The sequence below is a fragment of the Nocardiopsis valliformis DSM 45023 genome (assembly GCF_000340985.1).
Classification (GTDB): domain Bacteria; phylum Actinomycetota; class Actinomycetes; order Streptosporangiales; family Streptosporangiaceae; genus Nocardiopsis; species Nocardiopsis exhalans.
The window spans coordinates 57,672-115,342 of the sequence record NZ_ANAZ01000016.1 but is presented as its reverse complement, the minus strand read 5'-3'; the positions used below and the strand labels follow the sequence as shown (position 1 = coordinate 115,342).

The 57,671-nt window shown below is 70.0% G+C and carries 39 protein-coding genes (2 of these 39 cut by a window edge); 14 read left to right on the top strand and 25 right to left on the bottom strand.

What is annotated here, in order from left to right:
* Window positions 1-75, bottom strand: the 5' portion of a protein-coding gene (locus tag D457_RS0117665; protein WP_017582005.1) for a hypothetical protein. Its footprint begins 357 nt before the window's first position; only the first 75 of its 432 coding nucleotides appear in the window; the start codon lies at window positions 73-75; its stop codon lies off the left edge, out of view.
* A 128-nt stretch (window positions 76-203) separates the two neighbouring features.
* Window positions 204-359 (bottom strand): hypothetical protein, encoded by a 156-nt coding sequence (locus D457_RS36210; protein ID WP_017582004.1) that lies wholly within the window; start codon window positions 357-359, stop codon window positions 204-206.
* Between the two features lie 284 nt (window positions 360-643).
* On the opposite strand from D457_RS36210, the gene D457_RS0117655 reads away from it, so the two are divergent.
* The 3 genes from D457_RS0117655 (at window position 644) to D457_RS0117645 (ending at window position 3,615) form a co-directional block, all read left to right on the top strand.
* Entirely contained in the window at window positions 644-1,723 is a 1,080-nt protein-coding gene (locus D457_RS0117655; RefSeq protein ID WP_083926797.1) for a pilus assembly protein TadG-related protein, read from the top strand.
* A gap of 89 nt (window positions 1,724-1,812) precedes the next feature.
* Window positions 1,813-2,457 carry an endonuclease domain-containing protein gene (locus tag D457_RS0117650; protein WP_026116750.1) on the top strand — a complete coding sequence of 215 codons (645 nt, stop codon included), beginning with the start codon at window positions 1,813-1,815 and terminating at the stop codon, window positions 2,455-2,457.
* A gap of 327 nt (window positions 2,458-2,784) precedes the next feature.
* Window positions 2,785-3,615, top strand: a complete 831-nt coding sequence (locus D457_RS0117645) for a hypothetical protein (protein WP_239646135.1) — start codon at window positions 2,785-2,787, stop codon at window positions 3,613-3,615.
* A gap of 163 nt (window positions 3,616-3,778) precedes the next feature.
* On the opposite strand, the gene D457_RS0117640 is transcribed toward D457_RS0117645, so the two are convergent.
* The 6 genes from D457_RS0117640 to D457_RS0117615 all read right to left on the bottom strand — a co-directional run bounded on the left by D457_RS0117640 (window position 3,779) and on the right by D457_RS0117615 (window position 13,467).
* Window positions 3,779-4,948, bottom strand: a complete 1,170-nt coding sequence (locus D457_RS0117640; protein WP_017582002.1) for a pectate lyase family protein — start codon at window positions 4,946-4,948, stop codon at window positions 3,779-3,781.
* A gap of 270 nt (window positions 4,949-5,218) precedes the next feature.
* A complete protein-coding gene (locus tag D457_RS0117635) occupies window positions 5,219-6,907 on the bottom strand; it encodes an ABC transporter family substrate-binding protein (protein ID WP_017582001.1) in 1,689 nt (562 codons plus the stop codon).
* Between the two features lie 77 nt (window positions 6,908-6,984).
* Window positions 6,985-9,225 (bottom strand): dipeptide ABC transporter ATP-binding protein, encoded by a 2,241-nt coding sequence (locus tag D457_RS0117630; protein ID WP_017582000.1) that lies wholly within the window; start codon window positions 9,223-9,225, stop codon window positions 6,985-6,987.
* 15 nt (window positions 9,226-9,240) lie between these two features.
* The gene (locus D457_RS0117625; protein WP_017581999.1) at window positions 9,241-10,152 is read right to left on the bottom strand and encodes an ABC transporter permease; all 912 of its coding nucleotides are present in this window, start codon (window positions 10,150-10,152) and stop codon (window positions 9,241-9,243) included.
* Window positions 10,153-10,255: 103 nt separating this feature from the next.
* On the bottom strand, window positions 10,256-11,236 hold the full coding sequence (locus tag D457_RS0117620; protein ID WP_017581998.1) for an ABC transporter permease: 981 nt from the start codon (window positions 11,234-11,236) through the stop codon (window positions 10,256-10,258).
* A gap of 608 nt (window positions 11,237-11,844) precedes the next feature.
* Complete coding sequence (locus D457_RS0117615; protein WP_017581997.1) at window positions 11,845-13,467, bottom strand: glycosyltransferase; 1,623 nt, start codon at window positions 13,465-13,467, stop codon at window positions 11,845-11,847.
* Window positions 13,468-14,101: 634 nt separating this feature from the next.
* On the opposite strand from D457_RS0117615, the gene D457_RS0117610 reads away from it, so the two are divergent.
* Window positions 14,102-14,578, top strand: coding sequence for an ATP-binding protein (locus D457_RS0117610; RefSeq protein ID WP_193374510.1), 477 nt, complete (start codon window positions 14,102-14,104; stop codon window positions 14,576-14,578).
* Between the two features lie 77 nt (window positions 14,579-14,655).
* Here D457_RS0117610 and D457_RS36485 read toward each other — a convergent pair whose 3' ends face one another.
* Entirely contained in the window at window positions 14,656-14,829 is a 174-nt protein-coding gene (locus tag D457_RS36485; RefSeq protein ID WP_017581995.1) for a hypothetical protein, read from the bottom strand.
* Between the two features lie 158 nt (window positions 14,830-14,987).
* Here D457_RS36485 and D457_RS0117600 point away from each other — a divergent pair, with 158 nt between their 5' ends.
* Window positions 14,988-15,350, top strand: coding sequence for a hypothetical protein (locus D457_RS0117600; protein ID WP_017581994.1), 363 nt, complete (start codon window positions 14,988-14,990; stop codon window positions 15,348-15,350).
* Window positions 15,351-15,455: 105 nt separating this feature from the next.
* Here D457_RS0117600 and D457_RS0117595 read toward each other — a convergent pair whose 3' ends face one another.
* Together D457_RS0117595 and cmtR are read right to left on the bottom strand one after the other, a co-directional pair.
* Window positions 15,456-18,707, bottom strand: a complete 3,252-nt coding sequence (locus D457_RS0117595) for an efflux RND transporter permease subunit (RefSeq protein ID WP_039831394.1) — start codon at window positions 18,705-18,707, stop codon at window positions 15,456-15,458.
* A gap of 613 nt (window positions 18,708-19,320) precedes the next feature.
* Window positions 19,321-19,674, bottom strand: a complete 354-nt coding sequence (gene cmtR, locus D457_RS0117590; RefSeq protein WP_193374509.1) for a Cd(II)/Pb(II)-sensing metalloregulatory transcriptional regulator CmtR — start codon at window positions 19,672-19,674, stop codon at window positions 19,321-19,323.
* A 111-nt stretch (window positions 19,675-19,785) separates the two neighbouring features.
* Here cmtR and D457_RS0117585 point away from each other — a divergent pair, with 111 nt between their 5' ends.
* The 5 genes from D457_RS0117585 to D457_RS0117565 all read left to right on the top strand — a co-directional run bounded on the left by D457_RS0117585 (window position 19,786) and on the right by D457_RS0117565 (window position 24,758).
* Complete coding sequence (locus D457_RS0117585) at window positions 19,786-20,697, top strand: cation diffusion facilitator family transporter (RefSeq protein ID WP_017581991.1); 912 nt, start codon at window positions 19,786-19,788, stop codon at window positions 20,695-20,697.
* A gap of 144 nt (window positions 20,698-20,841) precedes the next feature.
* Window positions 20,842-22,266, top strand: a complete 1,425-nt coding sequence (locus tag D457_RS0117580; protein ID WP_017581990.1) for a TrkH family potassium uptake protein — start codon at window positions 20,842-20,844, stop codon at window positions 22,264-22,266.
* Window positions 22,267-22,305: 39 nt separating this feature from the next.
* Window positions 22,306-22,977, top strand: coding sequence for a potassium channel family protein (locus D457_RS0117575; RefSeq protein ID WP_017581989.1), 672 nt, complete (start codon window positions 22,306-22,308; stop codon window positions 22,975-22,977).
* A 139-nt stretch (window positions 22,978-23,116) separates the two neighbouring features.
* On the top strand, window positions 23,117-24,145 hold the full coding sequence (locus tag D457_RS0117570; RefSeq protein WP_039831392.1) for a metal ABC transporter substrate-binding protein: 1,029 nt from the start codon (window positions 23,117-23,119) through the stop codon (window positions 24,143-24,145).
* 379 nt (window positions 24,146-24,524) lie between these two features.
* Window positions 24,525-24,758 carry a DUF397 domain-containing protein gene (locus tag D457_RS0117565; protein WP_017581987.1) on the top strand — a complete coding sequence of 78 codons (234 nt, stop codon included), beginning with the start codon at window positions 24,525-24,527 and terminating at the stop codon, window positions 24,756-24,758.
* Between the two features lie 299 nt (window positions 24,759-25,057).
* On the opposite strand, the gene D457_RS0117560 is transcribed toward D457_RS0117565, so the two are convergent.
* On the bottom strand, window positions 25,058-25,897 hold the full coding sequence (locus D457_RS0117560) for a helix-turn-helix domain-containing protein (protein ID WP_039831413.1): 840 nt from the start codon (window positions 25,895-25,897) through the stop codon (window positions 25,058-25,060).
* 267 nt (window positions 25,898-26,164) lie between these two features.
* Window positions 26,165-26,662: an ATP-binding protein gene (locus tag D457_RS0117555; RefSeq protein WP_017581985.1), complete on the bottom strand. Its 498-nt coding sequence runs from the start codon at window positions 26,660-26,662 to the stop codon at window positions 26,165-26,167.
* 369 nt (window positions 26,663-27,031) lie between these two features.
* Here D457_RS0117555 and D457_RS0117550 point away from each other — a divergent pair, with 369 nt between their 5' ends.
* The gene (locus D457_RS0117550; protein WP_026116746.1) at window positions 27,032-27,790 is read left to right on the top strand and encodes an SDR family oxidoreductase; all 759 of its coding nucleotides are present in this window, start codon (window positions 27,032-27,034) and stop codon (window positions 27,788-27,790) included.
* Between the two features lie 397 nt (window positions 27,791-28,187).
* Here the strand turns inward: D457_RS0117550 and D457_RS0117545 are convergent, their stop codons facing one another.
* The 5 genes from D457_RS0117545 to D457_RS0117525 form a co-directional block, all read right to left on the bottom strand.
* Window positions 28,188-29,186 carry a serine hydrolase gene (locus tag D457_RS0117545; protein ID WP_017581983.1) on the bottom strand — a complete coding sequence of 333 codons (999 nt, stop codon included), beginning with the start codon at window positions 29,184-29,186 and terminating at the stop codon, window positions 28,188-28,190.
* A 190-nt stretch (window positions 29,187-29,376) separates the two neighbouring features.
* On the bottom strand, window positions 29,377-30,039 hold the full coding sequence (locus tag D457_RS0117540; RefSeq protein ID WP_017581982.1) for an energy-coupling factor transporter transmembrane component T family protein: 663 nt from the start codon (window positions 30,037-30,039) through the stop codon (window positions 29,377-29,379).
* Complete coding sequence (locus D457_RS0117535; protein ID WP_017581981.1) at window positions 30,036-30,770, bottom strand: energy-coupling factor ABC transporter ATP-binding protein; 735 nt, start codon at window positions 30,768-30,770, stop codon at window positions 30,036-30,038. Before D457_RS0117535 ends, D457_RS0117540 begins: the two co-directional genes overlap by 4 nt.
* Window positions 30,770-31,441 (bottom strand): biotin transporter BioY, encoded by a 672-nt coding sequence (locus tag D457_RS0117530; RefSeq protein ID WP_017581980.1) that lies wholly within the window; start codon window positions 31,439-31,441, stop codon window positions 30,770-30,772. The genes D457_RS0117535 and D457_RS0117530 overlap by 1 nt, the downstream gene beginning before the upstream one ends.
* A 1,337-nt stretch (window positions 31,442-32,778) precedes the next feature.
* The gene (locus tag D457_RS0117525; protein ID WP_017581979.1) at window positions 32,779-33,951 is read right to left on the bottom strand and encodes a lactonase family protein; all 1,173 of its coding nucleotides are present in this window, start codon (window positions 33,949-33,951) and stop codon (window positions 32,779-32,781) included.
* A gap of 429 nt (window positions 33,952-34,380) precedes the next feature.
* Here D457_RS0117525 and D457_RS0117520 point away from each other — a divergent pair, with 429 nt between their 5' ends.
* From D457_RS0117520 to D457_RS0117510, 3 genes are all read left to right on the top strand, one after another.
* On the top strand, window positions 34,381-34,950 hold the full coding sequence (locus D457_RS0117520) for a globin domain-containing protein (protein WP_026116745.1): 570 nt from the start codon (window positions 34,381-34,383) through the stop codon (window positions 34,948-34,950).
* 59 nt (window positions 34,951-35,009) lie between these two features.
* On the top strand, window positions 35,010-35,675 hold the full coding sequence (locus tag D457_RS0117515) for a pyridoxamine 5'-phosphate oxidase family protein (RefSeq protein WP_017581977.1): 666 nt from the start codon (window positions 35,010-35,012) through the stop codon (window positions 35,673-35,675).
* 80 nt (window positions 35,676-35,755) lie between these two features.
* Window positions 35,756-35,941, top strand: a complete 186-nt coding sequence (locus D457_RS0117510) for a hypothetical protein (protein WP_017581976.1) — start codon at window positions 35,756-35,758, stop codon at window positions 35,939-35,941.
* A 130-nt stretch (window positions 35,942-36,071) separates the two neighbouring features.
* Here D457_RS0117510 and hrpA read toward each other — a convergent pair whose 3' ends face one another.
* The 7 genes from hrpA to D457_RS0117480 form a co-directional block, all read right to left on the bottom strand.
* Window positions 36,072-40,085, bottom strand: coding sequence for an ATP-dependent RNA helicase HrpA (hrpA, locus tag D457_RS0117505; protein ID WP_017581975.1), 4,014 nt, complete (start codon window positions 40,083-40,085; stop codon window positions 36,072-36,074).
* Window positions 40,086-40,263: 178 nt separating this feature from the next.
* Entirely contained in the window at window positions 40,264-40,425 is a 162-nt protein-coding gene (locus D457_RS36205) for a type II toxin-antitoxin system RelE family toxin (RefSeq protein WP_017581974.1), read from the bottom strand.
* Window positions 40,425-40,661 carry a hypothetical protein gene (locus D457_RS0117495; protein WP_017581973.1) on the bottom strand — a complete coding sequence of 79 codons (237 nt, stop codon included), beginning with the start codon at window positions 40,659-40,661 and terminating at the stop codon, window positions 40,425-40,427. Before D457_RS0117495 ends, D457_RS36205 begins: the two co-directional genes overlap by 1 nt.
* Complete coding sequence (locus tag D457_RS37075; RefSeq protein ID WP_239646134.1) at window positions 40,625-41,020, bottom strand: alpha/beta fold hydrolase; 396 nt, start codon at window positions 41,018-41,020, stop codon at window positions 40,625-40,627. The genes D457_RS0117495 and D457_RS37075 overlap by 37 nt, the downstream gene beginning before the upstream one ends.
* 28 nt (window positions 41,021-41,048) lie before the next feature.
* Window positions 41,049-48,311 carry a type I polyketide synthase gene (locus tag D457_RS0117490; RefSeq protein ID WP_026116743.1) on the bottom strand — a complete coding sequence of 2,421 codons (7,263 nt, stop codon included), beginning with the start codon at window positions 48,309-48,311 and terminating at the stop codon, window positions 41,049-41,051.
* A gap of 129 nt (window positions 48,312-48,440) precedes the next feature.
* Window positions 48,441-53,336 (bottom strand): type I polyketide synthase, encoded by a 4,896-nt coding sequence (locus D457_RS0117485; RefSeq protein ID WP_026116742.1) that lies wholly within the window; start codon window positions 53,334-53,336, stop codon window positions 48,441-48,443.
* A 14-nt stretch (window positions 53,337-53,350) separates the two neighbouring features.
* A protein-coding gene (locus tag D457_RS0117480; protein WP_017581971.1) for a type I polyketide synthase crosses the window boundary here: on the bottom strand, window positions 53,351-57,671 show its 3' portion. The gene runs 3,719 nt beyond the window's last position; 4,321 of the gene's 8,040 nt are visible here — the last part of the coding sequence; its start codon lies beyond the right edge, outside the window — the gene reads right to left on this strand; the stop codon is at window positions 53,351-53,353.

The following is a 57,671-nucleotide window of genomic DNA, read 5'->3' as shown; positions in this document are numbered from 1 at the left end:
CAGGGCGACGGCAAGGCCGAGCCACGGGTACGCGGGCTGCGGGTACCCCTCGGGGGAACGGGGAGAGCGGTTCACACGGGTGGCGCCTTCCGTGAGTGCGACTGCTCGCCGTCCCGTCCGGGCCCGGACGGCGGAGCCTACAGACGCAGAATACGACTCGGGGTCTGCCTCTACGCTCCTGGTGATCTCTGCGGCGCTACCAGCTACGCGCCCAGGCTCGCCCGGGCCCGTTCGCGTGCCCAGCGCACCAGCCAGGCGGTACCGACCAGCACCCACAGCACGTCCAGCCACCACAGCACGTCCAGCCACCACAGCCCCAGGAGCGCCCCGGACCCGTGGCCGAGACCGGTGCCGATCACGCCCGTCGGCCAGGCGCACTGAGGCCGTGTGCGGCGGATTGTTCCGGTTCGCTGCTGACCGGTGACCGGCTCTGGTCAGACTTGTGGCGGGCGGCCCGGGCTTCACCTGGGCGAACGGTGACCGGTGATCCACAGAGCGCGAACCCCTTCTGTACCCGGGGTACCCGCGCGGGTTAAGCTGCGCCGGGTAGAGGTCCGTGTGACGTGCCCCCGTTCGGCCCGGCCTCCGCTTCGCCTCGAACCGCCCGTTTCCCCGCCCCGCGGGGATGACCCCCCGGACCAGCATGCGACGAACCTCCCCCACCTCGGCACGCAGACACCGACTCCAGGGACGCCGTGACGACGGACAGGCCAACGTCCTCCTCCTGTTCGGGCTGACCCTGAGCCTGCTCGCGCTCACCTTGCTGTTCGTTCGCGTGGGCAGTGCCAACGACATGCGTTCTCAGGCGCAGACGGCCGCGGACGCCGCGGCGCTGGCCGCGGTAGCGGGTCTTCGGGACAAGGCGGCCGAGCAGCTCGCCAACGACGTCTACCCCATGCCCCGGTACGACGAGGAGGTCGCCAAGGGCCGCGCCGAGACGTACGCGAAGAACAACGGCGCCGTGCTCACCGACATCCGGGCCAGTGACAACAGCATGGGCCGTTTCGGCAACATCGTGCGGGTGGAGATCCGCGGAGCTGCCTGCCAGAAGGAGCTGGCCGAGGACGGCTCCCGGCACTGGAACGACGTGGTGTGCGACGGCGAGGAGGACGACGCCTCGTCCTTCGAGGGCACCGCCGCGGCGATCGCGATCATCGAGCTGTCCGTCGACTGCGGCCGCAACGACGACGGGCTCTACTGCGACGGCCAGGCCATCAACGACGGGGACCAGGCCGCGGGCTACTTCGACGTGCACCTCATCGACCAGGAGGGGCAGTACAAGTACGACCCGAACTCGGTCTTCGGCGGCGGGGCGATCGTGGACTGCGGTGCCCTCGACGGCCTGCACCCGCAGATGTGCGCCACGCACGAGGTACTCAACCAGGAGTTCCCCGGGTTCTACCTCAGCGCCGGCGGCTATCGGCCGGGGCTGGAGAGTGACCACGGGTGGGGCCAGGCCGTGGACTACATGATGGCCGAACTGGGCGGGATCCCGACGCCCCAGATGCACGCGACCGCCATCGAGGTGATCGACTTCCTCATCCAGAACCACGCGGAACTCAACGTCAAGGGGATCATCTACGACTACCACATCTGGAATCCGCGACGGGAGTCGGTGGGACCGTGGATGCAGGTCCGGCGGAGAGCGTCGTACCACGGCAACCTGACCCTGGACCACGTGGACCACATCCACCTCTCGGTCGGCCCCCCGCCCTTCCGTTAGACACGGCCTGACCGGGTCGGGGCGCGGAGTTGTCCACAGGTGGGAGCTCGGGGCTTGTCCGGGGCGGACGGGCGACCGAACCTGGCAACATGCCGCGAGATCACACCTCTCCCACCGGTTGCTCCCCTCTGTTCCCGCTCCCCCGCCCCGCCTTTCGCCCCAAGGCGCATCGGGCCGAGCCACCGTCCGGCCCGGGGTCTCCGCTCGCCGGTCTGCCGCCCGACCACGACCTCCTGCTCCGCACGCTCCGTCCCGTTCTCGCCCACCTGTCCGCTGACGCGGTCGCCTTCGGTCGCACCGCCGCCTACGGGTGGGGGGTGGACCTGCACCCCCGGGGTACCGCCGTCACCCGCAACCGACTGCACGTGGCCCTGCCGCAGTGCCGGGTCGACACCGGGCAGGGCCCCTTCCGCGCGGATCTGGGCTGGCCCGCGTACCGGGTGGTGGTGGAGTACGACAGCGCCGAGTTCCACTCCTCCCGTCACGAACGCGCCCGTGACGAACTCCGGTACACGGCCATGCGGGAGGCGGGGTGGCTGGTGATCTCCATCGGGGTCTACGACCTGTGCGCGCACCCGGCGGGGTTTCTACGCAAGGTTCTGGCCGCGCTGACAGATCGCGGCTGGGCCGAGCCGCCGGACCGGCTGGAGAAGGTCCGGCGAGCCATCCGTCGCTTCGAACGGAACCCGCCGCGGTTGGGTGAGGGGTTCGGTTTCGACCGCAATCGGCCATGATCCGGCCTCGGAGGGTGATCCCGTGTTGAGCTGACGATCACCTCACGGCCCGGCGCCGGGCCGTGCCCGGGGTCCCGATCCGACCCCCGTACGCCCGCTACCTGCGTGGACACCAGCGATCCGGGCTGGATCCGATAGGCCCGGGCGACAGGTCTGCGGCCCCGGCCCCGGCGCCCCGAATCCGTGCGCCCGGGTGACGCGTCCTGGTTCATCACTGTCGGCGGAGATTATGTTCGCCCGACACCCGAACAGAGCGGTGAGTCACCGCGTCGTACTCCGCGTAAGCGGACCCCCCGAAGACCGAACCGCAGAATCGAGGCGCTGCCAGTGCGGACGTCGTTGCTGTCCACCGGTGAGGAGCCGAAGGCCGAAGGGCCCGGCCGGTCCCATTGGCTGCTGAGCCTGCTGCTGACCCTGGTCGGCCTGGCCGTGGTCGCCAGCGGATGGGGCGTGGCCAAAATGACGCTGGACGGCGGCCAGCTGGACCCGGCGATGGAGGACTCCCCACCCGAGACACGTCCCCCGCTGATCCGCGCCGTGGACGCCGATCCCACCGACCCGGAGGAGTTCCTGGAGCTGGCCGCCCAGGAACTGCGGTCAGCCCCCTCCTTCCACATCAGTTACACGCAAAGTGTCGAAGGCCTCAACATCGCGCACGGCTGGGCCAGGCACGAACCCGATTCCGACACCACCTTCGAGCACTACTTCAAGACCGACTCCGGGATACGGGTCTACCGGTACGACCTGCCGGGCACCGGGTTCATCATGTCGGCGGAGAAGGGGCTGCCCGGGATGACGGTGCTGGACTCGCCTTCGGAGGCCGACCGCCGCCTGTGCTCGGTGGAGTTCGTCCTGGGCCCCCTGGACGAGTTGACGGGCTCGGCCGCCGACCTGGAGATGACCGGCACGGAGGAGATCGAGCTGCCCGAGGGGTCGAGGGGCGTCCAGGCCAGCACCCACACCACCCACAGGTACACGGGAACCTTCCGGACCCTGGCCGGGGACTACCAGCCCGATACCGGCCGCAACACCCTGACTCGGATCGCCGAGGCCGAGTTCGAACTCTGGGTGGACGAGAACGGGCACCCCCGAAGACTCAGCTACACCTCTCCGGAGGGTTTCGGTGAGACCTACGACTACCACCCGCTGACCACCTGATCCGCCGACCGGAATCCGGTTCCCGCCGGCGACCCCCGCTCTCCTGCTGACTGAGGCCACCGGGTGAAGGCCCCGCGGTCCCGGGCAGACCGCTCTCACCCGAGCCCCGGGATCAAGACGACTGCCAGTACCGGTGGGAACCGCCCGGTTCCCACCAGCGGGTTCAGTCAGTACCGGCTCGGTTCATGACCACTTCGGGGACGTTGACGGTGTCGTCGAGCTCGTAGGCGTAGGGCGGGTCGGGCACGTTGCCGCGCAGCTGGGGCTGCTTGGAGTCGACCAGCAGGTTGTCCCGGGTGACCACGTTGCCCGGTTCGTCGGTCTCAGTGGACACCGACACCGGGGTGCCCTCGAAGTAGTTGCCCTCGACCAGCACGTTCGCTCCGTAGGCGGACTCGACCCCGTACTCGGGGTTGTCCCGGAAGTAGTTGTTGAACACGTGGACGTGCTCGGCGTTGCGGGCGCGCGGGTGACGGCCGGAGGTGCCGTCGAAGAAGTTGTGGTGCACGGTCACGCGCAGCGCGCCGGGCTGGTCGTCGCGGCCGCCGATGATGACCGCGGACTCGGCCTCGGTGAAGTGGTTCCAGGAGAGGGTGACGTGGTCGGACCCGTCGGTGACGGAGATCAGGGCGCTGTCCCTGCCCCCGGAGAAGGTGGAGCCGTCCACCCACACGTGGTGGGCCCCGCCGCGGACCGCGATCGCGGGGCCGTCGGAGACCATGCCCAGGTTAGCGAGGATGACGTTGCTGGAACCGTCCACGACCAGGCCGCCGCCGGTGAGTTCGGCGCCCTCGCCCACTCCGAGCAGGGTCTTGTCCGAGGCGACCCGGACGGTACCGTCGAGGTCGATGTCGCCCTCGACCTCGACCACCAGGGGTTCGGCCGCGGACAGGTGCTCGGCGAGTTCGTCGGCGTCGGTGGCGGTCACCGTCTCGCCCCCGGCTCCACCGGTCACCCCGGGGTACTCGGTGGGGCCGACCGGCTCGTCCTCAAGGGTCGGCTCGTCCCCGGGGTTCGCCGAGGCCTCCGCGGCGTCGCCGTCCACGTCCGCACCGTCCTCGTCCGTGGTGTCCCCGTCAGCCGGGTCCCGAGTAGGGGCCGCGACCGCCTTGGGCTGGCCGGCCCAACCGACGGGGGTACCGAAGGACCATTCCACCTCCGACGGCTCTGGGGGCGAGCTGGTGTCGTCCGCCTCCCCGGTGCCTGGGTCCACCGCTGCGCCGACGGGGGGATCGAAGGCCTCGTCGGAGTCCTCCTCCTGGCGGGAGCAGGAGGTGAGGGCCGCACACAACAGGACCGCCAGGCACGCGGCGGCGAGAGGGTGGAGTCGCATCGGGAACTTTCCAACGAGCGGGGCGGGGGGAGTGTCGGACTCCGACGATTCTGTCAGGCAGCGGGGTGACCCGGCACTCCGACCGTCTGTTTCGCCGCCGAATCCCGGGCACGACGAAGGGCGCCGACCCCTTGCGAAGGGGGCCGACGCCCTCAGTGTCACATTTCAGCACATTTAGCGAACGCTCACCGCGTCGGCCGGGTCCGCGCGGCGCCCGGTACGGACGCCGCGCAGAACCGACCGGCGCAGGGCCTCATCCGAAGGCGACGGCTAGTCCTCCGCGGCCCAGCCGATGTCCTCGTAGACGTAGTCCGAGGCCAGACCGAACTCGCCCCAGTTGTGCAGGTTTTCGTCCATGGCGTGCAGGCCGGGACGCTCGAACATGGGGATGGTCACGACCTCCTCCCACAGCAGACGGTCGATCTCGTTGGCGAGTTCGGCGTAGCGGTCGGGGTCGGTCTCCGACATGAGCTCGTCGAACTTGTCGTCGATCTCCTCGGTGGAGGTGCGAGCGAGGTTGTTGCCCCACTCTCCGTCGGCGTCGGGCATGCCGTAGTTGCCCTTGCTGCCTCCCGCGTAAGGGTTGACACCGGTGAGGACGTAGCTGGCCATCTCGTAGTTGCCCGGGATGATGTACTCGGGGAACAGGGCGTTGCCGGGGACGTGCTGGACATCCACCTCGATGCCGACCTCGGCGAGCATCTGGCCGGCGATGTCGCCCTCGTCCTGGGCGACGGCGAGGTCGTCGGAAACGACCCAGTCCAGGGTCAGGGTGTCACCGTCGGCGTTGGTGCGGACGTTCTCGCCTTCTTCGAGGGTCCAACCGGCCTCGTCCAGGAGCTCCTCGGCGGCCGCGGTGTCGAACTCGCCGTAGCCCTCGCTGTTGTCCCGGTAGCCGTTCTGGCTGGAGCGCAGCAGACGGTTGACCTCACCCGTGACGGGCCATTCCACCGCGTCCAGGGTGACCTCGGACAGGACGTCGGTGTCGATGGCGAGGGAGACCGCCTGCCGGACGCGGACGTCCTCTAGGCGCGGGCTGGCGCCGTTCAGCGAGATGAAGCGGTGGCCGTGGTTGACCGCCTCCGTGAGGTAGGCGCCGTCCCGGTCCTTGATCAGCTCGTAGCCGGCGCCGTCGGTGCCGATGTAGAAGCCGTTGACCTCGCCGTTGTTGAAGGCGCCCGCCTGGGCGTCACTGCCCATGGCGTCGAAGATGATCTCGTCCAGCAGCGCCGGAGTACCCCACCAGTCCTCGTTCTTGGAGATGGTGATGCGCTCGGAGACGTCGTCGAACTCCACGTCGCCGAAGGGGCCGGCGGTGACCGGGTAGGCCTTCTGGTAGCCCTCCTCAAAGAGCTCCTCGTCCTCCATGTACTCCGCGGGGTACAGGGGGTTGAACAGGGTCGGCCACTCGGAGTAGGGCTCCTCGAACTCCAGGGTGAAGGAGTAGTCGTCGTCGCCCTCGACGAACTCCGCGACCCGGTCGTAGCCGACGGTGGAGCCGATCTGGAAGTCCCCGTCGCGCTGGCCGGACCGGGTCAGCCAGTTGGCCTCGTAGTCCTCCCAGGTGATGGGTTCGCCGTCGGACCAGACCGCGTCCGGGTTCAGCTCGTAGAAGACCTCGAGGCCGTCGTCGCTGACACCGTAGTCGAGCACGTAGTCGGTGAGCGGTTCGAAGCCGCCCTCGGCGTCGTAGCGCGTGGGCCGGGGCATCACGGCGGCGGCGGTGCGGCGGACGTTGGCCAGGTTGCCGTTGGTGTGCGCCATGTTGTGCTGCTCGGCGTACTCGTTGAGGGCCCACACCATGGTGCCGCCCTCCTGCAGGTCCTCGCGGGGAGCGGGGTTGAGGTCCTCCGCGGACAGTTCCCGCTCTCTGCTCTCCTGTTCACCGCCGGCGCAGGCACTGGCGATCAGCACCACGGCGGCGACGGGGGCGAGATACCTCGCCTTTCCGATTCGCATGGGGATTTTCCTCCTGTGAGTGTCCACCAGTACGCGGGGTGGTACTGGCCTCGTGCCCGTGTCGGACCGCTGGTCGGTCAGAGGACGTCCTGTCGCTCAGCGAAGTGGCAGGCGGCCCCCTGGTCCCCGCCGTTGGTCGGCAGGATCTGCGGTTCGACGCTCATGCACTGCTCCTGGTCGGACTCCGAGAGAGTGATGAACTTCTGGCACCTGGTCCGGAACCTGCACCCCGAAGGCGGATTGGCAGGGCTGGGCAGGTCGCCGTCCAAGACGATGTGCGTGCGCGCGCGTTCCTTCTCGGGGTCGGGGATCGGGATCGCGGACAGCAGGGCCTGGGTGTAGGGGTGGGCGGGTCGGGTGTAGATCGACGTGGTGTCGCCGATCTCCACGATCCGGCCCAGGTACATGACCGCCACCCGGTCGGCGATATGCCGGACCACGGAGAGGTCGTGTGCCACGAACAGGTAGGCGAGGCCGAGCTTGGCCTGGAGCTCCTCGAGCAGGTTGACCACGCCCGCCTGGATGGACACGTCCAGGGCCGAGACCGGTTCGTCGAGCACGAGCATCTTCGGTTCCAGGGCCAGGGCGCGGGCGATGCCGATGCGCTGCCGCTGGCCTCCGGAGAACTCCGACGGGAACCGGGTGGCGTGTTCGGCGTTGAGGCCGACCAGCCGGATGAGTTCGTAGACGCGTGCGGTGACCTCGGTGGTCGGGAAGCCGTGGGTGCGCAGGGGCTCGGCGATGATGTCGAAGACCGGCATGCGCGGGTCCAGGGAGCTCATCGGGTCCTGGAACACGATCTGCATGTCGCGGCGCAGGTCGAAGCGCTCCCGTTTGCCGAGCTTCTCGGTTCCCCGGCCCATGACCTCGATTGATCCGCGCTGGGGCCGGTCCAGGGCCATGATCTCCATGAGGGTGGAGGATTTGCCGCAGCCGGACTCGCCGACCAGGGCGAGGGTCTCGCCCTCACGGATGTCGAAGCTGACCCCGTCGACCGCGTACACCGTGCCGACGCGGCGCTTGAAGATGGCGCCCTTCATCAGCGGGTGGTGCTTGATGAGGTCGTCGACCCGGAGCATCTCCGCACGGTCCTCGCGGCGGACGGCCCAGGCCTGCGTCTCGGGGATCTCGGGCACCGGGTAGATGTCCCGGGCGGTCCACTGGTTGGCGTCGATCTCACCCGAGCGGATGCAGGCGACGCGGCGTACACCGGTGTCCTGGACCGAGTGCTGCCCCGGCTCGGACCCACTGGAGGGGGCCTCGCCGGCTTCCTCGCCGGATACCTCGACGGGTGTCCTGGCGCGCAGATCCTCGGCGGAGGGCTGCGCCCCGATGGTGAGCAGCTCCGGTTCGGCGAGGTCGCACTCGGGCTGTGCGATGGGGCAGCGCGGGGCGAACGGGCAGCCGGGCGGCAGGTCGCTCAACGAGGGCGGGTTGCCCTTGATCGGGACCAGGGCGCCCTGCCGTTCCAGGTCCATGCGGGGCACCGCCCCGAGCAGGCCCATCGTGTAGGGCATCCGGCTGCCGTAGTAGATCTCGTCGACGCTGCCGATCTCGACGGGGCGTCCCGCGTACATGACCAGGACCCTGTCGACGAAACCGGCGACGACGCCGAGGTCGTGGGTGATCATGACGATCGCGGCGCCGGTCTCGGCCTGGGCGGTACGCAGCAGGTCCAGGATCTGCGCCTGGATGGTCACGTCCAGGGCGGTGGTCGGTTCGTCGCAGATGATGACGTCGGGGTTGTTGGCCATGGCCATGGCGATCATGACGCGCTGACGCATACCGCCGGAGAACTCGTGCGGGAAGGAGCGGTAGCGGTCCTTCGCGTTGGGGATCCCCACGAGCTCGAGCAGTTCGACGGCGCGGGCGTGCGCCTTGGCCTTGCCCGCCCTGGGGTCGTGGACCAGGACGGCCTCGGCGAGCTGGTCTCCGACCGTGTACACGGGGGTGAGCCCGGACAGAGGGTCCTGGAAGACCATGGAGATGACCTTGCCGCGCTTCCTGGCCATGGTCCGGTCGTCCAGGCCGAGGATCTGTTCTCCGTGCAGGCGCACGGAGCCGGTGATCTCGGCGTGGTCGGGCAGCAGACCCATCGCGGCCATCGACGAGACGGACTTGCCGGAGCCGGACTCGCCGACGATGCCCAGCACCTCGCCCCGGTGGACGGCGTAGCTGACCCCGCGCACGGCGTGCACGTCGGGGTTGCCGCCGAGCCCCCGGAAGGTGACGTTGAGGTCGGTGACCTCCAGGACCGGGGTCTTCGGCGTCGGTTCGTCCGTGTGGCCCTCGGTGGCCTCGATCGTGTTGGTGCTCATGTGTGTGGCCCTCCCCTAGGACCGACGCGACTTGGAGTGCGGGTCGAGGACGTCGCGCAGTCCGTCCCCGATCATGTTCACGGCCAGGACCAGGACGACCAGCAGGATCGTCGGGAACAGGAAGACCCAGGGCGCGGTGGTGGCGTAGGGGGCTCCGGCCGCGATGACGACGCCGAGGCTGACGTCCGGGGGCTGGACGCCCAGGCCGAAGTAGCTCAGCGCGGTCTCGCCGATGATCGCGGTGCTGACCATGATGGTGGCGTCCGCGATGAGCAGGGACGACATGTTCGGCAGGATGTGCCGGAGGATGATCTTGTGGGAGGGCACGCCCATGAAGCGGGCCGCGTGGATGTACTCGCGTTCCCTGAGCGAGATGGTCAGGCCGCGAACCATCTTGGAGGTGACCATCCAGCTGAAGGCGGCGAGCAGGATGACCAGGATGAGCCAACCGCCCTGGCCGGCGAAGTGGCTGGACAGGATCGCCAGGATGACGAAGCTGGGCAGGACCAATGCCAGGTCCGCGATCCACATCAGGGTGCGGTCGGTGAAGCCGCCGAAGTAACCGGCGAACGCCCCGACGAGCGCCGCGATGACGGTGGATCCGATAGCGACCAGGAAGCCGATGAGCAGGGACTTCTGCAGGCCCGCGGTGGCACGGGTGAAGATGTCCTGGCCGGTGTGGTTGGTGCCGAACCAGTGGTCGGGTGAGATGCCCTGCAGGCGTGCGGTGAAGTCGCGTTCGCTGACTCCCCAGCCACTGATAACGGGGCCGAGAAAGGCCAGGGCGGTCAGAAGACCGATCAGGACGAGGCCGACGATGACCCGTCGGGTCCGCAGGAGCTGGCTCAGGATGTCCCTGGCCCGGTTGGGTGCCGGCGGCGCCGCGGGGGCCTCCTGGGTGTGCGTGCTCTCTTCGGTCGTGCTCATGACGTGGTCTCCAGCCGGGCAGCCGCGACGGTACGCGGAGGGTACGGGGTGGTTCGGGGCGCGGTGCTTCCCGCGACCGCGGGAACGGGGGTGTGCGTCATGGTCACACCCGCACTCTCGGGTCGAGCCAGGCGTAGAGGATGTCGGAGAGGAAGGACGCGGCCATGATGGTGATCGCCATGAACCAGGAGACGGCGGCGACCACGTGGACGTCCTGCCTGGCGATGGAGTCGATGAGCCAGGCGCCCATGCCGTGCCAGCCGTAGATCTTCTCGGTGAAGGTCGCTCCGGAGACCAGGGCACCGAAGGTGAAGGTGAAGTAGGTGATGGTGGGGATCAGGGCCGTGCGCAGGGCGTGCTTGAACAGGGCCTTGCGCCGGGTCAGTCCCTTGGCCATGGCCGTCCGCACGAAGTCGGCGCCGAGCACGTCCAGCATCATGTTGCGCTGGTAGCGGGAGAAGGCCGCGAACAGGGCGACCGTCAGCACGAGTGTGGGCAACAGCGCGTGGTAGACCCGGTTGAGCAGGAGCTCGTACCACTCCCCCCGGATTCCGGCGGTGTACTCGCCGGAGTACCTCAGGAACTGGAATCCGAGGAGGTCGTTGATGCTGACAGCGCCGACCTGGACCACGATCGCGATGACGACGGTGGGGACGGACAGGACGAAGAAGGAGGCCGCGGTGGCCGCCTTGTCGAAGGCCCGGTACTGGCGGATGGCGGCGTAGGCGCCGACCGCGATGCCGAGGAAGCTGCCGAGGATGGTGGCGACGGTGATCAGGCGCAGGGTGACGCCCGCCTTCATCCACATCTGGGAGGCGACGTCACCACCCTGGATGGTCTTGCCGAAGTCACCGGTGAAGACACCGCTGATCCAGGTCGCGTACCTCTGGGCGATGGGGGTCTCGTCGTTGAGGTTCAGCGCGTCGAGCTGGGCGTTGACCGCCTCGGGTGACGGGGGTGGCTGCATCTGCTCGAAGTACCCACGCGGGTACAGGTTCGTCGCGGCGAGCACGTAGGCGAAACTCGTTGCGAGCAGGATCAGCACAACGTAGTTCAGCAGCCGCCTGGCCAGGAACTTGCCCAAAACTATCTCCGAACCTCACAGCCGAGCCCGGCGCTTGATCTGTCGTGATCTGTTGTGAGTCGCCGGCACGGGGAGTGACGAGGAGAAGGCAAGGCAAACATGCCCCGAACGGTTAGCCCGAGTTAGCGCACATGCTCAACCGACACCACGAGGATTACCCCCAGTGACCACTGAAACACACTGACTTCCGGTTCACGTTCAGTGACCGGATTGTCAAGAGTCTGGACGACGACTAGACACTTGACGGTAACTGACACATCAAGAAAGAACAACGGTGCCAATAATGGCAGCAAGTTCGCGCAAAATTGTCAAAGGTTTCACATTCAGCAACCAGGTCGTTGCAGTGCGCCACAAAAGCCCGCTGACCTGCGCAAACTCCCATTCGAGAACGGCGGAAGGTAAACGTCGTTTACGAAAAACCGGCCCTCCTGGCGATTCGTCATCTCACGCGCGACAGCTGGCAACGCACCTGAAACAAAGTTTCGTTCCATGGCGCCCAAAGCCGCAGTTGACCGACGTCGCGTTACACCGGGTCACCAAAACCGCTGAGGCGGGCGGTCGGGGTTCCCCTCAGCACAACCGGATGCCATGACCCTGGGTGACAGTCATTAACGTTCACTTACCACGGCCAGTGATCCCGGCTTATCGGCAAGGCCTTCCGCACCCCCTGCCACCTGCGAGGATTGCAGTGACGTGGACAACACCGGCGGGCGTCCACGCGGTACCAGCGGAGCCGCGGAACCGACCCGGGCCATGCCCCACCACGTCCCCAGCGAACGGGCCGCGTCACCGGCGACCGACAGGCCGGTCCACACCACCGGACCCACCGGGGCCGCACCGTGACGGCGCCGCCAGGACAACAGGTGCGGAACGGTCAGCACGGCGGCCGCGGCCAGCGCCCGCCGCCCGGGCCACCCGGGTCCGGGCCTGGCCCCGGACCTGATCCCCGGCCTGGCCCCCGGCCTGATACCGGCCACGGCTCCGCCCGCGGCCACCGCCGCCACCACCGGCCACCAGCTCGTCCGCGCGACCCGCGCCGCGGTGCGCGCCGTGTGCACCAGCTCCACCGCCACCGGTCGCAGGGCGTCCACCGCCGGGACGCCGGCCCCGTTGATGAGTCCGCGAACCCTCAACGCTCCCCCGGCCGCGCACACCGCCAGTCCGGTCAGGGGCCGGCCGGCCAACGCCAGGCCCAGACCGGCCGCGCCGGACAGGGACAGCTCCGGCCCGGCCGCCCGCCGCCCGTGCCGCCTGGCCAGCGGCCCCGCGGCGGCCCCGGCGTCGAATCGGGCACGCAGGTAGGAACCGATACCGGTGGGCATCACGGCGTACACCCGTGAGCGGGGTTCGTACCGCACCGACCAGCCTTCCCCGGCCAGCCGCCACAGCAGATCCACCTCCGCCGCGGCGCCCAGTGAGGGATCGGAGTCGGCGGTACCGCGCCGGACGAACAGCGTGCGGACCGGCTCCAGGGGTTCGACCGAGGCATGTTCGTTGGGTGGGGCGGGCTGTCCGAGGCCGTGGTGGCCTTGACCCCAGGGCAGGATCGGCGCGGGGTCGGCCCCGCGGTCGGCGTGCAAGGCGTTCAGCGCGGAGACGGTCATCCCGCGGGGGCCACAGCGCGTCCGCGCGGCCAGGACCCGGGGCACCACGGCCGCGACGTCGGGGTCGGTGAAATGGCCCAGGGCGGCCTCGAGCCAGCCCGGGCCGGGAAGGGTGTCGGCGTCCAGCAGCGCGATGATCTCAGCGTCGCAGGCCTTGAGCGCCGCCGCTCGGGCCTGGGCCCCGGTCATCGGCCCGTCCACGGACGTGCTCACCACCCGCAGACCGCGTTCGCGGGCCACCCGGGCGGCGAGCCCGACAGCGCCGACCACGACCAGCCGCAGGTACGGGTACTCGTCCGCGATCAGGTCCAGGACGGTTTCCAGCTCGGAGTGGTGCCCCGACCCGACCACGGCGACCTCGACGTCGGGGCCCGGGGCAGTGGGCGCCGGACGCGGATGGGCCAGACCGGCCTCCACCAGCACCCGCGCGAGCTGACGTTCCCGGTGGCGGCCGAGGGCGGCCCCGCTGAGCCAGCGGATGACAGCGCTGACGCCCTGGGGAGGAAGCCGGAGGGCACGGGGAGGTGAGCCGCCGACGAGGACGTGGCCCTCGTCGGTGAGCCGGACGGCGCGGTCGATCTCGACGCCGAGGCCCATGGGCATCGGAGCGGGGGTGGGCGAGGCCATGCCACATACCCTGTCGGGTGATCCACACCACGCGCAAGACCGAACCAAGTAGCAAAATTCAGGCGTGCTTCACCAAATCGTTATTCTTTACGGGAACGCCTCAAGGGCGCGTATCCCCGCCGATATCCAGCCCCAATCAGGCTCCCCAGCTTGTTAAACACCCCCTTTACCCAGCTCAGGCAGGGTTACCCTGTCCGGACCAGGTCGACCGGGTCGCCAAGGAGGCACGGAGCGTATGCTGAGCGCGAGTAGGCCCTTCAGTGTCGTAGGGCACACCCCACACCAGACATGACCATCCGCCACGGCCAACCCTCAGGCCACGCCACCGTTCAGTGTGAAGCCCCGCGGCTTCTCCCCCACCGCGTGCCGCCACCCTCGTACCGCACCCCCAGCGATACCGAGCCGTGTCCCTCCCTGCCCCAGGGGGCTTCGCCCCGTGTGTCCACCTCGCGCCGTGACCCGTTTCGGGCATGGACGCTTCGAGGGCCAGGCGCCAATTCAGCCCTGTCCTCGAACACACTTCCCCGGGGAGTGAACCCACTTGCATGAGACCGCAGCCTCTCGTTCAGCGCCTTCGCATCCGCCCCAGACGACGTCGGCACCTCTCCACCGTCCCCAACGTCCGGCGAATTCCATGGAAGAGTCCAGCAGCACATACCGACCCAGCGGGGCACCGCTTCCGGTGCCACGTCCGGCACGCAGACGTTTTCCCGGTCTGCCCAGCCAGATCGCCTACGCACGCAGATTCGTCGCCCGTCAGCTGGCGACATCACCGGAACTGACCACCGCGACGCTGTTGACCAGCGAGCTCGCCACCAACGCCGTCACCCACAGCGCTTCGGGCCATGACACCGGGAAGTTCGAGGTGTGCGTACAGCACGCGCCGGGGTGGGCCCGCGTGGAGGTGCGGGACCTCGGCAACATGACGGAGGCCCCTCAACCCCAGCACCGGGACCCCTATGACACGGCCGAACACGGCCGGGGTCTGGATCTGGTCGAGGCGCTCTCCAGCAAATGGGGTACCGAACCACGCCGCGACGGGCGGGGCCGCCAGGTGTGGTTCGAACTTGTTTGGGACGGCGACGACCGGGAATCCGACCAGCCCGGTTGAGAGCCGATCGTGTTCTGGAGCGCCTTGCTGCCGGTCGTGAGGTCCGTGCGTCGCCGTACTGGGGACGTGGTTGGTTCTTACTCCTCGGAGGGAGCGGTGGTCTCGGCGGTGGAGGCGGAGGCGGTAGTGTCCGCGGCGGGTAGCTTGTAACGCTCGTAGAGCTCACGCGCGTAGTCCTTCGCCTCCTGGGACGGCTCGTCACCGAGCTCGTCACGGACGAGGTCTTCCAGGCTCTTCTTCGAATCATCCATGTGAGGAAGCCTGCCTGGACTGCGCGGATAGCACAAATCGACATCCCGGTGACACAGAGGAAGGGCCCGGAAACCCCTGTTTCACAGCCCTTTCCGAGTATCTCGCCCACCCCCGCGCCCGGGCGTGTCACTACTGCCGACCCGATGGGAAAGCGACGATGCGACCAATCCACAGCGGACGAACACCCCTCCTCATCGCGCCCGCGCTCGCACTGACCGCGACGCTGCCGCTGATGTTCCTCACCGGCCAACCCGGCGCGGTGGCGCTCTGGGGCGGCCTGGCCACCCTCGTGGCGGCGGTCCCCCTCGCGGTACCGCCGCACTACCTGCGTCCGGCGGTGTGGATGTGCGCCGCCCTGGTGACGGTGTTGGTGGTCATCACCGGCGCGTCGATCGGGTTCTTCTACTCCCCCGTCGTGCTCGCCCTCCCCCTGGCCTTCTTCTTCACCCGTACTCCGGCTGTGCGGCCCGGACCCCGCCGAGAGGATCCGGCACAGAACCCGGTGCGGGACAGGCACTGACCTCCTCAGTGCCCCCTGAGTACCTCCTGAACCGCCGGCACGGCGAAGGGCGCCCCGCGCGGAAACGTCCGGTGCGGGGCGCCCTCTCTCATGCGGTTGTGGGGCCTACTTGTTGGCGTGCTCCTCGGCGGGCTCCTCGGAGTCGGCGCCGTCCTTCTTCTCCGGGGCCTCTCCGGCCTCGCCCTCGGCGGTGCTGCCGTTGCTGGCGGCCTTGGCCTGGGCCCTGGCCCGGAGCTTGGCGCGGCGGCGCTCGTAGCGGGCGGCCGCCTTGGCCTCGCGCCTGTGGCGGCGCACCTCCACCAGCTGGTAGAGGACCGGGACCAGGATCAGGGTGAGCAGGGTCGAGGTGACCAGACCGCCGATCACCACGAGGGCGACGGGGGCGGAGATGAACGCTCCTCCGCCTGCCAGCCCTGTGGCCATCGGGAGCAGCGCGGCGATGGTACCGGCAGCTGTCATCAGGATGGGGCGCAGACGGTGCCTGGCTCCCTCCACGATGGCCTGGCTGAGTTCCATCCCCTTCTTCTGGTTCTGGTTGATCAGGTCCATCAGCACGATGGCGTTGGTGATCACGATGCCGATGAGCATCACCATGCCGATCAGGGCCGCGGCGCCGATCGGGGTGCCGGTCAGCATCAGCAGGCCCAGCGAACCGGTGGCGGCGAACGGGACCGAGATGAGCAGCATGAGCGGCTGCATCAGGCTCTTGAACGTCGCGACCATGATCAGGTAGCAGATGATGATCGCGGCGAGCAGCGCCAGACCCAGCTGGGCGAAGCCCTCGGTCTGGTCCTGGCTGACCCCGCCGAGGCTGGCGGTGGCGCCCGAGGGCAGGTCCATGCCGTCCAGGGCCGTGGTGATCTCCATGCTGACCGCGCCGAGGTCGGAGGCGGTCGGGTTGGCCGACACCGTGGTGCTGGTGACGCCGTCGATGCGGGTGAGCTCCGGCGGTTGCTGGACCTCGGTGACCTCGGCGACCTCGCCGAGTTCGATCTCCTGCCCGGCGGGCGTGAAGATCGGCAGTTCCTCGAGCTCGGCCACGGTCTGCGGGGCGTCCTGGACCAGGACGACGACGTCGCGGCGGATGTCGTCGATGGTGGCGTTGCCGACGCTCTGGCCGTTGAAGGCCGTGGCGACCGTCTGGCCGACCATCGCCTCGTTGAGACCGAACTCGGCAGCCTCCTCAGCGTCGACGTGTACCTCGAGCGCGGGCTGCGAAGCGGAGATGTCGCTGGTGACGTCGTCCGCGCCGTCGATCCCGCGCAGCTCGTCCTCGATCATCCCGGCCGCCTCGGCCAGGGTCGCCTGGTCCTCGGCGGTCACGCGGACCTCGATGCCGGCTCCGCCCATGCCGCCGGTGGAGTCCAGACGGGGCTCGTACTCGGTGTCGAGGTCGGCGAAGGTGTCGCGCAGGACGTCGCGGTTGCGGAGCTGGTCGGTGTCGGGATCGGCGGTGATCGTGTAGTCGATCCGGTCGCCGCCTCCGCGCACCAGCGGGCTGCCGCCGATGTTGACCTGGTAGGTGTCGATCCAGGCCATCCCGGCCAGGGCTTCCTCGACCTTGACGGCCTCGGCGTCCGCGGCCTCCAGGGACATGCCCGGATCGAGCTCCTGGATGACCGTGTAGGTGTTCTCCTCGGCCTCGCCCAGCCAGTCCGTCTCGGAGTTGGCGGCCATCGCGAGGGTGCCGACGAAGATGAGCACCGACGCGGCCAGGGTGAGGACCGTGGCGGTCTTCCGCTTGGTGGTGATCCAGCGGATGACCGGCAGGTAGGCGCGCTGGAGCGGAGCACGCATCTCGCGCTGACGGGCCTTGCGCTGGACCTCCTCGCGGGTGGCGTCGCCGACCTCGGCGGGCCGCAGGAACCAGTAGCACAGGACCGGGGTGATGGTCAGGGCGACGAGCAGCGAACCCCCGAGGGCGAGGCTGCTGGTCACGGCGAACGGCATGAAGATCTCACCGACCATGCCGCCGACGAAGGCCAGCGGCAGGAACACGGCGATGGTGGCCAGGGAGGAGGAGACCACGGCGGTGGCGACCTCGCGGACACCGTCCTTGGCGGCGGTCATCCGTTCCTTGCCGTAGTCCATGTGTCTGCGGATGTTCTCCAGCACCACGATGGAGTCGTCCACCACCCGGCCGATCGCGATGGTGATCGCCGCCAGGGTGAGCAGGTTCAGGGTGAACCCGAAGGCCTGGATACCGATGAAGGCCACCAGGACCGACACCGGGATGGACACCGCCACCACCAGGGTGGAGCGGATGGAGAGCATGAAGACCAGGATCACGATGACCGCCGCGGCCAGACCGTAACCGCCGGCCTCGAACATGTCGGTGATCGAGTCGTTGATGAAGGGCGCCTGGTCGAAGACGACGGACAGGTTGATGTCGTCGCCGAGCAGGTCGGACCGCTCGTCGAGCACGTCCTGGACCCCGTCGGAGATCTCGACGGTGTTGCCGTCGGGGGTCGCCATGACCATGAGCGCGACGCTGGGGTTTCCGTCCAGGCGCGCGATGGAGGAGGAGTCCTCGGTCACCATCTCGACGTCGGCGACCTCGGAGAGCTGGACCGGGGAGGGCGCCGGGGCGGGCGGGGCACCGGGCATGGCGGCCGACTGGTCGACGCCCTGCGAGGGCTGCACCCACACGTCCTCGATCTGATCGAGGGTGGTGAGCTGGTCACCGGTGGTGACGCTCAGGCTGCGGCCGTCCTCGTCGATGGTGCCGCCGGCCATGAGCAGGCCGCTGGACTCCAGCGCGTCAGAGACGTCCTGAGTGGTGACCCCGGCGTCGGCTAGCTCGTCCTCGTCCGGGGTGACCTCGACCCGCTGGTCGGGGACTCCGATCAGGTTGGCCGAGCGGACGCCCGGGACCGACTCCAGCTCGGGGATGAGGACGTTCTCGATCGAGGAGGCCATCGCCTGCTGATCGCCGTTCTCGCTGCTGGCGGCCAGCATCATCACCGGCATCGTGTCCGTGCTCATGGCCATGACGGAGGTGGTGACGCCGTCGGGGAGCATCCCGGAGATCTGGTCGACGGCGACCTGGGTCTCGCGGACCAGGGCGTCCTGGTCGCGGCCGTAGTCGAACTCCGCCATGATCTGCGCCGAGCCGGTACTGGAGGTGGAGGAGATCGTGTTGATGCCCTCCACCCCCTGGAGGGCCTGCTCGAGGGGTTCGGTGACCTGTCCCTCGACCACCTGGGGGGTCGCGCCGTTGTACTGGCCGGTGACCATCACCATCGGGAGGGAGAACTCGGGGAAGAGCTCGCGCTTGGACGACACCGCGGCGAGCACGCCGAAGAGCAGGACGGCCAAGGTGATGAGGAGGACCAGCGCCCGGTTTCCGAGCGACATGACCGATAGCCGGTTCACGCGTTCGTCCCTTCCGCCTGGTGGGCGAAGGACCCGGGAAGGGGGCGCTCCGCGCCGAGGGCCGTCGAGGCCTGTCTGGACATGAGAGGTTCTCGCTCCTAGCTCGCCGTGTGTGGGACGGCCGGACCGGGATGTGCGGCGTTCGTCGTCGAGCGCGCACTCACTGGCTCGGTCTCGGTGCCGATCCGCGAGGTCGTGGTGGGGGGATACAAGGTGTTCATCCGCGTGGTGCGGGGCCCTGTCGAAGGTCGCGCATCCGCCGGGCGCACCACTCACCATACGTCGCGTTATATCGGAAGTTGAGCTGACCCGGCCCGGTTCAGGGATCTCTCAGGGACATGTCAGCCTTCTGTCAGGGTTCCACCCGACCAAAGTCAGGGACGCTCTCCTGAAGTCGGAGATTCCCCCGGCTGAGGTGGGCCTTCACGCCCCCGAAGCAGCCATGGCCCGTAACGGACATCACATGGCTGATTCCGGCCATCCGAGAAGTGAGACCGGGGGCCGTGGGCCCCGGGTTCCAGCGGTGGCTTCGGACCGGCGCGGCGCGGTGACTCGGGCAGTCGGGGCCTGTTCCCCTGGTTACCCCCCCCGAGGATTACTTCCGGGGCTCGGCGGGATGGGCTTCGGAGGACTGGGATCCCAAGGGATCGTGGGGCTGCGTGGCGCCCCAGACAACACCGAGCAGATCCTCGAGGGCATGGGCGAGGGAGGCGTCGACGAGTTCGTAGCTGACCTGGCGGCCGCGGGCCTGGGTGCGGACCAGGCCGCAGTCGCGCAGGCAGGCGAGGTGGTTGGAGACGTTCTGCCTGGTGAGTTCGAGGCGGTCGGCGAGCCCGGCCGGGTAGTCCGGACCCTCCAGCAGGGCGAGCAGGAGACGGCACCGAGTGGGGTCGGACAGGGCGCGGCCCAGGCGCTGGATCGCGGAGAGACGCTGCTCTGAGGTCAACATGAAAATCATTGTACATCGTTTGCTGTATAGACAGCCCTCGCTGTATAAACAGTAAAGGCTGAACTATTGCTCACGGTGCCGTCGCTGCACCCAGAACCGAGGAGGGAACCCATGGGCGCGGGACACGACCACGGCCCGATCACCGCCGGGGCCGCCAACAGCAAGAAGCTGGCGCTGGTGCTGGGCATGATGCTCGTCGTCGCTGCCGTCCAGGTCGCCGGAGCCGCCTTCAGCGGCAGCCTGGCCCTGCTCGCCGACGCCGGGCACACCGTGACCGACTCCTTTGGGGTCGCCCTGGCGCTGGCCGCGGTGTGGATCGCCGCCCGGCCCGCCACCAGCAAACGCACCTTCGGATTCCAAAGAGCCGAGATCCTCGCCGCCGCGGTCAACGCGATCGTGCTCTTCGCGCTGTGCGCCTTCATCGTGGTGGAGGCCGTCGACCGGCTCCGTGAACCCGCCGCGGTCTCCGGGCTCGGGATGGTGGTCGTCGCGGCCTTCGGCCTGGTGATGAACATCGTGGCGCTGCTCATCCTGCGCTCAGGGGCCAAGGAGAGCCTCAACGTCAAGGGCGCCTACCTGGAGGTGATGAGCGACGCGCTGGCCTCTGTTGGTGTCATCACGGGCGGTCTGATCGTGTGGCTCACCGGCTGGCAGCAGGCGGACACCCTGGTCTCACTGGGTATCGCCGCGATTATCGTGCCCCGCGCGTGGTCGCTGCTGAAGGAGGCCGTGCACATCCTGTTGGAGGCCACCCCCAAGGGGATGGACCTGAACCAGGTCCGCGAACACCTCATGGGCCACCCGGCGGTGATCGACGTGCACGACCTGCACGCCTGGACCATCACGTCCGGGGTCCCGGTGATGTCCGCGCACGTGGTGGTCGCCGAGGAGGACCTGCGCGACAGCGGGAGGATGCTCGACGAACTGCACGAGTGCCTGACCGGGCACTTCGACGTGGAGCACTCCACTCTCCAGCTGGAGCCGCCGGGCCACGCCGACCACGAAGGGGCCCGACACCCCTGAGTCCGGGCGCGGCCGAGCGTCAGCTCGGCGGTCCCTTTCATCTGGCAGAATTGCGCGGGTTGTGTGAAACCCCAGCTAGTGACGACAGGTGAGCACGGGATCATGTGGTGGAAATCCACCGCGCCCAGGCAGTCGAGGACCCGGGTGTTGGTGGCAGTACTCGAACGGGTGAGATCCCTCTGGATCAACGCCCGGGTCCCCCTCGGCAGGCGCAAGGACCTGCCTCCCCTGCAGAAGCACCGCACCACGTGGGGCAAGCCAGCCCGAGCCTTCCTGCTGATGTTCGTGCTGGTCGACCTCCTGGGTGCTGGGCTCCTCATGACGCCTGCCGCGACGAGCGGTGAGGAGCAGCTGACCTTCGTCGAGGCGACCTTCACCTCAACCACCTCACTCGCCGTGTGCGGGCTCACGGTGATCTCCATCGGCCACGACCTGTCGCTCTTCGGCCAGCTCGTGGTGCTCGCGCTCATCCAGGTGGGCGGGATCGGCATCATGACGCTGGCCTCGCTCCTGGGCGCCGCCCTCATCCACCGCTTCAGCCTGCGTATGCAGCTCAACGTGCAGGCGGAGAACCGGGCCCAGGCGGTCGGGGACGTCCGCAGCCTCGTGGGCCGGGTCGTCATCGTCTGCCTCACGATCGAGGCCGTGGTCTTCCTGATCATCACGCCGCGGATGTGGTTGGGCCACGGCCTGGAGCTGGGAGATGCCCTCTACTCCGGACTCTTCCACTCCGTCTCCGCGTTCAACAACGCGGGACTGTCCCTGTACGACGACAGCCTCAGCCAGTTCTCAGGCGACGGGATCATCCTGTTCACGGTGGCGATGGCCGTGATCCTCGGCGGGATCGGTTTTCCCGTTCTGCTGGAGATGCGCCACCACTGGCGGACCCCGCAGCAATGGGGGCTGCACACCAAGATCACCGTCATCACCAGCGGCCTGCTCTTCGGTGTGACCGCGTTCCTGATCATCCTCATGGAGTGGAACAACCCGAGGACCCTCGGTGAACTGCACTGGTGGGCCAAGATCTCCGACGGCTTCTTCCACGGGGTCATGCCGCGCAGCGGCGGCTTCAACGTCACCGAGACCGGCGCGATGTACGACTCCACGCTGTTCCTGACGATCATGATGATGTTCGTGGGCAACGGCAGCGCGGGAACCGCGGGCGGGATCAAGGTGGCGACGCTCGCCGTGCTCTTCCTCGTGGTGTGGTCCGAGGCCAGAGCCCACACCCGCGTACACGTGTTCGGCCGCAGGCTCGCCCCGGACGTGATCCGCCAGTCGCTGAGCCTGACCTTCCTATCGATGACCGTGGTGGCGTTCACCACGGTCTTCTTCCTGCATACCACCCCGTTCACCTTCATGCAGACGCTCTTCGAGGTGGTGTCCGCTGTGGGCGTGGTCGGCCTCTCCACCGGAATCACCGCCGACCTGGAGCCCTGGGCCCAACTGACGCTCTCGTTCCTCATGATCGCGGGGCGCATCGGCCCGGTCACCTTCGCGACAGCGCTGGCCTTCCGCGAGCGCAAACGCCGTTACGACCTGCCCGAAGCCCGCCCGATGATCGGCTGAGGCCGATCCCGCACACGAGGTAGTAAGAGGTAACAACTAGTGCCGCAAGACAACAAGCTCTCAGACAAACGCATCCTGGTCATCGGGCTCGGCCGGTTCGGCAGCTCGCTGGCCCTGGAGCTGGTCCACCACGGCTGGGAGGTCCTGGGAGTGGACTCCAGCCCCCGTGTCGTCCAGATCTTCGGGGAATCGCTGACCCATACCGTGATCGCCGACTCCACCGACGACGAGGCCCTGCGACAGATCGGCGCGGCCCAGTTCAGCAGGGCCGTGGTCGCCATCGGGACCCATCTGGAGGAGAGCATCCTCACCACCTCGCAGCTGGTCGACCTGGGGGTCAAGGACATCTGGGCCAAGGCCACCAGCCGACGGCACGGCCGGATCCTCGAACAGGTCGGCGCCCACCACGTCGTCCTGCCCGAACACGACATGGGCGAGCGGGTGGCCCACCTGGTGTCCGGGCGCATGCTCGACTACGTGGAGCTGGAGGAGGGGTTCTCGCTGATCAAGACCAAGGCCCCCCAGACCCTGATCGGACGCTCCCTCAGGGAGACGAAGGTCAGGCAGCGGTTCGGGATCACCGTGGTGTCGGTGAAACGGGTGGGGGCGTCCTTCACCTACGCGACGGAGGAGACCGTGCTGCACAAGGGAGACGTGATCGTGGTGGCCGGTCGCACGAAGGACGTGGAGCGGTTCGCCGAGAGCAGCTAACCGAGCCGGGGCGCAAGCGGTCAGGGCGGTGCCGGACAGGTGCCGGGGTCGGACCTCTCGCCCCTTCCGGGCAGGTCAGGGCAGCACGGACAAAGTAGATAAATTGACAACCGTTTTCATTATCCCGATGATGGGGGTCATGAGAACTCCCATCGTGCGAGCTGCCGCCCTCGGGGCAGCCACACTCATGATCGCCGCCGGCTGCGGAACCGACGAAGAAATGGCCGATGACGCCGCGACCCCGCCCGCCGAGGCGGCCCTGACCCTCGTCACCGGCGTCTACCCCCTGGAGTGGCTGGCCCAGGAGATCGGCGGGGACAGCGTCGCCGTCGTCCAGCTCACCGAGCCGGGCGCCGAGCCGCACGACCTGGAGTTGACCGGCCGACAGATCGCCGAGGTCAGCGAGGCCGATATCGCCTTCTACGTCGAGGGCCTCCAGCCCGCCGTGGACGAGGCCGTCGACCAGGAGGCCGCCGAGACCGCGCTCAACGTCGCCGACATCGTCGAGCTCCGTCCCGCGGCGGGTGCGCACGGGCACGATGAGGACGACGACCACGACCACGGCCATGACCACGACCACGACCACGGCCATGAGGACGAGGACGACGAGCACGCCGAGGAGGACGGGCACGACCACGACCACGGCGACTACGACCCGCACTTCTGGCTGGACGTCGAGCTCATGACGGAGACCGCCGAGGCCCTGGCCGAGCGGATGGGCGAGGTCAACCCGGACGGCGCCGACCAGTACCAGGAGGGCGCCGAGCGCGTCGCCGCCGAGCTCGCCACCATCGGCGAGGCCTACGAGAGCGGCCTGGCCTCCTGCGAGCACCGCGAGGTGGTCGTGGGGCACACCGCCTTCACCTACCTCACCGAACAGTACGGCCTGGAGCAGATCGGGGTCAGCGGGGTGGACCCCGACACCGAGCCCTCCCCCGCGCAGATCGCGGCGATCACCGACATCGTCAATGAGCGCGACATCAGCACGATCTTCACCGAGCCACTAATGCCCGCCGCCACCGCGGACACCATCGCCGCCGAGACTGGCGCCCAGGTGGAGGTGCTCGACCCGCTGGAGGGCGTGACCGACCAGTCGCCCGGTGACGACTACCCTTCGATCATGCTCGGCAACCTCGACGCGCTGTCCACAGCGCTCGCCTGCGAATAACACCAGACCTCCAGGACGCTCCAGGCCCCCGGCCTCCCGGAAAAGACATTCGGAGAGTGCTTTCGGGACCAGTGTCACCTTCGGCCCCAGGCCCCGCCGGAACCCCCGGCGGGGTCTTTCGCTACCACAGGGAATTCGGCACGGAGTACTTTTCGGGAGAACGGTTCTGAGATCGTCATACCATCCCTGACCTGCAAGGACAGGGGGGTGGACCGACAGTCGGGCCGCACTCCGATTACATGCCGCTTACATCCTTCGAAACTCCCGGACAAGTGGCCATGGTCACGCTATGCTCGTGAGAGTGACAGTGCTGATGCACGTGCATCTGTCAGTGCATCGGCACGCACATCCCCTCAGAGAACTCAAGGAGCTAGCAGAAATGACCGCACACAACGGCATCCGCGCAACCGAACTGACCGAGGCCGCCTGGCAGAAGGCCAAGCGCAGCAACTCGCAGGGCGCCTGCGTCGAGATGGCCCGCCTGAACGACGGTTCGATCGCGGTACGCAACTCGCGCTTCCCGACCGGCCCGGCTCTGGTCTACACCCAGGAGGAGATCGACTGCCTCATCCTGGGCGCCAAGGACGGCGACTTCGACAACCTGCTGGGCTAGTGTCCGACGGACACGCCCTGGGGCGTGTTGCGCGCCCCGTATCGCGGAACACCCACTGGCCACCCCCCACACCCGGTTGACGCGCCCTCGGGCGGTACGTCGTCCGCGGCCTGGTAAGCCACACTCTTGCTCTCTCCCAGGCCGCAGGGGGTTTCCCAACAGGAGGGGCTCCGTCCGCCGCTGACGGGGCCCTTCACTCTGCGTACACCCCCACACGAAAACAGCGCCGGTCAGGGTTCACGGCGCCGCTTCTGGGGTGTCTGGGCGGGTCTGTGCTCAGGCTCTTCCCGCGTTCCCGCTCAGCCCTCTTCGAGGTCCTTGAGCATGTCCTTGAGCATGGAGAGGGTTTCGTCGGGAGTGGCCGCCGAGACGCTGAGCCTGGTCATGGCTTTGCTGTAGATCTCGACCTCGGTCGGCTTGTCCATGACCTCACCGTCGGTGAGCCGCTCGATCCAGACGATGTCGGTGAGTGTGTGGTCGTCGTAGCGCAGGACGGTGAAGGAACCGGCCTCCGCGGCGTGCGCGCCCACCTCGAAGGGGACGATCTGCAACGTGACGTTCTTGTAGTTCTCGCACAGGTGGATCAGGTGGCGCAGCTGGCCGGGCATGATCTCCGGGCCGCGTTCCCGACCTCCGATGGGCCGGCGCACGGCCGCCTCGTCGAGGATGACCCAGATGCGCTTACTGACGTCCTCGAGGTGCTTCTGTCTGGTGAGTCTGGCCTGGAGGCGCTGCTCGACCACCGGGTCCGGCTCGGATCCGCCCGAGATGATCTCACGGGCGTACCCCTCGGTCTGCAGCAGACCGGGGATGAACTGGGACTCGTAAATGCGGATCTGGTCGGCGGCCTCCTCGAAGCCCACGTAGCGGATGAACCACTTGGGCAGGAAGTCGCCGTACTCCTTCCACCATCCGGGCCGGTTGGATTCCGACACCGCTTCCCGGAATTCCGCCAGGACCTTGGGGTCCGTGACGTTGTACAACTCCAGGAGGTCCTCGATATCACGGGGCTTGAAACCGACCCGGCCGAGTTCCATCCGGCTGATCTTGGACGCGGAAGCGCGAATCCTCTCCCCTGCGGCCTCACGTGTGATGCCGCCGCGCTCCCGAAACATCCTCAGCTTCGCCCCGAGGAGCACACGGCGCACGGTGGGGCCACGCCCCTGCCGCAATTGAGCGATATCCACCTTCGCCGCCTCTCTGTACATTCTCCGAACAAGGGTATCGGGTCGCCCGGCCCCATTGCCGCGCGTTCAGGACACTACACGTACACGGTATAGCCAGCGCCTCGTTCCGCCCACGGATCGATACCGCTCATCCCTCCGGCGCCCAGGACCGCCGGGCAGGATGCCCCACCGGGGCCCTTCGTCCAGACGGCGCCCGAGAACGGGCTCCCTGTCATCGACTCACACGAATTGCGCCCAAACGAACTTTCCGCCGGACGGCGTGGGAATCACACCCCACTCTCGCGCGAAAGCGCTCACCAGGGCAAGCCCTCGGCCGCCCTCCATGGTCGGATCGGCTTCCCTTCTCCGGGGCAAGCGATCTCCGCCATCACGAACGGCACAGATAAATTCACTACCGCTCCGCATCAGGGAGAGCTGAATACCGGGCTCATCCTGCCTTGTCAAGACCAGAGGTCCGCCATGCCGCACCGCATTGGTGACCAATTCGGAAACAACCACCGCGACATCACCGGACAAGTACTCCATCTCCCATTCGAGGAGTAGAGCCGCGGAAATCTCGCGGGCGGCGGACACCGCCATGGGACGGGGTTCGAAGGTCCACGTGACGGCGTCGTGCCGGTCACCGCAGACCGGTGTGTTCCAGCGGCGCGAGCTGTGGGTCAAGACCCTGAGCCACCAGGCACCGGCAGGCTTCGCCACCGCCTCCACACACTCCATGCCCTTCACTCCTCACTGAGGCCGCGCACTCCGGTCCACCGTCGAACGGGTCTCACGGCGTCGAACGGTGTCGCGCGGTGCCGAACAACCTCGAACGGCGGAAAGCTCGTGCTGGTGCACGGTCCGAATGCACGTGCATCTCGGTCTAGACGGCAATCGTAAGCCACCGTTCGACAAAGTGCAGGCAAACGGGGACACGAACCCGAAAGGTTTGCCGGGCCGCAGGTGAGAGGTATCGCCGAGCTGCCGCGAAAGCGTTACCCGAGCGTTTCGAAAGTGCTCCGCAACCACCCCCCGGGCACGTACCGACCGGTAGGCATGCGGATAGGATTCCCTCGCGCCCACCACGTGAATTATGGAGGTAACACCATGTCCCCAACGCCTCGTGTGGCGATCGTGACCGGCGCGGCCCGCGGTATCGGTGCCGGGGTCGCCGAGCGTCTGGCCCGTGAGGGCCGCTCGGTGGCCGTGCTGGACCTGAAGGAGTCCGACGCCCAGGAGGTCGTGGACCGCATCACGGCCGATGGCGGCAAGGCCGTCGCGGTGGGCTGTGACGTCTCCGACGCCGACCAGGTGACCGCCGCCGTCGACACCGTGGCCGAGCGGCTCGGCCCGCCCGCCATCCTCGTGAACAACGCGGGGGTGCTGCGCGACAACCTCCTGTTCAAGATGTCCGCCGACGACTGGGACACCGTCATGAGCGTCCACCTGCGTGGTTCGTTCCTGATGAGCAAGGCCGCCCAGGCCCACATGACCGAAGCCAAGTGGGGCCGAATCGTGAACCTGTCCAGCTCCTCGGCGCTGGGCAACCGTGGCCAGGCCAACTACTCGGCCGCCAAGGCGGGTCTGCAGGGCTTCACCAAGACCCTCGCGATTGAGCTGGGCAAGTTCGGCATCACCTGCAACGCGGTCGCCCCCGGGTTCATCGAGACCGCGATGACCCGTGCCACCGCGGAGCGGATCGGCATCAAGTACGAGGACATGAAGGCCTTCAAGACCTCGGAGATCCCGGTCCAGCGGGTCGGCTACCCGGAGGACATCGCCAACGCCGTCGCGTTCTTCACCGGCGAGGACGCCGGGTTCGTGTCCGGTCAGGTCCTGTACGTCGCCGGCGGTCCTCTGGACTAACGGCCCCCGGGCTTGGCTGCCCGCCCTGGCGGCACAGCGAGCGGTGCCCCGTCGGAGTTCTCCGATGGGGCACCGCCGTGTAAGAGGCCGCGGACGGGGTGGCCGGTTCCGGCCACCCCGTCGGCTACCGGTGGCCTGTCCTGTGCTTCTAAAACCCTCATATCCCCGATGATCTTGCTACCAGAAGCAAGTTCGGCGCCGAACTTGCTTCTGGTAGCAAGATCATCTTCGAAAAGGGGACCGGAACCCTCCCGAGGAGGATCCGCGCCCCCTTAGCCGCCGTTCCGCCAGCGAGAACGGCCGGCCGCGACACGGCCGGGCGTGGTGGTGTGCGGGCCCAGGGGTGCTGTAGGCCCGGCCCCTGGCACCTCGTGAGCCGGCGCACCCCATCAACGATCTAGCGGGCGGTGACGGTGGTGTCGTGGGAGCCGGGGCCCTCAGAGGTGTCGGGGGCCTCGATGGCCGCGGTGACCTCGGTGACCAGCAGCTCCAGGAGGGCGACGCCCGAGGTGTAGTCGGGGTTGCCGTCGGACAGGACCGCCACGAGGTACTCCTGGTCGGGTCCGCTGACGTACCCGACGCTGTTGACGTTCCACAGGCCGCCGTTGGAGGACCTCGGGGTCCAGCCGTTCTTGAGCCCTACGGTGTCCCCGGACGCGGCCGCCGCGGACACGCCCCAGGCCTGCTCGGGCGCCACGCTCTCCATGAGTTCGCGGACGTGGGCGCGGTCTTCCGGAGAGAGCGGGCTTTCGTCGGTATACAGGGCACGCAGCAGGCGGACCTGGTCGGCGGGGGTGGTCATGGTGGACCCCCAGCTGCCGCCCGGGTGGGGTTCGGTACCGGTGAACCCGAGGTTGCCCGCGTGGCGGACGAATCCGTCGGTGAAGCCCAACCGGGAGTAGAGCTCGTCGGCCACGGAGTTGTCGCTGTACCGGATCATCTGTTCGGCCTGGGCGCGCTCGCCGACGGTGAGTTCGCGGCCCTCCTCCTCGGCCTGCATGAGGAGCATGGTGAGGACGGTCAGCTTGGCCACGCTCGCGGTGAGGAACCGGTGGTGCGGGTTGTAGCTGTAGGTCGTCCCGGTGCGCAGGTCCTGGACCGCGATCCCGAAGTGCGCTCCGTGTTCGGCGTCGATGGCCGCGATCCGCGCGGTGAGGGCGGCCCGCTCGTCCGGGGGCAGTGCGCTTCCGCCCTCCGCCGGGGCGGTGACCGGGGCGAAGGGCGGAAGCGTCAGATGGGCCCGGGCGGACAGCTGGTTGAGGAGCGCCGTGTCAGGGGTCAGGGTGGCGTCGTTCGCGGAGAGCGCCCCGGGCAGGGCCAGGGCCATGATGAGGGCGACGAGGGTGGCCGTCGTGACGGACCAGACCCGTCGGTCGGCGGAGGGACGCCGGTTCACAAGATCACCGGTTCGCTTTGCACCTTGGGGGATGTTCTGTGCCGGTTATTATCCCCAGATACTTCGCGGAAATCACCGGTCCGATACTGAATCGGTATCGCTCTTCTCGGATGGGCTTACAGCTGTGTTTCAGGGGAATGCCAGCACAAACGGAACGTTCGTGGGGTCGGTTCGGCCCGTGGGTGCTGGCTCAGTCCCGGGAGGTGCGGGTGTCCGCGGGGGTCCGGATGTCCTCGCGAGTGGAGGTGTCCTCGTCGATCCCCCGGGCCATGAGCGCCTCGCCGGTGGCGTCGGCCATCCGGAGCAGCTGGACGATCACCGGTACCACGAGCAGGTGCGGGCGGCCGGAGAGGCCACGGGCGCGGTAGCCCTCGCGGGCGGCCTGCCAGGCGGTGGCGACCATCGGGATGGAGCGGATGGTCAGGGCGAGGACCAGGGCGACCCGGTCGGGGTTGACCCCCACCCGGCGCAGCGGCCGGGCGAGGCGTTCGAAGAGGTCGAGCATCTCGCGCACGCGCGTGGTGAGGGTGACGGCGTTGGCGAGCAGGACGAGTGCGGCGAGCTGGGCACAGAGCCGGACGCCTTCCTCCCAGGCGCCCACGAACAGGGTCTGGAACACCCCGATGGCCAGGAGGAACGGCCACAGGACGCGCAGCACACCGAGGGCCCGGCGCGGGTGCAGGCCCACGGCCGGGTACAAGATCAGGCTCACGGCGAGGGCACCCAGGGCCGCCCAGAGGTTGGCGGCGATCAGCAGTGCGGCACCGATGACCAGCAGTGCGAGGAGTTTGGGTGCGGCGGCGATCCGGTGCAGCGGCCCGGTACCAGGGACGTACAGCCCGATCACGCTCACGGGGCCGCTCCGGGTTCGGAGTCGTGGACGGCGTCGGCCCCCGGTTCCAGGGGCTGGCTGTCCATGAGCTCGGTGTAGAAGGACACCGCGTCGGCGGGGGCGCCGTCGAAGGCCACCCGGCCGTCGTTCATGACCAGGACCCGGTCGAAACCGGCGAGCAGGTCGAGGTCGTGGGTGAAGAGGAGGACCTGCTGGTCGAGCCCGTCCAGGGTGCGGTGGACCATGCGGGTGTTGCGCAGGTCGAGCAGGGTGGTGGGTTCGTCGCAGACCAGGACCTCGGGCTCGGTGACCAGGACCGAGGCGAGTGCGAGGAGCTGTTTCTGACCGCCGGAGAGCAGGTGTCCGGGGTGGTCGCGGTGGTCGGCGAGGCCGTAGCGCTCCAGGACCGCGTCGACCCGCCGAGCGGTCTCGGCCCGGCCCAGGCGCAGGGAGCGCAGCCCGATCTCCACATCCTCGACGACCGTCGGCATGATGATCTGGTTGGCGGCGTCAGAGAAGACGAAACCGACGCGGCGCCGGATGTGCTTGGCGTGTCGCCGGGTGTCCCACTCCCCCAGCGACACACGGCCCCGGTCCGGGAGGACGAGTCCGTTGAGGGTGCGGGCGAGCGTGGACTTGCCCGATCCGTTGGCCCCGATCACGCCGATGCGGTGTTCGGCGAGGTCGAGGCTGATGTCGCGCAGGACGGCGCGGCTTTCGTAGGAGTGGGAGACCCCCTCGAGGCGGAGCATCAGGCTTTCTTCTCCCGCGAGGTGTCGGTGTCGTCGGCGTCGCGGGCTTCTGCGGCGTCGGCGCTCTCGTCCGCGATAGGGCGGCCCGCGGGCGGGATCGGGTAGGCGCGGAAGACGGCGCTGGCGATGGCGGCGGTGGCCACGGCCTTGACGATGTCGCCGGGGAGGAAGACCGCCATGGACAGGAGCGAGGCGAGGACGGCGTCACCGAGGACCACGGCCATCCAGGGGACGCCGATGGCGTAGATGACGATGATGCCGCCGAGTGCGTTGATGACCAGGCCCTGCCAGAAGCTGTACTTGCCCTTGCGGACCATGAGGTCGGTGAGCAGGCCGATGACCAGGGCGGCGAAGATCCAGCTGACGATGAACCCGGCGGAGGGCCCGGCCAGGACCGCGAGCCCGCCCCGGCCGCCCGCGAAGAGGGGCAGCCCGGCCAGGCCGAGGGCGAGGAAGGTGGCCACGGCGAGGCTGCCGCGCTTCCAGCCCAGGAGACTGGGGGCGAGCATGATGCCCAGGGTCTGGAGGGTGATGGGCACCGGGGAGAACGGGATGGGGATGGCGACGGTGACGCTGAGCGCGGCGATGAGCGCGGCGAACACGGCGACGAGTGCGAGGTCGCGCGAGGTCAGGCCCCGATAGCGGACGTGGGCCGTCACGGTGGTGGGCATGCGTGGTTCCCCTCGGGGAGGTGTAGAGAGCGGATCACCGTCCATTGTCCGATATGAGGGGTGCCTGATCAGGAGGCGGGGCGCACAGAACCCTCCGGGCCCTTCTTGTGGGGGTTCAACTGAGACTCAGATCATTCCAACCTCTGGAGGGGGTGAACGCTGATCCAGGTATCCCGCTTCACCTACGCCTACAGCCACAGAAGGCAACCATCACGAACCACCCCGAAGGGACAGTCGATGCCATATCGCCCCCGGCCGAGTTGTACTGGCCACAGAGGTTGAGTACACCTGGGCGCCCCAGCCCGACCCGTGTCCCTGTAGCCCGTGATCTTGCTACCAGTAGCAAGTTCGGCGCCGATTTCGCTTCTGGTAGCAAGATCACGGGGGAGGGCGGGGGCTCGGCACCGAACCCGAAAGGCCCGTTGGGACCTGAGGCTGACCCCGTGGCCCCAGCTGCGAAGCTCCGCATAAACGGGGTTCGTGGGAAGCCGTGCAAGCGCGCGACCTAGCACGTTCTCGCCACTGTGCCTCGCGGAACCTAGTCCGGCCGCTCCAGCCGAGCCCCCTCTCGGTTCCCGGCACCCGGGTTGGAAAGTTGTCTCGCGATGCCGGTCCGTGCGTGAGCTCCCCGCAGCTCGCGCGGCCAACGTTCATCGATGGTGACTGCGGCTGCCCAGCACTCACCGCAGGCGTCCCGGCGCTCCGGGAACCAGAAATAGTCGGACGGGGACAATCCCGGGAACTCGATCCCGCACAGCGTCTTCTCGAAAGAACCGAAGGCGTGAACAGAGCCGGGGGGCAACCCCTCCCCGTCCGCCCTCTCCCAGCGCTTGTCCGCAGGAGCATACGGCGGGCGACAGAGTTCGAACCGCCCCACGTCCACCATGGTCACCGCATAACACCAGGAACAGGACCAGGTCTCCTCGACCCACGGATTCGAATCCAACGGCCACCGCCACATCGAACGCCCGCACACATCGCACTCCATGGGCCTGATTCTCACACGATCAGACCTTCTCCTCTCAGCGGCTCGATGTGGGGATCGCCCACCGCGGCCTGGTGCTGGTTTCCACCGCGCACCTGAAGAGCTGAAAGACGCCGCCGACAGCGCGGTGATCCACACCCGAGCCGACGAGGAAACCGTTCCCTTCCGATACAAGGGCTAAGAAGACCGCGAGCGAGGCGCTGGAACTCGGCTGCGCCCGTGTGGCTCAGCCCGGTCACAAGCGCGATCGGGAGCGGGAGCGGGCGCGGCCGTGGTCGTGGTCGTCGCCCCGGCGCTGTTCCAGATCCGGGGTCTGCGCGGAGCGTTGGCGGTGACGGGCTCGCTCCCCCGGCTAGCGGGTTCCCTCAGCGCGGCGGATGCGTTTGATGGGGATCGGCAGCACGCACACAGGGACCGGGATCTCCAGGCGGTGGCCGGTGTCGGCGGGGATCCCGGTGTCCGGGTCGATGAGCAGCGACATCAGGGAGTCCCCGTTCTGGGCGGCCGCGACCAGGTGGTCGGGCTGGCCGTTGTGTCCCCGGACCACGGTGAAGTGGCGGGGCCAGGCGCCCACGGGGGTGTCGGCGAGGTGCTCCAGGCTGGCGCCCTCGGCGCGGACGGCGAAGGTGGAGATGACGTCCGCGCCCCGGTTGGACACGTACACGCGATCCCTGTGCAGAGTGATCTCGGCGGGGAAGTTGCTGCCCGCCGCCTCCTCGGCGGTGGCCGGTAGCGAACCGATGTGCTCGCCGGTGCCGTGGTCGCCGTCCCAGCTCAGGACGTGCACGCGGGAGTCCAGCTCGCCGACCACGTAGACGTACGCGCCGCCCGGGTGCAATGCCGCGTGGCGGGGGCCGGTACCCGGGGGCAGTGCGATGGTCCGGAGCAGCTCACCGGGGACGAAGACCATGCCCGGGCCCTCGCTGTCAGCCGGGAGCTCCGGGGGCTGGGGGTTGGCGACCTGGTAGACGCGCAGCTCGTCGGTGCCGAGGTCGGCGACGAGCAGGTAGGAGAGCTCGGGGTTGCCGGTGTCGGGGGCCAGGGTAAGGCTGTGCGCGTGCGAGCCCTCCTGTCGGTCGGTGACCGGCCCGCTTCCGGAGTGCTCGAACAGCTGCCAGGGCTCGCCGTCGTCGGTGCCGCCGGAGCCCTCCAGGGTGAAGGCCACCACTGCGGCGGTGCCGTTGGCGTAGTCGGCCACGCCCGCGAGCCCGTCCCCCAGATCCAGGACGTGGCAGGGCGAACCGCCTTCGGTCGGGAGGGAGCCCAGTTCGGTCAGGGAGGCGTCACCGTGCACCCGGAAGGCCGTCACCGTGCCCTTGGCGCGCTCGTTGACCGCGTACACCGTGGGCGGGTCCTCGGCGAAGTCCAGGAACGAGGGTCCGGTGGTGCGGGCGGCAACGCCGTCTGCGGTCAGCTCGCCCGTCTCGGGGTCGAACCAGACCCGGTGGATGCCCTGCCCCTCCCCCGGCGGGTCGGAGTCGGGGGTGTAGGTCCCCACGAGCAGGAGCCGTCGCGGTGTGTCCACCGGGTGCCTCGTTTCCTTCGCAGAAGAGCGGGATGTGGTCCATACCACCGGCGGCATGCTACCGCCCCGGACCCGGTGGGGAAAGGCTGAGCGTGTATCACCCGGGCGTGCCACCAGGGCGGTTACCAGGGGTAGTCACTGGAGTCACGTAAATACCCAACAGTCACAAATCAGGGGCTCTCGACTACGTAGCGAGTCTGTTACAGTTCCTCACCAAAAGCCCGAGTCAGTGAGGTCAGGGCCACCTCCAGCACATCTGTCCTGATTCGGGCCGCCGCGGAACTTCCCGCGTGCCCTGCGGAAAAACACCGATCCAAGGCCCCCGTCACCCTCGGAAACCGAGAGCGCGCCGCAGCTCTCCCCCACGGTCCGTGGTTCCCCGCTCACCCGAACACTGGATCAGCCTTGACCCTTCGCTCGATATCAGAAGTGCCATTGCCCGACCGGGAGATCGTCGACCTGGTCCGCCAGTCAGCCGTCGACATCCCCCAGGGGTCGGCACGACTGGCCAAGTGCTTCTACGACAACCTCTTCACCATGGTCCCCGAGGTGCGGGCCATGTTCTCGGACGACATCAAGCCGCAGCAGCAGCGCATGGCCGACGCCCTCCTGGCCGTGGTCCAGCACCTCGACGACCCCCGAGAGGTCGCCGAGTACCTCCAGCGCCTGGGCCTACAGCACCGCCTGGAACTGGGGGTGGCCCCGGAGCACTACCCGCACGTGGGGCGCGCCCTGGTTCGCGCCGTCAGCGAGATCTCCCCGACCTGGTCCTCCTCGATGAGTTCGGCCTGGGTGCTGGTCTACCAGTGGATCACCGCGAACATGCTGGCCGGGGCGGAGCAGGCCGACGCCCCCTCCCCGAACTCCACGCCTTCCCCGAACTCCTCGGCGCGCTCAGCCTCCCCGAACTACGCGCCTCCCCCGCTCTCCCCCTACTCCGCCCCTCCGTCGTCTTCCACGACCGCCCCGAACCCCTCGGTACCCTTCCGCGCACGGTGACGGAACCCGGCTCCACCGGTTCCGTCACCATTTCCGTCCACCGTCGAAAGCCTTCGTCCATGACACAGTCCGATCAGCACCACAGGCCCGGCTCCGAGGGGGAACACTACGTACAGGAGGTCCTGGGCACCACAGACAGGGCCGACCGCTTCTACCGCGACCAGATGCTGGACCACCTCAACCCGGCGATGCGGGAGTTTATCGCCCGCCAGGAGATGCTGTTCATCGCGACGGCCGACCTCAAGGGCGAATGCGATTCCAGCTTCAGGGCCGGGCCGCCCGGTTTCGTGCACGTCATCGACGACCACACCCTGGCTTACCCGGAGTACCGGGGCAACGGTGTGTTCGCCAGCGCGGGAAACGTCATCCAGAACCCGCACATCGGTCTGATGTTCCTGGACTTCCAGCGGGAGCGGATCGGCCTGCACGTCAACGGTCGGGTGAAGCTCACCGAGGACGAGCGTCTGCGCTCCCACGTCACGGACCTGCCGCTGCCCCAGGTGCCGGGCCAGCGGGCGCTGATGTGGATGGTGGTCCAGGTCGAGGAGGCCTACATCCACTGCCGCAAGCACATCCCGCACCTGCGCAAGGTCGGCGCCGACGAGTCCTGGGGCACCGACGACATGATGCGCAAGGGCGGCGACTTCTTCGGCGCCAAGCAGGAACGCGAAGCCCGCGAACGCCACAGCCCCTCCCCCACTGCTGCGGCAACGGGGTGGCTGTAGGCGCGACCACTCGACTGAGCCGCATGGTTCGAAGAGCCACGCGTAGAGTTGGAGCATCAGGCGAACGGAGAGAAGCCACCATGACAGCTGCACCCCTGGAACCGAGCGGGATGGCCGCCGAGCTCGCCGAAGCACTGGCTGACCGTGGCCTGGTGCTGGTGTCCGCCGCATACCTGGAAGAACTGGAAGACACCGCTGACAGCGCGGTGATCGACGCCCGCGCAGACGAGGAAACCGTTCCCTTCCGGTTCGAGGACTACGAGTGAGTCGGTACACAGTCGACGGCGGTCAGATCACCGTAGTCGTCGTCAAGGTCGGCCCTCGCGGAGATGTGTACGACCGCTAAGCACGAGAAGCGCCGCCGGAACCTGGTCCGGCGGCGCTTGCTTGTCCGGGTTACTTCCCGGGCTTCTTGACGGCTTCCAGGGCCTTCATGATGCGTTTGTCCGAGACCGGATAGGCCGTGCGGAGTTCCTGGGCGAAGAGACTCACCCGGTACTCCTCCAGCATCCAGCGCAGTTCGACCACGTCCGGGTCGTCGGCGCGGCCGGCGGGCAGCACGCCCTTGACCTTGGCGACGGCCTGGCGCATCTGTTCGACCTTGGACATGTTGACCTGGTCGCGGCGCGGGTTCTCCGGAAGTTTGGCCAGTCGGTACTCGATGCCGCGCAGGTAGCGGTGGACGTCGTCCAGGCGGGCCAGGCCCGCGCGGGTGACGAAGCCGTCGCCGACGAGGTCGCCGAGCTGGCCCTGGATGTCGTTGAGGGACGGCAGGACCGCCAGGGACGTGGTGCCCTTGATCTTCTTGGAGGTCTTGCGCCACAGCACGAGGATGCGGGCCGTCTTCCCCAGGATCTCGGCGAGGGTGTCGCCGAGGTCGGCGCGGACCCGGTCGGTGAGCTTGGCGAAGTCCTCGCCGTTCCACACCGGCCCGCCCTCACGGGTGAGCAGGTGGTCGACGGCCGCGGCCTCGGCGTCCTGGAGCATCTTGCGGATGGAGCCGTGCGGGTTGTCCGCCAGGGCGAGTTTGTCCGGGTTGTTCAGGCCTTTGCTGACCACGGTTGCCGGGGACGGGATGTTCAGCATGAGCAGGCGCCGGGTGCCCGCGCGCATGGCGGCGCGCTGTTCGGGCTGGGTGTCGAAGATGCGGATGGCGACGCTCTCGCCCTCGTCCAGCAGGGCCGGGTAGCCCTTGACCTTCGGGCCCAGGGCCTTGCGTTCCAGGGTCTGCTCCAGCGGACCGAAGTCCCAGGAGGTGATGCCCTTCTTCTCCACGCCCTTGGCCTCGGTGGCGATGGCCTCGCGCAGCCGGGGTTTGAGTTTGGCGCGCAGCTGTTCGAGGTCCTTGGACTCGGCCAGGGTGCGCCCCCGGTCGTCCAGTGCGCGGAAGGTGATGCGCAGATGGTCGGGGACCCGGTCGAGCTGGAAGTCCTCGGCGCTGATGCGCTCGCCGTAGGCCATCACGGTGAGTTCGGCGGCCAGGGCCTCGGTGAGGGAGCCCTCGTAGGGTGTCAGGCCGCCCCGGGCGCGGGCCGCATTGTCCGGGACGGGCACGAAGTGGCGGCGCAGCGGCTTGGGCAGCGAACGGATCAGCGCGGTGATGAGCTCGTTGCGCAGACCGGGGATCTGCCAGTCGAAGCCGGTGTTCTCGACCTGGTTGAGGAACTTCACCGGGATGTGCGCGGTGACGCCGTCGGAGTCGCTGCCCGGCTCGAACTGGTAGGTGAGCGGGAAGACGAACGCGCCCTGACGCCACACGTCCGGGTAGTCGTCCTCGCTGACCATGTCCACGCCGTCGTTGATGAGCTCCTCGCGGGTGAAGTCGAGCAGCTCGGGCTCGTCGCGGCGGGCCTTCTTCCACCAGGAGTCGAAGTGGGCGGCGGAGATCGCGGAGTCGGCGACGCGGCGGTCGTAGAAGTCGAAGAGCGTGTTGTCGTCCACGACGATGTCGCGGCGGCGGGCGCGGTGCTCCAGGTCCTCGACCTCGTCGAGGAGCTTGCGGTTGTCGTGGAAGAACTGGTGCCGGGTCTCCCAGTCGCCCTCCACCAGGGCGCGGCGGATGAACAGCTCGCGGGAGAGCTCGGGGTCGATCTTTCCGTAGGACACCTTGCGCTGCACGACGATCGGCACCCCGTACAGGGTGACGCGTTCGAAGGCCATGACGGCGCCGCGCTTGCGCTCCCAGTGCGGTTCGCTGTAGCTGCGCTTGACGATGTCGACGCCGAGCTCCTCGGCCCACTCGGGCTCGATCTTGGCGACCATGCGGCCCCAGAGCTTGGAGGTCTCGACGAGTTCGCCGACCATCACGAAGCGGGGCTGTTTCTTGAACAGGGCGGAGCCGGGGAAGATCGCGAAGCGCGCCCCGCGGCCGCCCAGGTACTCGTGCTTGTCCGGGTCCTTGAGGCCCACGTGCGAGAGCAGCCCGGCCAGCAGCGACATGTGCACGTCGCGCGGGTCGGCGGCCTGCTCGCGCAGCGGCGGGACCTCGATGTCCATCGTGCGCAGCACCTGCTTGAGCTGGCCGTGGATGTCCTGCCACTCGCGTACGCGCAGGTAGTTGAGGAACTCCTCGCGGCACATCCGGCGGAACTGGTTGCCGGACAGCTCCTGCTGCTTGTCGCGCAGGTGGTTCCACAGGTTGAGGAACGCCAGGAAGTCCGATTCCTTGTCCACGAACCGGGCGTGGGCCTGCTGGGCCTGCTGCTGCTTCTCCGTGGGGCGCTCGCGCGGGTCCTGGATGGACAGGGCCGAGGTGATGACCATGACCTCGGCCAGGCAGTCGCGTTTCTCGGCCTCCAGGACCATGCGGCCCAGGCGGGGGTCGATGGGCAGCTGGGCGAGGCGGCGGCCGATCGGGGTCAGGCGGCGCTGCTTCGAGCCCTGCCGGTCCGAACCCTGCTTGCCGTCGGTGTCCCCGTCCCCCTTGGACGTCTTGGTCCGGGCGACCTCGGGCTGGAGCGCGCCGAGTTCGGCCAGCAGGTTGACGCCGTCCTTGATCTGGCGGTGGTCGGGGCCGTCCACGAACGGGAAGGCGGCGACGTCGCCCAGGCCCAGGTGGGCCATCTGGAGGATGACCGAGGCGAGGTTGGTGCGCAGGATCTCGGGGTCGGTGTACTCCGGGCGGGAGAGGAAGTCCTCCTCGGAGTACAGGCGGATACAGATGCCCTCGGACACACGGCCGCAGCGGCCCTTGCGCTGGTTGGCGGAGGCCTGCGAGACCGCCTCGATGGGCAGGCGCTGCACCTTGGTGCGGTGGGAGTACCGGGAGATGCGCGCGGTGCCGGGGTCGATGACGTACTTGATGCCGGGGACCGTCAGCGAGGTCTCGGCGACGTTGGTGGCAAGCACGACGCGGCGGCCGCTGTGCCGGGACCAGACGCGCTTCTGCTCGGCCACGGACAGGCGGGCGTAGAGGGGCAGGACCTCCAGGCCGCGGATCTTCTTCTTTTCGAGGGCCTCGGCGGTGTCGCGGATCTCGCGTTCGCCGCTGAGGAAGACCAGGATATCGCCGGGGTCCTCGGTGGAGAGCTCGTCGACGGCGTCCAGGATCGCCTGGGTCTGGTCCCTGTCGGTTCCCGGACCGGGATTCTTCTCCTCGGGGTCGAGGATGTCCTCGGAGATGGGCCGGTAGCGGACCTCGACCGGGTAGGTGCGCCCGGAGACCTCGACGATGGGGGCGTCGTCGAAGTGGCGGGAGAACCGCTCGGGGTCGATGGTCGCCGAGGTGATGATGATCTTCAGGTCCGGCCGCTTGGGCAGGAGCTGCTTGATGTAGCCGAGCAGGAAGTCGATGTTGAGGCTGCGCTCGTGCGCCTCGTCGATGATGAGCGTGTCGTACTGGCGCAGCATGCGGTCGTGCTGGATCTCGGCCAGCAGGATGCCGTCGGTCATCAGCTTGACCAGCGTGCTGTCGTTGGAGGAATCGGTGAACCGGACCTTGTAGCCGACCGTCTCGCCCAACGGGGTGCCGATCTCGTCGGCGATGCGCTCGGCGACCGTGCGGGCCGCCAGCCGCCGGGGCTGGGTGTGCCCGACCGTGCCCATGACGCCGCGCCCCAGCTCCAGGCAGATCTTGGGCAGCTGGGTGGTCTTGCCGGAACCGGTCTCACCGGCGACGATGACGACCTGGTTGTCCCGGATGGCCTCGGCGATGTCCTCGCGCCGGGCGCTGACCGGGAGCTCTTCGGGGTAGCTGAGCTCGGGCACGGCCTCGCGGCGCAGACCCACACGGAGCTCGGCGCGGTCGATGTCCCCCGCGATCTGCGTGGTCACGGAGGCGCGGCGGCGCTCGTCACGGATCCTGGCCAGGCCGTCGATACGACGACGGAGCCGGTGCCGGTCGGCGGGCATGAGGTCGCGCAGCCGGGAACGGAGTTGGTCCGCGGCGGGCGCGGGCGTGGTGGTGCTCATCAATAACCAAGGTTAAGAGGGCTGGCAACCGGTTTTCCCGGCGGGCGGGGTTTCAACGGCACGCCGGGCGCGGTGTCTCCCGGGCGGAGGGGAAGGCCCCGGGCGCACTTTCAGGTGAACGCCCGGCCGGTGGGGTTTGTTCCGGGTCCCTGTCCGAACGGCTGCCCAGGAGAATTCTCTACTGCGGGCGGGATCGGTATTCGGCCCACAGGTCCAGGGGATACACCGCTTCTGGGTTTTCCGCCAGAAGTAGGAGCTTCTTGAGAACCCGGGACACAGCGTCGGGACCGATACGCCGGAGATCATCGATGGCGGCATCGGTGAAGGTGATCTCGGCCATCAGTCCTCAGGCAGTTCTTCGAGTGAAGATCGGGTGTGCCCGAACGCGGTCAGCACGTCGTCGAGTGATGTGCGCTCACCGCTGTCACTCATGCTGCGGGTGAGGAGCAGAGCGAGGTCCTTGAGGTCGGCCTCAGCCTGCTCAGGCTCCGTCAACCGTTCGTAGGCGACCACCGCGGCCACTGGCTCGCGGCGACGGGTCACGATGAGCTCCGCCCCCTGCTCCGCGTCCTGCACGATCCCGCTGAAACAATACAGAAACCTGTACAGGATGCCCGCGGAACAGGGAATCCTCTTCGCTGGTGATCAAGCACAGGTTCACAGCGGTCTGGTGAGCCACTCCCTGAGGACGGGGATCCACCGGCCCCGGGGTCCAGGTGGGCGTCGTGGGGTGCGCCCTGGAGGTCCGCGGGGCGGGTGGTACTGCGGCCGTGGCCGCGCTGGTCGACCAGGAGCACTCGGAAGTGTGGTGCCAGGGCCCGCTCCGTGGGCCAGAACTCGCGCGCGCTCCCGGCCAGGCCGTGCAGGATCCGACCGGCGGGCCCGCCCCCGCGGTGTCCAGGACGTGCAGGTCGGTGCCCTCCCGGTGGACCCACCGGGAGGGCACCCGTGCCCCATCTCGGTTCACCTCGAGCTCTTCCTCTTGGAGACGGCCCGCTTCAGAGTCGTCCACCTGGAGACGGTCCGGTTCGGCTTCCTTCCCTCGGAAACGATCCGGTCGACCTCCTCGGCGGTGCGCAGAGCGTGCTCCTCCAACATGGTGAAGTGGTCACCCGGGACCTCGACCCAGTCGTGGGCGATCGGCCAGCTCCAGTCCAGGCCGAGTTTGGTCCCGGCCGCGGTGACCACCGCCTCGGTGGGCCGTACCTGGACCGTCGGACCCGACCACTCCGAAGGACGCCAGGTGGAGAACAGGTCGAGGTAGGCGCCCATCGCGGTCAGGCGGGTGGTGTCCAGGAGTTCGAACTCGTGCGCCCGTTCGGTGACGAACTCCGTCACCATGGGCAGAAGGTCGTCGTCGCCGGGCACCACCGTGTCGAGCAGGATGGCCTTGGCGGGCGGGGTCCCCCGGCTGGAGAGCTCCTCGGCGACGGCGTGGGCCGTCCAGCCGCCGGAGGAGCGGCCCACCAGGATGAACGGGCGCCCGTCGGCCGCGGCGAGAGCCTGGTCGGCCTGGGTCCGCACGAAGGTGTCCAGGTCAGCGGGGAGTTCCTCGCCCTCCAGGTAGCCCGGAGCGGAGAGCACGTGGACCCTGCGTCGTCCCTGCCACCGGCTGGCGAACCGTGAGAACTCGTGCGGGCCGGAGGTCATGACCAGTGACGGGTGGCAGATCAGGACGGGTTCCTCCGGACCCGTGGCCAGCGTGGTGGCGGCGGACCGCGACGCCCCGGTGAAGACCGCGCGGGAGCGGGAGGCGGCAAGGGCGAGGTCCACGGCCTCCTTGGGGCGGTGTGCGGCACACGCGTCCAAGAAGAGGCCGATCAAGCTGTCGTCGGACTTCGCCTCGCGGCTCCGACCGCCGCGGGCTCCGTCAACGGTGGTCGCCCCGCCCGCCACCGGGGCGGGTCCGCCCATCTCTTGGTCGAGGTGGTGCGCCAGGGCCCGGGGTGTGGGGAACTGGAACACCAGGGTGGCGGGCAGGCGCAGCCCGGTGATCTCCTGGAGGTGGTTGCGCAGTTCCACGGCGGTCAGCGAGTCGAACCCGGACCCGGGGAACTCCTGGTGGGCGCCGTACTCCAGGTAGCCCAGGATCTCCGCGGCCCGTTCGCACACCAGCCGGGTGAGCAGCTCCCGGCGCTCGGCGCCGGGCGGAACCGCGACCACCTCTTCGGTAGCGCGTCCGGTCCGGTCGGGGGCGCGTACCAGCCCTCGCATCAGCGGTGGTATCGATCCCTGGGTGACCGCTCGGGTGCGCAGCCCGACCAGGTCCAGCGGGGAGGGCACCAGATGGGCGCGGTCCGAGGCCAGCGCGGCGTCCAGGAGCGCGCACCCCTCGCGGTCGCCGATCCCCTGGACCCCCCAGGTACGGGCCATCCGGTTCGCGGACACCTCGCTCATCTCCGCGAACTCCCCCGACTCCACCAACCAGCGCCCCCAGGCCAGGGACTGGGCCGGCAGGCCCCGCTCGCGGCGGTGCGCGGCGAGGGCATCAAGGTAGGCGTTGGCGGCCGAGTAGGCCGCCTGGCCCGCGCTGCCGAACACCCCGGCGGCGGAGGAGAACAGGACGAACGCGTCCAGGTCGCTGTGGGCGGTGAGCCGATGCAGGTTCCAGGCGCCCGCGGCCTTGGGGCCCATCACGCGGGCGACCGTGTCCGCGGACAGACCGGTGAAGGTGGCGTCGTCGATCACCGCGGCCGCGTGCACGACGGCCGAGACCGGTACCTCGGCGAGAAGGTCCCCCAACCGCTCGGCGTCGGAGACGTCGCAGGCCTCGACCCGGACCCCGGCGCCCAGGGCGGTGAGGTCGGCGACCAGAGCATCGGCCCCCGGGGCGCGGGGGCCCTGGCGGCTGATCAGGAGGAGGTCGTCGACACCGTGCCGGACGACCAGGTGACGGGCGACCAGGGCACCGAGCCGACCGGTGGCACCGGTGATCAGAACCGTTCCACCGGGGCGGAAGCGGGTGGCCAGCTCCAAGACCGCCTTGCCGACGTTGCGGCCGCGCTGCATGACCTGGAACGCCTCCGGGGCCTCCTCGATCGGGTACCGGGTGAGGGGGGCGCGGGGCAGGGTGCCGGCTGTGAGGAGCGGCAACAGGGCGGCGAAGGCCCGCTGGATCCGGTCCGGCCCCGACTCCAGGACGTTGAAGGCCCGGTAGACGATGCCCTCGGGGACGCCGTCCGCGCCGAGCAGCTCGTTGCGGCCCAGTTCCACGAACCGGCCGCCCGGTCCGAGCAGCCTCAGCGAGGCGGGGATCGCCTCGCCCGTGAGGGAGTTGAGGACCACGTCCACGGTGTCGGCGGCCGCGCGGAACTGCTTCTCGAAGCCGAGTTCACGCGAGTGCGCGATCTCGGCCTCGCCCAGTCCGGACGAGCGGAGCAGGTCCCACTTCTCGGGGCTGGCCGTGGCGAGCACCCGGGCGCCCAGGTGCCGGGCCAGGCCGAGCGCAGCCTGGCCCACCCCGCCCGCGGCGGAGTGGACGAGCACGGTCTCGCCCTCACGCAGCCCGGCCTCCTCGACCAGGGCGAGGTAGGCGGTCAGGTACACGGCGGGGACGGCGGCCGCCTCGGCGTGGTCCCAGCCCTCGGGGACCCTGGCCAGGTACCGGTGGTCGGCCACCGCGACCGGGCCGAAGGCGCCGGGGAAGAGCCCCATCACCCGGTCGCCCGGACGCAGGTCGCCGGCCTCGCCCCCGGTCTCCAGCACCACTCCGGAACCCTCGTTGCCGATGTCGCCGGGCTCGGGGTACATACCCACGGTCATCAGGACGTCGCGGAAGTTCAGGCCGGCGGCGCGGACGGCGACCCGCACCTCGTGCGGGGCGAGCGAACGTTCGGGCACGGGGACGTAGGTGAGGCCGTCGAGGACGCCCCGGCCGTCGGCGTGCAGCCGCCAGCCCGGGCTGCGGGCGGGCGGGAGGGTGGCGGTGTCCGACTCGGAGCGGCTGCGGGCCAGACGCGGCGCGTGGAGCCGCCCGCCCCGGACGGCCAGCCGGGGTTCCCCGGTGCGCAACGCCGCGGCGATCAGTTCGGTGCCGGTCTCGGAACCGGTCAGGTCGGTGTCCAGCAGCAGGAACCGGCCGGGGTTCTCGGTCTCGGCGGAAGCGATGAGCCCCCACAGCGCCGCGCCGGACGGGTCCGCGGGCAGACTGGTATCGCCAGGCAGGCTGACGGCGCCGCGGGTGAGCACGACGAACCTAGTGGCGGCGTAGCGGTCGTCGTCCACCCAGCCCCGCAGCTGTTCCAGGGCACCGGTCAGCCGTTCGAGGGCCCGCTCGGGGTCGGCGTTCGCCTGTTCGGGGCTCTGGGTACCGCCGGAACCGGCACCCTCGTCACCTGGGGCCAGCACGATCACGTCGGGCGCCTCGGCGCACTCCTGCGGCCGACGGTCCACACCGGCCAGATTACCCGCCACCGCCCAGGTTCCGGGATCGGGGAGAACGGTCCCCCCGGGTATCGCGATCTCCTCCCAGTCCTGGTGGAAGAGCGCGTCCTGGTCCGCCTGGGCCGCCGGGGCGGCTTCCCGGACGGAGAGGGAATCCACGCTCAGGACCGGTACCCCCTCGGGGTCGGTGACCAGGATCCCGTAGGTGTCCTCACCGGTCCGGGTGAGCTGGACCCGGACCCGCCCCGGGGCGCCCGGCGCGTGCAGCCGCACCCCGCTCCAGCCGAAGGGCATCAGGAGCCGGGGAGCCTGGTCGGCTTCCGCCTCGCGCAGAAGCAGGGACTGGAGCCCGGCGTCGAGCAGGACAGGATGCGGGCCGGTCATCGCCTCGGCGTCGGCGGGCAGGGGGTCGGGCCCGGCCTCGGCCCACGTCCGAGGGCCGTCGGCCCGGACGGCGCGCAACCCCTGGAAGGCGGGCCCGTACCCGATGCCCCGGGCCTCGAAGAGCGCGTAGGCGTCCGCCACCGTGAGTTCGGTGGCCTCCGGGCCCGGGGTGAGGGGGGACGGGGCGGGGGTCCTGGTGGCTGGGGCCAGCAGGCCCTCGGCGTGCGTGGCCCACTCCTGCCCGTCGGCGGAGGACGACAGGAGGCGGAAGGCACGCGTTCCACGCAGGTCGGGGGCCTCCACGATGACCTGGACCGGGGTGCCCGGCCCCTCAGGATCGAGTTCCAGGGGGGCGCTCAGGGTCAGTTCGGCGATCTCGGGCCGGTCGCAGAGCCGTCCGACGTGCAGGAGCAGCTCCACCGCGGCGGTTCCGGGCAGGATCGTCCGCCCGGAAACCGTGTGTTCGGTCAGCCAGGGAGCACACGCGGGGTCGAGCCGACCGGTGAAGAGGGTCTGGCCGGTCGCGCCGATCGGGGTCCAGGCGCCGATCAGGGGGTGGTCGGCGGCGCTGAGGCCGACCGAGGAGGGGTCACCCGAGAGTCGGGGCTCGTCCAGCCAGTACCTCCGGTGCTGGAAGGGGTAGGTGGGAAGGTCGACATCGCGGCCGCCATCGCCCAGCACCCGTTCCCAGTCGACGCCGATCCCCTGGCAGTGGGCTTCGGCCAGCGCCGCCAGGAAGCGGTCGCCGGTGTCCTCGTCCCGGCGCAGGGTGTGCACCACCGGGAGGTCCGCGGCCCCGGCGGCCTCAAGGGTCTGGCTCAGCGGCACCGACAGCACCGGGTGCGCGCCGACCTCGACGAACGCGTGGCTGACCGGCGCCAGGCGGCGGACCACCGGTTCGAGGAGCACGCCGTGGCGCAGGTTCCGGTACCAGTAACCGGCGTCGAGCGAAGTCCCGTCCACGGGCTCCGCCGACGGTTCGTCCCCGGGTTTCCAGGTGGGTGAGGGTGCCACGGTGGAATACAGGGGTACGGTGCCCGGCCGGGGCCGGAGGTCGGCCAGGGCGGCCCGCACCTCCTCCTCGACCCGGTCCACGAGGAAGCAGTGCGAGGTGTAGTCGACCGGGATGCGCCGCACGAAGGTCCCGTCCTTCTCACGGGCGGCCACGAACCCGTGGACTGCCTCGGCACTGCCCGCGACCGTGCTGGTCTCGGGGCCGTTGGCGCCTGCGAGGGCGAGCTGTCCCTCCTGCCCCTCGATCAGGCCCGCGACCTCGTCCATGCCCAGTCCCACCACAGCGATGCCGCCCTCACCCGCGACCTTGCCGAGCGCGCGCGAGCGGGCCACGACCACCCGGGCCCCGTCCTCGAGCGAAAGGATCCCGGACACGCAGGCGGCCGCCACCTCGCCCTGGGAGTGGCCGACCACGGCGGAAGGCTCGACACCCGCGGCCCGCCACAGCCGGGCCAGGGAGACCAGCACCGCCCACAGGGCCGGTTGCAGGACGTCCACGGGGGCGTCCTCTCCCATGAACCGCGGGGCTCCGGGGTCCTCGCGCAGGACCGCGGACAGGGACCAGTCGACGTGGGGGGCCAGGGCCTGTTCGCACTCGGCCACGGACGCGGCGAAGACCGGGGAGTCAGCCATCAGGCCTTTGGCCATGCCCGCCCACTGACCGCCCTGGCCGGGGAAGACGAAGACCGGTTGTTCGGAGCGGCCGGACCGGCGGGCCTCGCCGGTGACCACGCCCGCCGCGCACCCGTCCGTTCCCGCGCTCCCTGCCAGGGCACGCAGCCCTGCGGTGAGGGACTCGGGGTCGGCGCCGATGACGGCCGCGCGCCGGACGAACCGGCCGCGTGTGCTGGCCAGGGCGCGGGCGACGTCGGCGGGCGGCGCCGCGCCGCCCGGGTGGTCGGCCAGCCGGGCGGCCTGTTCGCTGAGCGCCGTCTTGTCGCGGGCGGACAGCAGCCAGGCGGTCCGCCCCTTGACCAACGGCCCGGCCAGTGGCCCGGAGTCCGACGAGCTCTCCTGGGTCTCCGAGGCGTCCGGAGTCCCCGAGGCGACGCCGCCCGTTCCGGGGGAGGGTTCCGGGGCCTCCTCCAGCACGATGTGGACGTTGGTCCCGCTGATCCCGAAGGACGACACACCCGCGCGGCGCACGCGCTCGCCGCGCTGCCAGTCCCTTGACCCGGACAGCGGCCGCACACCGCCCGAGGCCCAGTCCACCAGGGGCGAGGGTTCTTCGGCGTGCAGGGTTCGCGGCAGCCGCTCACGACCAAGGGCCAGCACCAGCTTCATGATCCCGACCGCCCCGGCCGCCGCCTGGGTGTGCCCCAGGTTGGACTTGACGGAACCCAGCCACAGGGGGTCCCCCGGCCGGTCACCGAACACCTCCAGGAGGGCCTCGGCCTCGATCGGGTCGCCGAGTTCGGTCCCGGTTCCGTGCGCCTCCACCGCGTCGATGTCGTCGGGGCTCAGCCCGGCGTCGGCCAGCGCGGCCCGGACCACCCGCGATTGCGCGGGGCCGTTGGGGGCGGTCAGCCCGCTGGAGGCGCCGTCCTGATTGACCGCGCCGCCCCGGATCACCGCCAGGACCCGGTGCCCGGCGCGCTCGGCGTCCGAGAGCCGTTCCAGGACGAGGGCGGCGGCCCCCTCAGCGAACCCGGTGCCGTCGGCCCCGGCGCCGAAGGCCTTGCAACGACCGTCCGCGGAGAGCACCCCCTGCTTCGCGGACTCCACGAAGAGAGACGGCCCCGACATCACGGTCGCCCCGCCCGCCAGCGCCAGAGAGCACTCTCCCTGGCGCAGGGACCGCACGGCGAGCTGAACGGCGGTCAGCGAGGAGGAACAGGCAGTGTCCACGGTCAGCGCGGGCCCCCGCAGCCCCAGGGTGTAGGCGATCCGACCCGAGGCCACGCTGGCGGCGGTGCCGGTCATCAGGTACCCCTCCGCTCCCTCGGGCATGGGCACCCGGCCCGAGGTGGTGGTACGGGCGTAGTCGGTCGTGCTGATCCCGGTGAAGACGCCGGTGGGCGTCTGCGCCAGGGACGCGGGGTCGATCCCGGCGCGTTCGAGGGACTCCCAGGTCACCTCCAGCATGAGCCGCTGCTGGGGGTCCATCGCCTCGGCCTCGCGCGGCGAGATACCGAAGAAGGCGGCATCGAAACCGGCCGCGTCGTCGAGGAAACCCCCGCCCGCGGACATGCCCGGACGGCCGCGCATGTCCTCCACGTCCCAGCCCCGGTCGTCCGGCAGGTCACCGATGGCGTCGGCGCCCCGTTCCAGCAGGTCCCAGAGTTCCTCCGGGCTGTTCACTCCTCCGGGCAGGCGGCAGCCCATGCCCACCACGGCGATCGGCTCGTTGTGGCGCTCCCGCAGCCGCGTGAGCTCGGCGCGGGTGCGCCGCAGGTCGGCGGTGACCCGTTTGAGGTAGTCGAGAACCTGTGCGTCGTCGGTCATGGGCATGCCTCGCCGATTCACGTCGCGGCACCGGGGTGCCGGGGTTGGGCTGTGCTTGTCGCTGGTCTTCGTGTGGTGGCTGGCAGAACTCGGTCACCCGGGGCGGGGTACGCCCGCCCCGGGTGGGAATCAGTCGCCCAGGGTCTCGTCGATGAGCGCGAAGAGCTCCTCCCTGGAGGCCCTCTCCAGGTCGGGGTCGTCCGACCCCGGCTCCCGAAGGGTCGGGGTATCCGGCTCCAGGCGCAGTAGCAGAGCACGGAGACGGTCCGCGACGGCGGAGGCCCCGGCGGCACCGGATCCGCCCCCGGTCTCGCCCTTGAACTCGTCAAAGGCGGCGACGAGTCCGTCGAGGCGTTCCAGGACGACCTGCTCCGCGCTGCCGAACACCCGTTCCTCGACGTGTCGGGCCAGTGCGGCGCAGGTGGGGTGGTCGAAGGCGACCGCCGGGGGAAGGCGGACCCCGGTGAGCGCGGAGAGCCGATTGCGCAGTTCCACCGCCGTGACCGAGTCCATGCCCAGGTCCTTCAGGCCGCGGTCGGCCGGAACGGCCCCGCCTGATCCGTATCCGAGGACGGCCGCCACGTGTTCGCACACGTGCTCGGTGAGCACGCGGACGCGTTCGGCCCGTGCCGCACCGGACAACCGGGTCCGCAGGTCAGTGACGACCGTCTCCGGGGAGGAACCGGCCGTCTGGCCGGACGGCGCCCCGGCCCCGGCCGAGGCGAGGTCGGTGATCAGGGGGCTGGGCCGGTTCGCGGTGAAGGCCACCCGAAAACGCGGCCAGTCGATGTCGGCGACGGCCAGCGCGGTCAGATCGTGGTCCAGGGCCCGGCGCAGCCCCTCCACCGCGGGTGCCGGTTCCATCGTGGGCAGTCCGTGTCGGCTCAGGAGACCCGCCACCGCCTCGCGACCGGCCATCCCGGCCCCCTTCCAGGCGCCCCAGGCGATCGATGTCGCGGGCAGCCCCAGGGACCGGCGGTAGTGGGCGAAGGACTCGCAGAAGACGTTGCCGGGCGCGTAGTTGCCCTGGCCGGTCACACCGAAGACGGCACCCACCGACGAGAACAACACGAAGGCCGACAGGTCCAGACCTCGCGTGAGCGCGTGCAGATGCACGGCTCCGTCCGCCTTGGCGCGCAGGACACGGCCGATGGACTCCGGGCCGAGGTCTGCCACGGGGGCATCGTCCAGTTCCGCGGCGGTGTGGAAGACCGCCGTGAGGGGGAGGCTCTCCGGGATGCGGGACAGCGCCTCGGCGAGCTGGGCCCGGTCACCGACGTCACAGGCGACCAGGGTGACCTCCGCACCCGCCGCGCGCAACTCAGCGGTGAGTTCCCCGGCGCCCGGGGCGTCGGGACCGCGGCGGCTGAGCAGAAGAAGGTGCTCCGCACCTCGCGCCGCGAGCCAGCGCGCCGTGTGCGCGCCCAGGCCACCGGTACCACCGGTGACCAGGGCCGTACCCGAGGGCCTCCAGTCCCGGATCCCGGTCCCGCTGACCGGGACGCGGGCGAGCCGCCGGGCCGACAGGGTCCGCCCGCGCACCGCGAGCTGGTCCTCGCCGACCGCGGCCTCACCGGTCAGGACCGTGGCCAGGGCGGCCCCGCTCTCCGCGTCGTCGGGGTCGGGGAGGTCGACCAGACCGCCCCACCGGTCCGTGTGCTCCTGGGCCGCCACCCGGCCGAAGCCCCACAGCAGCGCGGCGGCGGGATCGCTCGCCCCGGACCCGCTGTCGACCGCGCCGCTGGTGAGGCACCACAGCCGCGCGTCGGTCCCAGTGCCGAGCAGGGCCTGGAGAACGAGGACGGCGTCCCGGTGGGCGGGCGCTTCGGACGGGGGCGCGACCTCACCGGGAGCGGTGTCTCCGGGATCCGTGTCCCCGTGTGCCCGGTCCAGGGCGGTGGTCAGCAGGACCCCGGCGATACTCCCGGCACCGTCCCGGGCGCCTTCGACCAGGGCGGTCACGGCCTCGCGCCCAGCACCGTCCGGCAGGTCGAGGACGCGCGTGCGGTGGCCGCGCGCCTCGAGGGCGGAAACACAGCTCCGGAGGGCCGGGCCGAGCCGGGAGCCGACCAGCAGCCAGGTGCCCCGGCCACCGGCCGCACCCGGCAGGGCTGTCTGAGCGGGCGGGGCAGTGGGGGCCTCGGCGGATGCCGGGACGGGCACCCACTCCTCGCGGTAGGTCCACTCGTCGGCGCAAGCACCGGAACCGGCTCCGGAGGAAGAGTCGTGGGCGTCTTCCCGGGCCCGGTCGCCACCGGGGCCCGGCCGCCAGTAGCGCTGGCGTTGAAAGGCGTAGGTGGGCAGGGCGACCTGAGCGGCGTCCGGACCGAAGAGCGGAGTCCAGTCGAGGTCTACCCCGTGGCTGTGGGCCTGGCCCAGGGAGGTCAGGAAGCGGACCGGCCCGCCCTCGTCCCTGCGCAGGGTGCCGAAGGCGACCGTCTCCTCGGCCCCCGCGGCCTCGGCGGTCTCCTGGACCGAGGGTGTCAGCACCGGGTGCGGCCCGACCTCGACAAACACGTCGTGTCCGGCGGCGACCAGGGCCTCGGTGGCCTCGGCGAAGCGCACGGGTTCGCGCAGGCCCCGGAACCAGTAGGCCGCGTCGAGCAGCTGCCCGTCCAGGAGAGCGCCGGTCAGGGTGGAGTACAGGGGGATTCCCGGCCGTTCGGGGGCGATCCCGGACAGCTCCGACTCGATCCGGTTGCGCAGGACGTCCACGGACGGCGAGTGCGACGCGTAGTCCACGGCGATCATCCTGGCTCGGACACCATCGGCCTCGCACTCCTTGACCAGCTGGGCCACGGCTTCGGCTTCGCCCGCCACGACCGTGTTCGACGGGCTGTTGACGCCGGCCACGACGACCCGGTCCGCCCACGTGTCCAGGCGCTCTCGCACGGCCGCCGCAGGACTGGCGACCGAGGCCATCGCCCCAGTTCCGGCCAGGTCGAGCACGGCACGGCTGCGCAGGGCCACCACCTTCGCCGCGTCCTCCAGGGTCAGGGCACCGGCGATGTGCGCGGCGGCGACCTCTCCCTGTGAGTGCCCGACCACGGCGGCCGGGGTCAGTCCGTGGACCATCCACAGCCGGGCCAGGGAGACCATGACCGCCCATAGTGCGGGCTGGACGACGTCCACGCGGTCGAGGGAGGGCGCGCCGTCAGCGCCTCGGAGCACGTCGGCCAGCCGCCACCCGACATGGGGTGCAAGAGCGCGTTCGCAGGCCGCCATGTGCCGGGCGAACTCGGACGAGGAGTCCAGCAATTCGACCGCCATGCCCTCCCACTGCCCGCCCTGACCGGGGAAGACCAACACGGGGCGCCGGTCGGGACGGGCCCGGCCGGTGGCGGTGGTCGCCCCCGGGGCCCCCGTCTCCAGGGAGGACAGCGCCGTGAGGAGCTGGTCGCGGTCACCGCCGACGACCACCGCCCGGTATTCCAGCGCCGACCGGATCGTGGACAGGGACAGGGCGACGTCCGCCGGGTCGAGGCCGGGCCGGGCGCGGGCGTGCTCGTGCAGCCGCACGGCCTGGGCAGCCAGGGCCTGGGGGGTGCGGGCGGACAGCGGCCAGGCGGTGGCCCCGGTCACCGAGGCCGCGCACGGGCGGCCCGACGAAGCGTCCTTCTCCGGAACGCGGGCTTTGGGATCGGCGCCCCCGGGGTCGGGGGCCTGCTCCAGGATCAGGTGGGCGTTGGTGCCGCTCATCCCGAACGAGGAGACGGCGGCCCTGCGCGGCCGGTCACCGCCGGTCCAGGGGCGCGGTTCGTGCAGCAGTCGGATCCCGCCGTCCCAGTCGACGTGGGTGGTGGGCCGGTCCGCGTGCAGGGTGGGGGGCATGACGCCGTGGCGTAGCGCCTCGACCGTCTTGATCACCCCGGCCACCCCGGCGGCGGCCTGCGGGTGCCCGATGTTGGACTTGAGCGAGCCCAGCCAGAGCGGCCGGTCCTCGGTGCGGTCCCGGCCGTAGGCGGCTATCAGCGCCTGGGCCTCGATGGGGTCGCCCAGGGCCGTCCCGGTGCCGTGTGCCTCGACCAGGTCGACGTCGGCCGGGGCCAGACCGGAATCGGCCAGGGCGCGGCCGATCACGCGGGTCTGGGAGGGGCCGTTGGGCGCGGTGAGCCCGTTGGACGCACCGTCCTGGTTGACCGCTCCGCCCCTGATCACCGCGAGGACCTGACGGCCGTTGCGGCGCGCGTCGGACAGGCGTTCCAGGACGACCAGACCAGCACCCTCCGAGAACGCGGCGCCGTCGGCGTCCCGGGAGAACGCCTTGCAGCGGCCGTCGGGGGCCACCCCCCGCAGCCGGGTGAACTCGGTGAGGGTACCGGGGCCCGACATGACCGTGGCGCCCCCGGCCAGGGCGAGCGAGCAGTCGCCATCGCGCAGGGCGCGCACGGCCAGGTGCAGGGCCACCAGCGAGGACGAACAGGCGGTGTCCACCGTGAGCGCCGGACCGACCAGGCCCAGGCAGTAGGAGATGCGGCCGGAGGCGACACTCGCCGAAACCCCGGTCAGGGTGAGGCCGTCTGTGGTCATCCGGTGGACCGGTGGACCGTACTCCTGCTGGTTCAGCCCGACGTAGACACCGGTGTCGCTGCCGGCCAGGGAGTCCGGCGCGATACCCGCGCGTTCGATCGTCTCCCAGGCGAGTTCGAGCAGGATCCGCTGCTGGGGGTCCATCGCCTCGGCCTCGCGGGGCGATATGCCGAAGAAGGCCGGGTCGAAGTCGAAGACGTCCCGCAGGAAAGAGCCCCGGTCCATGTCGACGCGTCGGCCGTCTTCTCCCTCGGCCAGGAGTCCGGCCAGGTCCCAGCCGCGGTCGTCAGGGAAGGGGCCGACCGCCTCCCGCCCTTCGGAGACCATTTCCCACAGCTGTTCCGGGGTGTCGACACCCCCGGGAAGGCGGCAGCCCGTACCCACGATCGCGATCGGCTCCGGCACGGAACCGCCTTCCAGTTCGGCACGCAGGCGCGAGTTCTCCTTCATCGCGGTCCTGAGTGCCGCTACCAGGCGTTCGCTTTCGCTGCTCAACCCCAGTCTCCTCGTCATACGCTCGGTCCCCGCAGAGCGAGGTCCACCAATTCGTCGACGCCCATGGCATCGATGGCGTCCTGGCCTCCGTCCTCCGCCGGAGGCGTCTCGGTCCGCCCGGTCTCAGCCGGGGGTTCCGGGTTCACGAGACTGTCGAGCAGCCGGGCCAGGGCCCGGGGTGTGGGGTGGTCAAAGACGGCCGTGGCCGGTACTCGCACACCGACCGCTGTGCTGAGCCGATTGCGCAGCTCGACGCCGGTGAGGGAGTCCGTACCCTGTTCGGTGAAGGGGCGGTCGGGGTCCACACGGACCGCCGATTCGGCCCGGTGGCCCAGGACCACGGCGGTGTGCGCGCGGACCTCCTCCAGCAGGGCACGGGTCCGTTCTCCCGCCTCCATGGCAGCGAAGCGCGCGGCGGGGTCCCCGAGCTCACCTGCTCCGGCCCCACCCCCGGCTCCGGAAGCAGCAGCGGAGACCGGGGCGGGCCCGGCCCCGGGTTCGGGCAGCAGCCCTCGGAAGACGCTGACGTCGGCGGCCGGGGTGAGCCACGCGGGCACGGCGTGGACCGGGTTTCGGGCAAGGGCGGTGTCGAAGAGGCCGAGCGCCGCGCTGGGCCGCATCGGCTGCAGTCCGTTCCGACCGAGAGCGGCGAGATCGGCCCCGTCCAAGTGACCCGTCATCCCGCTGCCTCCGGCCCAGAGTCCCCACGACAGCGAGACGGCCGGCTTACCGGCCTCACGCCTGAGGTGGGCCAGGGTGTCGCAGAAGGCGTTGGCTGCCGCGTAGTTCGCCTGCCCCGGGTTGCCCAGCACCCCAACGGCGGAGGAGAACAGGACGAAGGACGCCAGATCGTCGGTGAGCTCGTGCAGGTTCCACGCCGCGTCGACCTTGGGCCGGAGCACGGCGTGCAGCTGTTCGGTGGTCAAAGAGGTGACCGTGGCGTCGTCGAGGGCGCCGGCGGCGTGCACCACGGCGCACAGCGGGCGCTCCCGCGGCACCTCGGCCAGCACACGGGCCAGGTCCTCGCGATCGGCCGCGTCGCAGGCGACGACCTCCACGCGGGTGCCGAGCGCCTCAAGCTGGGCGGTCCGCTCCGCCTGGCCGGGGGTGTCCGGGCCGCGGCGGCCGAGCAGCAGCAGGTTCCGGACCCCGTACCCGGTGACCAGGTGGCGGGCCAGGCGGTGGCCGAGCCCTCCGGTGCCTCCGGTGATCAGCGTCGTGCCCTCGATCGGGAAGGGCGCGGGGATGCGCAGGACCAGCTTTCCGACGGTCTCGCCGCGCTGGAGAGCGCGGAAGGCCTCCTGGACCTCGCCGATGTCGTACACGGTGGTGGGCAGCGGGTGGAGGGCGCCCTCCTCGAACAGCTCCATCACCCGGGCGAGCATGTGGCCGATCCGTTCCGGGTCCACGTCCGGCAGGCTGAACGCGTCGTAGGTGCAACCCGGGTACTCGGCCGCCACTCCGTCGGCATCGCGGATATCGGTCTTGCCCATCTCCACGAACCGGCCCCCCGGTCCGCGACCGTCCTTGGGCGAGCGCAACAGGCGCAACGAGGCGTCCACGAACTCGCCGGTCAGCGAGTTGAGGACCACATCCAGGCCCCGACCGTCGTTGGCCTCCTTCAACCGGGACTCGAACTCCAGCGTGCGGGAGGAGGCCAGCCGCTCCGGGGTCAGGCCGTAGGCGGCCAGCCTGGACCACTTGTGCGGGCTGGCGGTGCCGAACACCCTGGCGCCCATGTGTTGGGCGAGCTGGACGGCGGCGGTGCCCACGCCCCCGGCGGCCGCGTGCACGAGCACGCTCTCGCCGGGGCGCACCGCGGCCAGGTCCACCAAACCGTGGTAGGCGCTCAGGAAGGCCACCGGGACGGCCGCCGCCTGCTCGAAGGTCCACCCCTCGGGTATCCGGGCCAGTCGGGCGCGGTTCGCCACGGCGAAGGGCCCGAAGGCTCCGTCGAACATTCCGGCCACCCGATCGCCGGGGGCCAGGTCCATCACGTCCGCGCCGGTCTCCAGGACGACCCCGGCGCCCTCGATGCCGACCCCCACACCGTCGTCGACCACGCCCAGGGCGGTGACCACGTCGTGGAAGTTCACTCCGGCGGCCCGGACGGACAGGCGCACCTCGGAGGGGGCCAGCGGAGCCCCGGCCGCGGGCGAGGGCACGGCCTCCAGTGCGTCCAGCGAGCCCGGGCTCCGGGTGTCCGCGCGCCACAGACGACCGGGCGGGGCCAGGACCCCCTCCGCAGCGTCCGTCGACCTTCTCAGCCGGGGTACCAGGACGGTGCCCGCACGCAGGGCGATCTGCGGTTCGTCGAGTCCGAGCGCCGCGCCCAGCACCTGGTGGGACTCCTCGGCACCGTCGGAGTCCAGCAGCACCAGACGACCGGGGTGCTCGCGCTGGGCCGTACGGAGCAGGCCCCAGACCGGACCGGCGGCGACCCCGGGGAACGGCTCCCCGCGGTGGGTGGTCACCGCCCTCCAGGTGACCAGGACCAGTCGGGAGTCAGCCGTGCGCTCGTCCGCCAGCCACGCGCGGACCGATTCCAGGGCCGATTCCAGCCCCTGCCGGACCGCGTCGGGCAGGGCGTCGCCCTCGGCGTAGACCGCGGAGGCGGGCAGTTCGACACAGACCAGCGCCGGTACGGGTTCCTGGGGGTCCAGATCACCAAGAGCGGGCAGGGGCCTGGGAGACGGGCCCTCGGCCTCCGGTTCCGAAGGCGGTGCCACCTGCTCCCACACCAGCTCGTACAGTTCCGGGAGTTCGCCCGGCTCGGGCTCGGGCAGCGCGTCCTCGTCTAGAGGCCGCAGGACCAGCTCGTCCACGGTCCAGAGCGGAACGCCCCCGCTGTCGGTGGCGAGCAGCCGGTAGCGGTCGTCGCCCAGCGGAGTGAGTCGCGCCCTCAGGCTCCGGGAAGGTTCCTCTCCTCCGGCCGGAGCCAGCCGGACCCCGGTCCAGGCGAACGGCACTATGGGGCCGTGGCGGACCTCGGCATCGCCCCCGGGCAGCACCGCGTGCAGGACGGCGTCGGTCAGGGCCGGGTGAGGACCGTGGAAAGCCCCGTTCCCACCGGCGGTGTCCGGTAGCCCGACCTCCAGGAAGAGTTCGTCCCCGTGCCGGTGCGCCGACCGCAGCCCTTGGAAGGCCGGACCGTAGTCATAACCCAGGGCGCGCAGGTCGGTGTAGTCGACCGGGATCCGCTCGGCGCCCTCCGGCGGCAGAGTACCGAGGTCATCGCCGGTCTCCGGGGCGGTGTCTCCGGCGGCGGCATCGGCAGGGTGCGCGCCGGTCACGGAGCCAGAGGCGTACCGTATCCACGGGGTGTCGTCACGGGCCCCGCGCCGTGCGTACACGTTCACCTCGCGGTGCCCCAGCACGTCGCGAGCGGCGACGATGATCTGGATCTCCGCCGTCCCGTCCCGGCCCAGTATCAGAGGGGCCTCCAGCACCAGGTCGGCGACGGTGTCCCCGCCGACGCTCCGCCCGGCCCTGGCGACCAGGTCCAGTAGCGCGGTCCCGGGGAACATCACCCGGCCGAGCACACGGTGGTCGGCCGCCCAGGGATGGTCCGCGACGGAGATCCGCCCCCGGAACACCACTCCCCCGTCCGCCAGGGTGAGTCCTTCGTCGAGCAGTGGCGCCGCCGGCTCCGCCGGTCGGGCCTCCGGCTCGCTCGGCGTCAGCCAGTGGCGGGACCGTCGGAAGGGGTCGTCGGGCACCGTGACCGGGGCGCCCTCGTCAGCCACCCCCTCCAACACCACGTGCGCGTTGGTACCGCTGATCCCGAAGGAGGACACCGCCGCCCGCCGGGGACGACCGGTATCGGGCCACTCCGCCCCCTCGGACAGCAGCCGGACACCGCTGCCCTTCCACTCGACCCGGTCGGTGGGCTCCTCGGCGTGCAGGGTCCGGGGCAGGCGTCCGTGTCGCAGCGCCTCCACGGTCTTGATCACCCCGGCCACCCCCGCGGCGGCCTGGGTGTGGCCGATGTTGGACTTGAGCGAACCCAGCAGCAGGTCGTGCTCGCGCTCACCACCGTAGACCGACATCAGGGCACGGGCCTCGATGGGGTCGCCGAGCCGGGTGCCCGTACCGTGCGCCTCGACCGCGTCCACCTCACCGGGGGCCAGCCCTGCCGAGGCCAGGGCCTGCCGGATCACCCGCTCCTGGGCCTCCGGGTTGGGGGCGGTCAGGCCGTTGGAGGCCCCGTCGGAGTTGACGGCGCTGCCCCGCAGCAGAGCCAGCACGGGCCGACCGTTGCGGCGCGCCTGGGAAGCCGGTTCGAGCAGGAGCACACCGACCCCCTCCGACCAGGATGTCCCCTCGGCCCCGGCA

Coding starts and splice junctions, on each gene's coding strand:
- D457_RS0117615 (WP_017581997.1), bottom strand. CDS start 13,467: ATGGCCTCGCCCACCCCCGCTCCGATGCCCATGGGCCTCGGCGTCGAG.
- D457_RS0117625 (WP_017581999.1), bottom strand. CDS start 10,152: ATGAGCACGACCGAAGAGAGCACGCACACCCAGGAGGCCCCCGCGGCG.
- D457_RS0117490 (WP_026116743.1), bottom strand. CDS start 48,311: ATGACCGACGACGCACAGGTTCTCGACTACCTCAAACGGGTCACCGCC.
- cmtR (WP_193374509.1), bottom strand. CDS start 19,674: ATGTTGACCTCAGAGCAGCGTCTCTCCGCGATCCAGCGCCTGGGCCGC.
- D457_RS0117515 (WP_017581977.1), top strand. CDS start 35,010: ATGACACAGTCCGATCAGCACCACAGGCCCGGCTCCGAGGGGGAACAC.
- D457_RS0117550 (WP_026116746.1), top strand. CDS start 27,032: ATGTCCCCAACGCCTCGTGTGGCGATCGTGACCGGCGCGGCCCGCGGT.
- D457_RS0117535 (WP_017581981.1), bottom strand. CDS start 30,770: ATGCTCCGCCTCGAGGGGGTCTCCCACTCCTACGAAAGCCGCGCCGTC.
- D457_RS0117585 (WP_017581991.1), top strand. CDS start 19,786: ATGGGCGCGGGACACGACCACGGCCCGATCACCGCCGGGGCCGCCAAC.
- D457_RS36205 (WP_017581974.1), bottom strand. CDS start 40,425: ATGGCCGAGATCACCTTCACCGATGCCGCCATCGATGATCTCCGGCGT.
- D457_RS0117595 (WP_039831394.1), bottom strand. CDS start 18,707: ATGTCGCTCGGAAACCGGGCGCTGGTCCTCCTCATCACCTTGGCCGTC.
- D457_RS0117630 (WP_017582000.1), bottom strand. CDS start 9,225: ATGAGCACCAACACGATCGAGGCCACCGAGGGCCACACGGACGAACCG.
- D457_RS0117530 (WP_017581980.1), bottom strand. CDS start 31,441: ATGCCCACCACCGTGACGGCCCACGTCCGCTATCGGGGCCTGACCTCG.
- D457_RS0117655 (WP_083926797.1), top strand. CDS start 644: ATGCGACGAACCTCCCCCACCTCGGCACGCAGACACCGACTCCAGGGA.
- D457_RS0117600 (WP_017581994.1), top strand. CDS start 14,988: ATGCGACCAATCCACAGCGGACGAACACCCCTCCTCATCGCGCCCGCG.
- D457_RS0117610 (WP_193374510.1), top strand. CDS start 14,102: ATGGAAGAGTCCAGCAGCACATACCGACCCAGCGGGGCACCGCTTCCG.
- D457_RS0117650 (WP_026116750.1), top strand. CDS start 1,813: ATGCCGCGAGATCACACCTCTCCCACCGGTTGCTCCCCTCTGTTCCCG.
- D457_RS0117635 (WP_017582001.1), bottom strand. CDS start 6,907: ATGCGAATCGGAAAGGCGAGGTATCTCGCCCCCGTCGCCGCCGTGGTG.
- D457_RS36485 (WP_017581995.1), bottom strand. CDS start 14,829: ATGGATGATTCGAAGAAGAGCCTGGAAGACCTCGTCCGTGACGAGCTC.
- D457_RS0117640 (WP_017582002.1), bottom strand. CDS start 4,948: ATGCGACTCCACCCTCTCGCCGCCGCGTGCCTGGCGGTCCTGTTGTGT.
- D457_RS0117570 (WP_039831392.1), top strand. CDS start 23,117: ATGAGAACTCCCATCGTGCGAGCTGCCGCCCTCGGGGCAGCCACACTC.
- D457_RS0117555 (WP_017581985.1), bottom strand. CDS start 26,662: ATGGAGTGTGTGGAGGCGGTGGCGAAGCCTGCCGGTGCCTGGTGGCTC.
- hrpA (WP_017581975.1), bottom strand. CDS start 40,085: ATGAGCACCACCACGCCCGCGCCCGCCGCGGACCAACTCCGTTCCCGG.
- D457_RS0117565 (WP_017581987.1), top strand. CDS start 24,525: ATGACCGCACACAACGGCATCCGCGCAACCGAACTGACCGAGGCCGCC.
- D457_RS0117510 (WP_017581976.1), top strand. CDS start 35,756: ATGACAGCTGCACCCCTGGAACCGAGCGGGATGGCCGCCGAGCTCGCC.